The 54,678-nt window shown below is 65.3% G+C and carries 56 protein-coding genes, 1 tRNA gene and 2 pseudogenes (1 of these 59 running past the window's edge); 32 read left to right on the forward strand and 27 right to left on the reverse strand.

Annotated elements, in window-relative coordinates:
• Positions 1 to 363: the 3' portion of a septation protein A gene (locus VQ044_RS03940; RefSeq protein ID WP_327650850.1), read on the forward strand. 303 nt of this gene lie to the left of the window's left edge; only the last 363 of its 666 coding nucleotides appear in the window; its start codon lies off the left edge, out of view; the stop codon is at positions 361 to 363.
• Between the two features lie 21 nt (positions 364 to 384).
• On the opposite strand, the gene VQ044_RS03945 is transcribed toward VQ044_RS03940, so the two are convergent.
• The 8 genes from VQ044_RS03945 to ccmA form a co-directional block, all read right to left on the reverse strand.
• Positions 385 to 945, reverse strand: coding sequence for an NUDIX hydrolase (locus VQ044_RS03945; RefSeq protein ID WP_327645365.1), 561 nt, complete (start codon positions 943 to 945; stop codon positions 385 to 387).
• Between the two features lie 4 nt (positions 946 to 949).
• Positions 950 to 1,243, reverse strand: a complete 294-nt coding sequence (locus VQ044_RS25615) for a type II toxin-antitoxin system RelE/ParE family toxin (RefSeq protein WP_442872855.1) — start codon at positions 1,241 to 1,243, stop codon at positions 950 to 952.
• On the reverse strand, positions 1,240 to 1,488 hold the full coding sequence (locus VQ044_RS03950; RefSeq protein WP_327622737.1) for a type II toxin-antitoxin system ParD family antitoxin: 249 nt from the start codon (positions 1,486 to 1,488) through the stop codon (positions 1,240 to 1,242). Before VQ044_RS03950 ends, VQ044_RS25615 begins: the two co-directional genes overlap by 4 nt.
• Before the next feature lie 64 nt (positions 1,489 to 1,552).
• A complete protein-coding gene (locus VQ044_RS03955) occupies positions 1,553 to 2,230 on the reverse strand; it encodes a DsbE family thiol:disulfide interchange protein (RefSeq protein ID WP_327645367.1) in 678 nt (225 codons plus the stop codon).
• The gene (gene ccmD / locus VQ044_RS03960; RefSeq protein WP_327645370.1) at positions 2,227 to 2,415 is read right to left on the reverse strand and encodes a heme exporter protein CcmD; all 189 of its coding nucleotides are present in this window, start codon (positions 2,413 to 2,415) and stop codon (positions 2,227 to 2,229) included. The genes VQ044_RS03955 and ccmD overlap by 4 nt, the downstream gene beginning before the upstream one ends.
• 9 nt (positions 2,416 to 2,424) lie before the next feature.
• On the reverse strand, positions 2,425 to 3,183 hold the full coding sequence (locus tag VQ044_RS03965) for a heme ABC transporter permease (RefSeq protein WP_327645372.1): 759 nt from the start codon (positions 3,181 to 3,183) through the stop codon (positions 2,425 to 2,427).
• 101 nt (positions 3,184 to 3,284) lie between these two features.
• Positions 3,285 to 3,944: a heme exporter protein CcmB gene (gene ccmB, locus VQ044_RS03970; RefSeq protein ID WP_327645374.1), complete on the reverse strand. Its 660-nt coding sequence runs from the start codon at positions 3,942 to 3,944 to the stop codon at positions 3,285 to 3,287.
• On the reverse strand, positions 3,941 to 4,630 hold the full coding sequence (gene ccmA, locus VQ044_RS03975) for a heme ABC exporter ATP-binding protein CcmA (RefSeq protein ID WP_327645501.1): 690 nt from the start codon (positions 4,628 to 4,630) through the stop codon (positions 3,941 to 3,943). Before ccmA ends, ccmB begins: the two co-directional genes overlap by 4 nt.
• Positions 4,631 to 5,014: 384 nt before the next feature.
• Here ccmA and acnA point away from each other — a divergent pair, with 384 nt between their 5' ends.
• The 4 genes from acnA (at position 5,015) to VQ044_RS03995 (ending at position 10,636) form a co-directional block, all read left to right on the forward strand.
• On the forward strand, positions 5,015 to 7,789 hold the full coding sequence (gene acnA, locus VQ044_RS03980) for an aconitate hydratase AcnA (RefSeq protein WP_327645376.1): 2,775 nt from the start codon (positions 5,015 to 5,017) through the stop codon (positions 7,787 to 7,789).
• 235 nt (positions 7,790 to 8,024) lie between these two features.
• Positions 8,025 to 8,816: a DUF1223 domain-containing protein gene (locus VQ044_RS03985; RefSeq protein ID WP_331827632.1), complete on the forward strand. Its 792-nt coding sequence runs from the start codon at positions 8,025 to 8,027 to the stop codon at positions 8,814 to 8,816.
• A gap of 163 nt (positions 8,817 to 8,979) precedes the next feature.
• Complete coding sequence (locus VQ044_RS03990; RefSeq protein WP_327645382.1) at positions 8,980 to 9,357, forward strand: DUF2794 domain-containing protein; 378 nt, start codon at positions 8,980 to 8,982, stop codon at positions 9,355 to 9,357.
• Between the two features lie 133 nt (positions 9,358 to 9,490).
• A complete protein-coding gene (locus tag VQ044_RS03995; RefSeq protein WP_327645383.1) occupies positions 9,491 to 10,636 on the forward strand; it encodes a YihY/virulence factor BrkB family protein in 1,146 nt (381 codons plus the stop codon).
• A 22-nt stretch (positions 10,637 to 10,658) separates the two neighbouring features.
• On the opposite strand, the gene VQ044_RS04000 is transcribed toward VQ044_RS03995, so the two are convergent.
• From VQ044_RS04000 to VQ044_RS04015, 4 genes are all read right to left on the reverse strand, one after another.
• Positions 10,659 to 11,222 (reverse strand): GNAT family N-acetyltransferase, encoded by a 564-nt coding sequence (locus tag VQ044_RS04000; RefSeq protein ID WP_327645386.1) that lies wholly within the window; start codon positions 11,220 to 11,222, stop codon positions 10,659 to 10,661.
• A 101-nt stretch (positions 11,223 to 11,323) separates the two neighbouring features.
• Complete coding sequence (locus VQ044_RS04005; protein ID WP_327622748.1) at positions 11,324 to 12,082, reverse strand: Bax inhibitor-1/YccA family protein; 759 nt, start codon at positions 12,080 to 12,082, stop codon at positions 11,324 to 11,326.
• A gap of 266 nt (positions 12,083 to 12,348) precedes the next feature.
• Positions 12,349 to 14,943, reverse strand: a complete 2,595-nt coding sequence (locus tag VQ044_RS04010) for an ABC transporter permease (RefSeq protein WP_442872856.1) — start codon at positions 14,941 to 14,943, stop codon at positions 12,349 to 12,351.
• Positions 14,940 to 15,677: an ABC transporter ATP-binding protein gene (locus VQ044_RS04015; RefSeq protein ID WP_327622749.1), complete on the reverse strand. Its 738-nt coding sequence runs from the start codon at positions 15,675 to 15,677 to the stop codon at positions 14,940 to 14,942. The genes VQ044_RS04010 and VQ044_RS04015 overlap by 4 nt, the downstream gene beginning before the upstream one ends.
• 61 nt (positions 15,678 to 15,738) lie before the next feature.
• Here VQ044_RS04015 and VQ044_RS04020 point away from each other — a divergent pair, with 61 nt between their 5' ends.
• On the forward strand, positions 15,739 to 16,455 hold the full coding sequence (locus tag VQ044_RS04020; RefSeq protein WP_442872857.1) for an arylesterase: 717 nt from the start codon (positions 15,739 to 15,741) through the stop codon (positions 16,453 to 16,455).
• On the opposite strand, the gene VQ044_RS04025 is transcribed toward VQ044_RS04020, so the two are convergent.
• Entirely contained in the window at positions 16,397 to 17,089 is a 693-nt protein-coding gene (locus VQ044_RS04025; protein WP_327645392.1) for a GNAT family N-acetyltransferase, read from the reverse strand. The genes VQ044_RS04020 and VQ044_RS04025 overlap by 59 nt on opposite strands.
• 173 nt (positions 17,090 to 17,262) lie before the next feature.
• On the opposite strand from VQ044_RS04025, the gene thpR reads away from it, so the two are divergent.
• The 7 genes and pseudogenes from thpR (at position 17,263) to VQ044_RS04060 (ending at position 22,082) form a co-directional block, all read left to right on the forward strand.
• Positions 17,263 to 17,907 carry an RNA 2',3'-cyclic phosphodiesterase gene (gene thpR, locus VQ044_RS04030; protein WP_327645395.1) on the forward strand — a complete coding sequence of 215 codons (645 nt, stop codon included), beginning with the start codon at positions 17,263 to 17,265 and terminating at the stop codon, positions 17,905 to 17,907.
• A 48-nt stretch (positions 17,908 to 17,955) separates the two neighbouring features.
• Positions 17,956 to 18,336, forward strand: a complete 381-nt coding sequence (locus tag VQ044_RS04035; protein ID WP_327645397.1) for a YkvA family protein — start codon at positions 17,956 to 17,958, stop codon at positions 18,334 to 18,336.
• 344 nt (positions 18,337 to 18,680) lie between these two features.
• Positions 18,681 to 19,187 (forward strand): invasion associated locus B family protein, encoded by a 507-nt coding sequence (locus tag VQ044_RS04040; protein ID WP_327622754.1) that lies wholly within the window; start codon positions 18,681 to 18,683, stop codon positions 19,185 to 19,187.
• A gap of 190 nt (positions 19,188 to 19,377) precedes the next feature.
• Positions 19,378 to 20,619, forward strand: coding sequence for a 23S rRNA (adenine(2503)-C(2))-methyltransferase RlmN (gene rlmN, locus VQ044_RS04045; RefSeq protein ID WP_327645399.1), 1,242 nt, complete (start codon positions 19,378 to 19,380; stop codon positions 20,617 to 20,619).
• Between the two features lie 50 nt (positions 20,620 to 20,669).
• Positions 20,670 to 21,131, forward strand: coding sequence for a hypothetical protein (locus tag VQ044_RS04050; protein WP_327645401.1), 462 nt, complete (start codon positions 20,670 to 20,672; stop codon positions 21,129 to 21,131).
• Positions 21,132 to 21,137: 6 nt separating this feature from the next.
• Entirely contained in the window at positions 21,138 to 21,359 is a 222-nt protein-coding gene (locus VQ044_RS04055; RefSeq protein ID WP_327622758.1) for a BrnA antitoxin family protein, read from the forward strand.
• 61 nt (positions 21,360 to 21,420) lie between these two features.
• Positions 21,421 to 22,082 (forward strand): annotated as a pseudogene (locus VQ044_RS04060) (glutathione S-transferase family protein).
• Positions 22,083 to 22,121: 39 nt separating this feature from the next.
• On the opposite strand, the pseudogene VQ044_RS04065 reads toward VQ044_RS04060, so the two are convergent.
• Together VQ044_RS04065 and VQ044_RS04070 are read right to left on the reverse strand one after the other, a co-directional pair.
• Positions 22,122 to 22,474: pseudogene (locus tag VQ044_RS04065) on the reverse strand (EamA family transporter); the annotation flags it as partial.
• Position 22,475: 1 nt separating this feature from the next.
• Entirely contained in the window at positions 22,476 to 23,120 is a 645-nt protein-coding gene (locus tag VQ044_RS04070; protein ID WP_327645403.1) for a LysE family translocator, read from the reverse strand.
• Positions 23,121 to 23,289: 169 nt separating this feature from the next.
• Between VQ044_RS04070 and VQ044_RS04075 the strand changes: the two genes are divergently transcribed.
• The 6 genes from VQ044_RS04075 (at position 23,290) to VQ044_RS04100 (ending at position 30,086) form a co-directional block, all read left to right on the forward strand.
• The gene (locus VQ044_RS04075) at positions 23,290 to 24,360 is read left to right on the forward strand and encodes a DUF2235 domain-containing protein (RefSeq protein ID WP_327645404.1); all 1,071 of its coding nucleotides are present in this window, start codon (positions 23,290 to 23,292) and stop codon (positions 24,358 to 24,360) included.
• 176 nt (positions 24,361 to 24,536) lie between these two features.
• Entirely contained in the window at positions 24,537 to 25,757 is a 1,221-nt protein-coding gene (locus VQ044_RS04080; RefSeq protein WP_327645405.1) for an argininosuccinate synthase, read from the forward strand.
• An 83-nt stretch (positions 25,758 to 25,840) separates the two neighbouring features.
• Positions 25,841 to 26,851 (forward strand): LLM class flavin-dependent oxidoreductase, encoded by a 1,011-nt coding sequence (locus tag VQ044_RS04085; protein WP_327645407.1) that lies wholly within the window; start codon positions 25,841 to 25,843, stop codon positions 26,849 to 26,851.
• Between the two features lie 211 nt (positions 26,852 to 27,062).
• Positions 27,063 to 28,238, forward strand: a complete 1,176-nt coding sequence (locus VQ044_RS04090) for a hypothetical protein (protein WP_327645408.1) — start codon at positions 27,063 to 27,065, stop codon at positions 28,236 to 28,238.
• Positions 28,235 to 28,822: a protein-S-isoprenylcysteine O-methyltransferase gene (locus tag VQ044_RS04095; protein WP_327645410.1), complete on the forward strand. Its 588-nt coding sequence runs from the start codon at positions 28,235 to 28,237 to the stop codon at positions 28,820 to 28,822. Before VQ044_RS04090 ends, VQ044_RS04095 begins: the two co-directional genes overlap by 4 nt.
• Positions 28,823 to 28,961: 139 nt before the next feature.
• Entirely contained in the window at positions 28,962 to 30,086 is a 1,125-nt protein-coding gene (locus VQ044_RS04100) for a site-2 protease family protein (protein ID WP_327645412.1), read from the forward strand.
• Positions 30,087 to 30,104: 18 nt separating this feature from the next.
• Here VQ044_RS04100 and VQ044_RS04105 read toward each other — a convergent pair whose 3' ends face one another.
• Positions 30,105 to 31,367, reverse strand: a complete 1,263-nt coding sequence (locus VQ044_RS04105) for a multidrug effflux MFS transporter (RefSeq protein ID WP_327645414.1) — start codon at positions 31,365 to 31,367, stop codon at positions 30,105 to 30,107.
• Positions 31,368 to 31,489: 122 nt separating this feature from the next.
• The gene (locus tag VQ044_RS04110) at positions 31,490 to 31,981 is read right to left on the reverse strand and encodes a MarR family winged helix-turn-helix transcriptional regulator (RefSeq protein ID WP_327622767.1); all 492 of its coding nucleotides are present in this window, start codon (positions 31,979 to 31,981) and stop codon (positions 31,490 to 31,492) included.
• A gap of 180 nt (positions 31,982 to 32,161) precedes the next feature.
• On the opposite strand from VQ044_RS04110, the gene VQ044_RS04115 reads away from it, so the two are divergent.
• The 3 genes from VQ044_RS04115 to typA all read left to right on the forward strand — a co-directional run bounded on the left by VQ044_RS04115 (position 32,162) and on the right by typA (position 38,128).
• On the forward strand, positions 32,162 to 34,219 hold the full coding sequence (locus VQ044_RS04115) for a M3 family metallopeptidase (protein WP_327645416.1): 2,058 nt from the start codon (positions 32,162 to 32,164) through the stop codon (positions 34,217 to 34,219).
• A 123-nt stretch (positions 34,220 to 34,342) separates the two neighbouring features.
• Complete coding sequence (locus VQ044_RS04120; RefSeq protein ID WP_327645418.1) at positions 34,343 to 36,130, forward strand: tetratricopeptide repeat protein; 1,788 nt, start codon at positions 34,343 to 34,345, stop codon at positions 36,128 to 36,130.
• 171 nt (positions 36,131 to 36,301) lie between these two features.
• Positions 36,302 to 38,128 (forward strand): translational GTPase TypA, encoded by a 1,827-nt coding sequence (gene typA / locus VQ044_RS04125; protein WP_327645420.1) that lies wholly within the window; start codon positions 36,302 to 36,304, stop codon positions 38,126 to 38,128.
• A 114-nt stretch (positions 38,129 to 38,242) separates the two neighbouring features.
• Here typA and VQ044_RS04130 read toward each other — a convergent pair whose 3' ends face one another.
• On the reverse strand, positions 38,243 to 39,451 hold the full coding sequence (locus VQ044_RS04130) for an aminotransferase class V-fold PLP-dependent enzyme (RefSeq protein WP_327645422.1): 1,209 nt from the start codon (positions 39,449 to 39,451) through the stop codon (positions 38,243 to 38,245).
• A gap of 230 nt (positions 39,452 to 39,681) precedes the next feature.
• Here VQ044_RS04130 and VQ044_RS04135 point away from each other — a divergent pair, with 230 nt between their 5' ends.
• From VQ044_RS04135 to VQ044_RS04150, 4 genes are all read left to right on the forward strand, one after another.
• Positions 39,682 to 40,062: a PH domain-containing protein gene (locus VQ044_RS04135; protein WP_327622772.1), complete on the forward strand. Its 381-nt coding sequence runs from the start codon at positions 39,682 to 39,684 to the stop codon at positions 40,060 to 40,062.
• A gap of 205 nt (positions 40,063 to 40,267) precedes the next feature.
• The gene (locus VQ044_RS04140; RefSeq protein WP_327622773.1) at positions 40,268 to 40,777 is read left to right on the forward strand and encodes a GNAT family N-acetyltransferase; all 510 of its coding nucleotides are present in this window, start codon (positions 40,268 to 40,270) and stop codon (positions 40,775 to 40,777) included.
• 189 nt (positions 40,778 to 40,966) lie between these two features.
• Entirely contained in the window at positions 40,967 to 41,503 is a 537-nt protein-coding gene (gene ppa, locus VQ044_RS04145) for an inorganic diphosphatase (RefSeq protein WP_327622774.1), read from the forward strand.
• Between the two features lie 215 nt (positions 41,504 to 41,718).
• Positions 41,719 to 41,865 carry a DUF1127 domain-containing protein gene (locus VQ044_RS04150; protein ID WP_327622775.1) on the forward strand — a complete coding sequence of 49 codons (147 nt, stop codon included), beginning with the start codon at positions 41,719 to 41,721 and terminating at the stop codon, positions 41,863 to 41,865.
• A 172-nt stretch (positions 41,866 to 42,037) separates the two neighbouring features.
• Here the strand turns inward: VQ044_RS04150 and VQ044_RS04155 are convergent, their stop codons facing one another.
• Positions 42,038 to 42,349, reverse strand: coding sequence for a DUF167 family protein (locus tag VQ044_RS04155; protein ID WP_327645424.1), 312 nt, complete (start codon positions 42,347 to 42,349; stop codon positions 42,038 to 42,040).
• 22 nt (positions 42,350 to 42,371) lie between these two features.
• Positions 42,372 to 42,674 carry a YggT family protein gene (locus VQ044_RS04160; protein ID WP_327622776.1) on the reverse strand — a complete coding sequence of 101 codons (303 nt, stop codon included), beginning with the start codon at positions 42,672 to 42,674 and terminating at the stop codon, positions 42,372 to 42,374.
• A gap of 154 nt (positions 42,675 to 42,828) precedes the next feature.
• On the opposite strand from VQ044_RS04160, the gene VQ044_RS04165 reads away from it, so the two are divergent.
• Positions 42,829 to 42,904: transfer RNA gene (locus VQ044_RS04165), tRNA-Ala, on the forward strand.
• Between the two features lie 69 nt (positions 42,905 to 42,973).
• Complete coding sequence (locus tag VQ044_RS04170; RefSeq protein WP_327645425.1) at positions 42,974 to 44,269, forward strand: MFS transporter; 1,296 nt, start codon at positions 42,974 to 42,976, stop codon at positions 44,267 to 44,269.
• A 22-nt stretch (positions 44,270 to 44,291) separates the two neighbouring features.
• On the opposite strand, the gene VQ044_RS04175 is transcribed toward VQ044_RS04170, so the two are convergent.
• The 7 genes from VQ044_RS04175 to hemC all read right to left on the reverse strand — a co-directional run bounded on the left by VQ044_RS04175 (position 44,292) and on the right by hemC (position 51,633).
• Positions 44,292 to 44,999, reverse strand: a complete 708-nt coding sequence (locus VQ044_RS04175) for an HAD family hydrolase (RefSeq protein WP_327622778.1) — start codon at positions 44,997 to 44,999, stop codon at positions 44,292 to 44,294.
• Between the two features lie 9 nt (positions 45,000 to 45,008).
• Positions 45,009 to 45,797, reverse strand: a complete 789-nt coding sequence (locus tag VQ044_RS04180; RefSeq protein ID WP_327645426.1) for a glutamine amidotransferase — start codon at positions 45,795 to 45,797, stop codon at positions 45,009 to 45,011.
• Positions 45,797 to 46,264, reverse strand: a complete 468-nt coding sequence (locus tag VQ044_RS04185; RefSeq protein WP_327645427.1) for a tellurite resistance TerB family protein — start codon at positions 46,262 to 46,264, stop codon at positions 45,797 to 45,799. Before VQ044_RS04185 ends, VQ044_RS04180 begins: the two co-directional genes overlap by 1 nt.
• A 36-nt stretch (positions 46,265 to 46,300) precedes the next feature.
• Positions 46,301 to 47,962 carry a heme biosynthesis protein HemY gene (locus tag VQ044_RS04190; RefSeq protein ID WP_327645429.1) on the reverse strand — a complete coding sequence of 554 codons (1,662 nt, stop codon included), beginning with the start codon at positions 47,960 to 47,962 and terminating at the stop codon, positions 46,301 to 46,303.
• A 9-nt stretch (positions 47,963 to 47,971) separates the two neighbouring features.
• Complete coding sequence (locus tag VQ044_RS04195) at positions 47,972 to 49,834, reverse strand: COG4223 family protein (protein ID WP_327645431.1); 1,863 nt, start codon at positions 49,832 to 49,834, stop codon at positions 47,972 to 47,974.
• Between the two features lie 133 nt (positions 49,835 to 49,967).
• Positions 49,968 to 50,666 (reverse strand): uroporphyrinogen-III synthase, encoded by a 699-nt coding sequence (locus VQ044_RS04200; protein WP_327645433.1) that lies wholly within the window; start codon positions 50,664 to 50,666, stop codon positions 49,968 to 49,970.
• 28 nt (positions 50,667 to 50,694) lie between these two features.
• On the reverse strand, positions 50,695 to 51,633 hold the full coding sequence (gene hemC / locus VQ044_RS04205) for a hydroxymethylbilane synthase (RefSeq protein ID WP_327645435.1): 939 nt from the start codon (positions 51,631 to 51,633) through the stop codon (positions 50,695 to 50,697).
• 159 nt (positions 51,634 to 51,792) lie between these two features.
• Between hemC and tsaD the strand changes: the two genes are divergently transcribed.
• From tsaD to VQ044_RS04225, 4 genes are all read left to right on the forward strand, one after another.
• Complete coding sequence (gene tsaD / locus VQ044_RS04210; RefSeq protein WP_327645437.1) at positions 51,793 to 52,881, forward strand: tRNA (adenosine(37)-N6)-threonylcarbamoyltransferase complex transferase subunit TsaD; 1,089 nt, start codon at positions 51,793 to 51,795, stop codon at positions 52,879 to 52,881.
• Complete coding sequence (locus VQ044_RS04215; protein ID WP_327645438.1) at positions 52,878 to 53,858, forward strand: NAD(P)H-dependent glycerol-3-phosphate dehydrogenase; 981 nt, start codon at positions 52,878 to 52,880, stop codon at positions 53,856 to 53,858. Before tsaD ends, VQ044_RS04215 begins: the two co-directional genes overlap by 4 nt.
• Before the next feature lie 79 nt (positions 53,859 to 53,937).
• The gene (locus tag VQ044_RS04220; RefSeq protein ID WP_327645439.1) at positions 53,938 to 54,228 is read left to right on the forward strand and encodes a YciI-like protein; all 291 of its coding nucleotides are present in this window, start codon (positions 53,938 to 53,940) and stop codon (positions 54,226 to 54,228) included.
• A gap of 12 nt (positions 54,229 to 54,240) precedes the next feature.
• A complete protein-coding gene (locus tag VQ044_RS04225) occupies positions 54,241 to 54,678 on the forward strand; it encodes an EVE domain-containing protein (RefSeq protein ID WP_327645440.1) in 438 nt (145 codons plus the stop codon).

Raw genomic sequence — 54,678 nt, forward strand, 5'->3', positions numbered from 1 at the left:
CTGTGGCTGCAGGACGAGACCTTCATTAAGATGAAGCCGACCATCGTCAACGGCCTCTTCGCCGCCGTTCTCCTCGGCGGGCTCGTCTTCGGCAAATCGCTGCTCGGCTACGTCTTCGACCAAGCCTTCAAGCTCGACGCCGAGGGCTGGCGCAAGCTGACCTTTCGCTGGGGCCTGTTCTTCATCTTCCTCGCCATCCTCAACGAGGTCATTTGGCGCAGCTTCTCGACGGATTTCTGGGTCGCCTTCAAGGTCTGGGGCACGATGCCGATTACCATCCTCTTCATGATGGCGCAGTTCCCGCTGATCAAGCGCCACGCCACCGAGCCGCTGGTCAAGGAACGCGTCGCCTCGAAGAAGTGACGCCGGGCCAAAGGCTCGCCGTCAGAACTCGCCGATTTTGAGTGTCCGCCCATCGGGCATGACGTTGCCGGTAGCGCCGTCGGGATTGCCGAACGGCACCGGCGGCGCACCCACTTCCGCCTCGCGGTCGTGGTTCAACGCCCACTGGACCGAGGGAAAGGCCAGTTCGTCCCACGGAATGGCATCGAAGGCGAACATATCCACGGCCTGGCTTTCCGGTCCTGCCGCGATAGTCGCCTCGGCGAGCCGCGCCCGGTAGATGAGCTGCACCTGGCTGATCCGCGGAACGGCGTAGACGGCGAGTAGCCGCTCGATCGTGAGCGACGCCTCGGCTTCCTCCCGCGCCTCGCGGCGGGCGCCGTCCTCGGGCGTCTCGTTCAGTTCCAGATAGCCGGCCGGGATCGTCCAAAAGCCCTTGCGCGGCTCGATCGCCCGTTTGCAAAGCAAGATCATGCCATCGTGGCGGACCACCGAGCCGACCACGATCTTGGGGTTTTCGTAGGCGACGAAACCGCATGTGTCGCAGATCTTGCGTGGCAGGTCGTCGTCTTCGGGTGTGCGGAGGGAGAAGGAGGGGGTCATGGCGTCACAGATGGTCCTCGATATTCATCCGGCCATGCAGGATGCGGACGACATCGAGAGCGCCCGACGACGAACGCACATAAAAAATCTGATGCCGACCGCTTTGATGGAAGCGCAAACCCTTACGGTATCGCGACGCGTCGCGAGACGAGCCGGGGCGGTCAAACACGCGTTCGCAACTTCGGGCGATTTCGGAGACATATCGGTCCGCCTGATCTGCTCCATATCGCTTCAGTGTATAGAGATAGACAGCGGCAAGATCGCGGTACCCAGCGGGACTGAAGCGGACTTCCCTCACTCGGCGTCGGACCGCGAATGCATGTCGCGCAGGAACGTTTTGAGATCGAACGGCTGTGGCTCGCCGCTGTCAAACCCTTCCTGGATCGCGGCACGAAGCGCGGCGATCTTTCTCTGTCGTCGTTCCAAAAGTCGCAAGCCGGCGCGAACGACATCATCGGGGTCAGCGAATTCTCCGATTTCGACCTGCTGATCGACAAACGCGTCGTAGGGTTCGCCAAGTCTCTGCGATTTTACGGAACTCATTCCAGACCTCCGGCTGTCACTTTCAGCTATTTTCAGGGCTTTCGAGAAACAAGGAACAGCCTCCTCAGCTCGTCGGCGCCTTCTCGGCCGGCTTTCGCGCCAACACCGCTTCGATCGCCGGCATCAGCCCGGTCTCGATGAGCTCGGGCGAAAACGGCCCCGTCTGCTTATAGACGATCTCGCCGTCCGGGGTGACGAGGAAGGTTTCCGGGATGCCATAGACGCCCCAGTCGATCGTCGCCGTGCCCTTGGGATCGACTCCGACCGCGTCATAGGGATTGCCGAGCGATTCCAGGAATTTGAGCGCGTTTTCCGGCTTGTCCTTGTAGTTGATCCCGACCAGCCGGAACCGGTCATCCTTCCCAAGGTCCATCAACAGGGGATGCTCGACGCGGCAGGGCACGCACCAGGAGGCGAAGACGTTGACCACCACCGGCCGGCCATCGCCAAAGCCTGTCAGGTCGATACCCGGCATCGGTTGCCCGTCCTCTCCCACAAGCCCTTCCAGCGGCGGCAGCGTGGTCTCCGGGGCGGTCTTGCCGATCAGCACCGACGGGATAATCTGGGCGTTCTTTCCCGAAAGCAACTGATAGAGGAAGATCGACGCGAGCCCGCCGAACAGGAGCAGCGGCAGGAGGACCAGCCAGTTGCGCCGCGGCTTGGCGGGGCGGGAGGGCGGCGTCTCGCCGTCAACTGGCGTTGGCGCGGTCGGGATCGTCGTCTCGGGCGGCTCCTTGGTCATTGTGCCGTCCCTGTCGTCTCCAGAGCCGCGCCGCGACCGGCGGACCGCCTGCGAACGCCTCTCGCCTCGAGCGCCTTCAGAGCGCGCCGCTGCGCCTTAGCGTCAAGGAAAACCCACAATGCCAGCCCGACCAAAGCCAGCGCCGAGACCCCGTAGGCCGATGCGATAAAGCCGAAATAATTCATGACGTGTCCTCAGGCCTCGGCGTTGCGGGCTGCAAGCCGCGACAGCGCCGCGACGCGGCGGCGTAGCACCTCGGTGCGCATCGCCGTCAGATGCAGGGCGAAGAACAGCAGCGTAAAGCCGACGGCCGAAATCAGCAGCGGTGCCAGAAACACCGCCGGCATCGCCGGGCCATCGGGGCGCAGCACGCTCGCCGGCTGGTGCAGCGTATTCCACCAATCGACCGAAAACTTGATGATCGGAATGTTGACGAAGCCGACCAGAACGAGGATCGCCGCCGCCTTGGCGCTTTTGCCCGGATCGTCCAGCGCCCGGGTCAGCGCGATCAGCCCCAGATACATCAGGAACAGGATGAACACCGAGGTGAGTCGGGCGTCCCAGACCCACCAGGTGCCCCACATCGGCCGACCCCAGATCGAACCGGTGATGAGCGCCAGGGCCGTGAAGACGGCACCGATCGGCGCGGCGGCCTTCACCGCCACGTCGGCCAACGGATGGCGCCAGACCAGGGTGCCGAGGGCCGACACGCTCATCACCGTCCAGGCCATCATCGCGATCCAGGCGAAGGGCACATGAATGAACATGATCTGCACGGTCGCGCCCTGCTGGTAATCCGGCGGCGCGGTGAAGCCGAGGAACAATCCCACCGCCAGCGCGAGCAAAGCCAGCGCGTAAAGCCATGGCTGGATCTTGCCCGACAACACCAGGAAGCGGGTCGGATTGGCGAGAATGGTCAAGCGCGACGGCTTGGCGGCGGAGAGGTCGGTCATGGCGTCACTCTAGAAGCTCACGAAGCGGGCGGCAAACATACGATTTCGTTAGAATCCGCCAGATTTCGGCAACATGCGAAATCCGGTCGGCGAAACCTCAGTCAATCCGCGCTGGTCTTCAGCGCCGCGCCCGCCGCGATCGGGCCGAGCGCTCCGAAGAACAACGTCAAGGCGACGAGAATGAGGAAGGGCGACAGAAACGGATCGGGATCGTTGACCGCGCCGTAGGTCGCCGAGACGCCGAAGATCAGCACGGGGATTGCCAGCGGCAGGACGAGGACCGAGACCAGCAACCCACCGCGCGGCAGCGCGACGGCGACGGCGGCCCCGACGGCGCCGATGAAGGTGATCGCGGGAGTGCCGGCGAGAAGCGTCGCCATGACCGCCCCGATCGCCACCGGATCGAGCGCGAGGAAGAGGCCGAGAACCGGCGCGGCGAGGACCAGCGGCAAGCTGGAGGCGACCCAGAGCGCCAGGCATTTGGCAAGGACGACAAGCGGAAGCGGCGTCGGCCCGGCGATCAAAAGATCGAGCGTGCCGTCGTCACGGTCGGCCTGGAACAGCCGGTCGAGGGTGAGCAGCGCCGACAACAACGCCCCGATCCATAGAATCGCCGGCCCGATGCGCGACAGAAGATTGAGGTCCGGGCCAATGCCGAACGGGATCGTCGCGACCACGGCGAGGAAGAAGATCACGCCGGTCATCGCCCCGCCGCCGCCGGAAAAGGCGAGCCCCAGGTCGCGGCGGAACAGCGCGATCATAACCAGCCCTCCGCGGCGGCGATCGCCGCCTCGTCGAAGCCGCCGGATCGCTCGTCAGCGGCAGGCAGGCGGCGCGACTCCAACTGCAATTCGCGTACCGCCGCCATCCCCAGCGGCTGGTGCGTCGCGGCGACAACGATGCCGCCGCCGGCCAGATGCGCGTCCATCAGGGCTCCGAATCGCTGCTGCGAGGCGGCGTCGAGCGCCGATGTCGGCTCGTCGAGAATCCACACCGGCCGCTCGACCACGAGAAGCCGGGCGAGACTTGTCCGCCGCTGCTGGCCGGCCGACAAATACGAAAATGGCAGATGCGCCAGATCGGGAAGGCCGACGGCCTCGAGCGCCGCCTCGATCGGATGCCCGCCGCCGCCGAGATAATCCCGCCAGAAGCTGAGATTGGCGCCAACACTGACGCCCGGCTTCATGGCGTTGCGGTGGCCGACATAATGAGCGATCTCGGCGACGGTCCGGGCCGGTTCGCCGTCGGCGGCGGTGGCGCCCGTGACAGCAACGTGCCCGGCGAGCGGCCGCAGCAGACCCGCGAGCGTGCGCAACAGGGTCGACTTGCCGGCCCCGTTCGGACCGGTGATCACCAATCCGTTCCCGGCCCGTACCGCGAAATCCAGGGGGCCAGCCACGGTTTCAAGACCACGTCCGACCGAAAGCCTGTTGGCGGTGATCGTCAGCACGGGATGCGTACGCGATTCGTCATCGGCGGCGTATACCAGAGCCGGAGGGTCTTCGGCGAGGCGTAGACGCCTTGCAACCTGCCGTTCCGCCCAGTTTTCTCCTCCCCACTCAGCCGACCTCCTTCGCACTGCGACAGAAATTCCGCCTTCCAAACTCTGTGCCCTTTATAGGCGTTACAAACTTCGCTATGAGAACGGCAACCACACCAGCGACCGGCGTGGAAACTCTTCAGCGCCGATCTCAAGGCCCCGCCCGGCACCGGCGGGCGCCGGGGCGGACAAGCGGAAATGGTCGTACCCGCATCTTCGAGCGCTTTTCCGCGGCGCTCAAGGCCGTTCGCCCTTCGGACTTCCATCCTGGTTCGAAAGGAACGAAGCCATATGTCTCACGCACCCGACAGTTTCAAATGCCGCAAGACGCTTTCCGCCGCAGGCAAGGACTACGTCTATTATGATCTGAAGGAGGCCGAGAAGAACGGCCTTGCCGGCGCGTCGCGCCTGCCCTTCTCCATGAAGGTTCTGCTCGAAAATCTCCTGCGCAACGAGGATGGCCGCACGGTGACGGCGGACGATATCCGCGCCGTCGCCAACTGGACCAAGGACAAGGGCAAGGCCGGCCACGAAATCGCCTACCGCCCGGCGCGCGTGCTGATGCAGGACTTCACCGGCGTGCCAGCGGTGGTCGATCTCGCCGCGATGCGCGACGCCACCAGAAGTCTCGGTGCCGACCCGAAGAAGATCAACCCGATGGTTCCCGTCGACCTGGTCATCGATCACTCGGTGATGGTCGACTTCTTCGGCCGCAAGGATTCGTTCGAAAAGAACGTCGATGCCGAATACGGCCGCAATGGCGAGCGCTACACCTTCCTGCGCTGGGGCTCGGAAGCCTTCGAGAACTTCCGCGTGGTGCCGCCGGGCACCGGCATCTGCCATCAGGTCAATCTGGAATATCTTGCCCAGACGGTCTGGACCAAGGACGAGAACGGCGAGACGATCGCCTATCCGGACACGCTGGTCGGCACCGATTCCCACACCACCATGGTCAACGGCCTGTCTGTGCTCGGCTGGGGCGTCGGCGGCATCGAGGCCGAAGCGGCGATGCTCGGCCAGCCGATCTCCATGCTGATTCCCGAAGTCATCGGCTTCCGGGTCGAGGGCAAGCTGCCGGAAGGCACCACCGCGACGGACCTCGTCCTGACCGTGACCCAAATGCTGCGCGCGCATGGCGTCGTCGGCAAATTCGTCGAGTTCTTCGGCCCCGGCCTGTCCAACCTGACCCTCGAGGATCAGGCGACGATCGGCAACATGGCGCCCGAATACGGCGCCACCTGCGGCTTCTTCCCGATCGACAAGGACACCATCGCCTATCTGGAGGCGACCGGCCGCGACAAGGACCGCATCGCCCTCGTCGAGGCCTACGCCAAGGCCCAGGGCATGTACCGCGAGGACGGCATTGCCGATCCGATCTTCACCGATACGCTCGCACTCGACCTGTCGACGGTCGTTCCCTCGCTTGCCGGACCAAAGCGCCCGCAGGACCGTGTCGCCCTCACCGAGGCGGCGGCGAAATTCCACGACGCGCTCGCCGAGATCCATGGCGGACGCAAGGAGAACGACACACCGAAATCCGAGGGCGAATCCCGCTATATGGATGAAGGCGCGACCGGGGTGAACGACACGCCCCAGGACAACCGCCACGGCCAGACGCTGCATGCCGTTGAAGGCACCGACCACGGCCTGTCGCATGGTGACGTGGTCATCGCCGCGATCACCTCCTGCACCAACACGTCCAACCCCAACGTCCTGGTCGCGGCCGGGCTTCTCGCCCGCAAGGCCCACGCCAAGGGCCTGACGGTAAAGCCGTGGGTGAAGACGTCGCTGGCGCCGGGGTCCCAGGTCGTCACCGAGTATCTGGAGAAGGCCGGCCTGCAGTCGGATCTCGACGCGATGGGCTTCAACCTCGTCGGCTATGGCTGCACCACCTGCATCGGCAATTCCGGGCCATTGCCCGAACCGATCTCCGAGGCGATCAACCAGAATGACCTCGTCGCCTGTTCGGTGCTGTCCGGCAACCGCAACTTCGAGGGCCGGGTCAATCCGGACGTTCGGGCGAACTACCTCGCCTCGCCGCCCTTGGTCGTCGCCTATGCCATCGCCGGCTCGATGTTCGTCGACATCACCAAGGACGCGCTCGGCCAGGACCAGGACGGCAACGACGTCTTCCTCAAGGACATCTGGCCGTCGACCCAGGAGATCGCCAAGATCGTCCGCGAGACGGTGACGCGCGAGATGTTCGAAAACCGCTATGCGGACGTCTTCAAGGGTGACGAACACTGGCAGAAGATCGCCGTGTCAGGCGGACTGACCTACGATTGGGACGACCGCTCGACCTATGTCCAGAACCCACCCTATTTCGAGGGAATGACCCAGGAGCCCGATCCCGTGACCGACGTGAAGGGCGCACGGATCCTCAGTCTGTTCCTCGATTCGATCACCACCGACCACATCTCGCCGGCCGGCTCGATCAAGGCCAATGGGCCGGCGGGCGACTATCTCGTCAGCCATCAGGTTCGCCCGGTCGACTTCAACTCCTACGGCGCCCGGCGCGGCAACCACCAGGTGATGATGCGCGGCACCTTCGCCAATATTCGCATCAAGAACCAGATGCTCGACGGGATCGAAGGCGGCATGACCAAGCATTTCCCGTCGGGTGAGGTGCTGCCGATGTACGACGCCGCGATGCGTTACAAGGACGAGGGTGTGCCGCTCGTCGTCTTCGCCGGAAAGGAATACGGCACCGGCTCCTCACGCGATTGGGCGGCCAAGGGAACCGTGCTTCTCGGGGTCCGCGCCGTGATCGCGGAAAGCTTCGAGCGTATCCACCGGTCCAACCTCGTCGGCATGGGCGTCGTCCCCTTCGTCTTCGCCGAGGCAGGAACGTCTTGGGAATCGCTCGGGCTGAAGGGCGACGAGAAGGTCACGATCGAAGGGCTTAGCGACATCAAGCCGCGTGACATCATGGAAGCGACGATCGAGGCGGCCGACGGTTCGACCCGCACGATCAAGCTGCAGGTCCGCATCGATACGCTCGATGAGCTGGAATACTACAAGAACGGCGGTATCCTGCACTACGTTCTGCGCCGGCTGGCGGCCTGATCCCAGGCGCTGGCCTGCAAGATGGCAGATGACGATCATCGACGCCGCCGCGCATCCCGCGGCGGCGTCGCTCGTTTGGCCGGCCGATCAATGACTTGTCATCCGCAATTGACTGGCAGACGTATCCTTCGATCGCTACGGTACGATCGATGACGAAACCCCAGGCAAAAACGCTCCAGAACCCTGACGACCCCCGTCCTGCAGACGAGCCGGCAGGTTTGTCCAGGGTGGTTTCGTGACCGTCCTTCACCTCATTCGACGCGCCTTTCCGGCATTCGCGTTGCTGATGCTTTTCCCGTTCGTCAGTGGAGCCCGGGCCGGCGACGCACCCGCCGAGCCGGTCACCCAGGTGCTGGAATTGTTCACCAGCCAGGGTTGTTCGTCCTGCCCGCCGGCGGATCGCCTCCTGACCAAGCTGGCCAAGGAACCGGGTGTTCTCGCGCTCGGCTATCACGTCGACTATTGGGATTACATCGGCTGGCGCGACATCTTCGGTTCGCCCGAAAACACCGAACGGCAGCGAGCCTACGCCCAGGCCTTTGCCACGACCACGATCTATACCCCGCAAATGGTCGTGAATGGCCGCAAGGGTGTCGTCGGTTCGCATGAAGCGAAGATCCGCAAACTCATGCAGGCGACGTCGCTTCCGCAAGGGGGAGGCACGCCGAAGGTAGCGTTAAGTGTCGAGGGCGACCGGCTGCACATCACCGCAGACGTCGGACGGCTGGATCCGGACAGTCCGGCACCGGTGCTGATGCTGGTCACCTTCGGTGACGAAGCGACGACGACGATTGAGCGCGGAGAAAATAACGGCCACACCATCGTCAACACGCGTCCCGTCCGTGGCTGGCGTCTTCTCGGCATGGCCGCGGGCGAACCGATGGATATCGATCTGCCCTTGGCGTCGCTGCTGAAACGGGGAGAGCCGAGCAGGGGTGGCTGCGCGGTGATCCTTCAGGCAGTGACGGCGGATGGAATGCCGGGACCGATTCTCGCCGCGGCGCAGATGGAATTCGCCGATCCATGACGCCGGCCAGGTGATGGCCGATCAGCCATCCGGCGCGCGTTTGCCGCCGGATGACCGTTCCATGTTGTCGGCACCGAAACGGTTTTGCCCGCGGCCGGTTTCATGCGAACATGCCGAAGAGTTGCGGCTTCCTCCGCGGCAAAGCATTGGACGAGGGGCAGTCTTGACGGATTTCGGATCGAAGGGAGAAACCGCGACCAATCTCCTCCCCTTTCCCCGTCAGAATTCCAGTCATTTTTCCATCGTCTCGTTCGACCGACGGGAACTGTCCGAAATCCTCAAGATCTACGGACGCATGGTCGCCGCCGGCGAATGGCGGGATTATGCCATCGACACGTTGAAGGATCGGGCAGTATTCTCGGTCTTCCGCCGTGCCAGCGAAATGCCGCTCTATCGGGTAGAGAAAAATCTGAAGCTCGCCCGTAAGCAGGGCGCCTACCAGGTCGTCGCCGCTGGCGGCCTCGTAATGAAGCGCGGCCATGACCTGACCGCCGTGCTTCGCGTGTTCGACAAGGGATTGAAGCTGGCGGAGAACGGTTGACACCGTCCGCTGGTGCGAAAGCCGGGTGGCGATATTCATTGCCGGCTACGGAACATTATTTCGCCCGCCGCCCCGCGAAGGGATCGCCTATTGGGTCGTGGCGTTGCTGCAGAACCGGGACGGGTGAGGGCGAATGACCAGAGCGAAGACAAATCACGCCGAGCTTCGAGACAAGGGCCGGGGGCGACACGCCGACCGGCCCGGTGAAATTCCCGCCGCGGGTTGGAAGAGAATCCTTTGGCGGGTTTACGAGGAAATGGGCGACGATCGCGTCACTCTCGTCGCCGCGGGCGTGACCTATTATCTGCTTCTCGCCATAGTCCCGGGCCTTGCCGCCTTCGTTTCCCTCTACGGACTTTTCGCCGATCCGGCGACGGTCAGCGATCATCTGGCACAGTTGCGCGCCTTCATCCCTGGCGGCGGAATGGATGTTCTGGAGACGCAACTGAAACGACTGGCGTCGAAGGGCGACACCACGTTGGGGCTGTCGCTGGTTATCTCCTTCGCAGTCTCGCTGTGGAGCGCCAATGCCGGAGTCAAGTCGCTGTTCGAGGCGATGAACGTCGCTTATGATGAGCGGGAAAGCCGTTCCTTCTTCAAGCTGAACGCGATCTCCCTCAGCTTCACGCTGAGTCTCATCGTTGTGTCGTTGCTGATGATCGGCCTCGCCGTGGTTCTGCCAGTTCTCCTGGGCTATCTCGGCCTGGGTACGGGGCTGGAATGGCTGATCTCCGGCCTCAGTCTCCTCCTGATGATCGTGGTGTTCTCTCTCGGCCTTGCCGCGCTCTACCGCTGGGGTCCGGACCGTGCGAACGCAAAATGGCGGTGGATCACCCCTGGCGCCATCCTCACGCTCGTAGTCACCACGATCGTTTCATTGCTGTTTTCCTGGTACGCCGCCAATTTCGGTTCCTACGATGCCACCTATGGCTCGCTCGGCGCATTGATCGGTTTCATGACCTGGATCTGGCTGACGATGATCATTCTGATCGTCGGCGGCGAGTTGAACTCGGAGATGGAACACCAGACCGCCCGGGACACGACAACCGGGGCGCCGCAGCCCTTGGGCCAACGCGGCGCCGCCATGGCTGATCGTGTCGCCGGAAAATCCTCCGACGCCAATGTTTCCGATCGCGGCCGCACCCCCATGACGCGGGAGGAAGAATCCGCCGAGAGCAAGCGGCGACGCGAAGGATTGTCGGTCGGCAAGCTGGCGGTGGCGCTCCCTGCCGCTCTGTTGCTCACCTACCTCAAGCGCCGGTCCGAGCGGCAGAGTTGAGCCAGAAGGCTGAGCAACGCGGCTATCGCTGGTACAGCGTGCCGGGATAGCGCGTCTCGTCGGGCAGCGCCGAGCCGCCCGGGCCCAACGGCATCTGCATCAGAACGGTGTCGATCCAGCGGCCGAATTTGAAGCCGGACTGCTGGAAGACCCCGATCATGCGGAAGCCTGCCCGTTCATGCAGCCTGACCGACGGCGCGTTACCGGAGTCGCCGACGACCGCGATCATCTGGCGGAAGCCGCTTTCGGCCGAAATCTCGATGAGGCGCGTCAGAAGATGGCTGCCGACACCGCGCCCCTTGGCATCCGGTGCGACGTAGACCGAATCCTCCACCGACCAGCGATAGGCGGGTCTGGCGCGGAACGCGTTGGCATAGGCATAGCCAAGGACGACACCGTGGGCGTCTTTGGCGACGATAAAAGGATAGCCCTGACCGGTCATCGCCGTGAAGCGCGTCGCCATTTCCGCCTCGTCCGGCGGCACGATCTCGAAGGTCCCGGTGCCATGCAGCACCGCATCCTCGTAAATCGACCGGATCGTGGGAACGTCTTCGATGCTGGCGGGTCGGATCGTATGAGCGCTCATCGGCAGGCAAGCCCAGGCTTCGTTGCAATCTGGATAAAGCATTAACCCAAAGAAAAGGGCGGCCCGCGAGCCGCCCTGATTTGTCGGTCCTGCCCTGGCGCTTAGTTGCGGTTGCCGAACAGCTGCAGGAGGAACAGGAACATGTTGAGGAAGTCGAGATAGAGGCGCAGCGCGCCCATGACCGCCTTGCGGCCCATCACCGCCGAGCCGTCGCCCTCATAGTACATTTCCTTGATCTGCTGCGTGTCGTAGGCGGTGAGGCCCGCGAACACCAGGACGCCGATCGCCGAAATGGCGAACTGCAAAGCCGGCGAGGCAAGGAAGATGTTCACGACCATCGCGATGACGATGCCGATGACGCCCATGAACAGGAACGAGCCCCAGCCCGAAATATCCCGCTTGGTGGTGTAGCCCCAGAGCGACAGCGCGCCGAAGGAGGCGGCGGTGATGAAGAACACCTGGGTGATGGATTCCTGCGTGTAGACCAGGAAGATCGTCGACAGCGACAGGCCGACCATCGCCGCGTAGGTCCAGAAGGTCGCCTGGGCGGCCGCGACGCTCATCTTGTGAACGCGGAAGGACAAGAAAAAGACCATCGCCAGCGGCGCCAGCATCAGCACCCACTTGAGCGGCGAGTTGTACACGACATTGCCGATGTCGGTCAGACCGACGACGGTGCCAGCGTCGTTCGTCACAACCGCCATCGAAAACAGGAGATAGGCCGCAACGCCGGTGAGGGCGAGACCGCCCGCCATCAGGTTGTAGACCTTCAGCATATAGGAGCGGAGGCCCTGGTCGATGTCCGCTCTTGTACCGGCTGCTGGCACGGTGCGAGCGCCGGCGTTCCGATATTCCGCCATGGATGAATTCCTTTCTGCGTGTCCCGTCCGGTGTCCCCGCGCGACGGTTTCAGTCGGCACGAAGAGGCGCCGCTGGCGGGACGCCCAGCGATCCTATGCATAATATGCGGATCGCGAGGTTCGCGCACAAGCCTCCAGCCGCATGGAACGATAAAATCGCGCCCGATCAGGGTTAATTATCCGTTAGCCTGTTGCCGAATCGAGCCGGAGGCAGGCGGCTGGAGACGCGCCTGCTTCGGTTTTTCCAGCTTCCGCGCGTCCCCTCATCACAGATTACGCAAGACCGGCGCGGCCTTCTGCCCCAGGACGCGCCATGTTCCCGCAAGACCGATGCCGACCGTCAGGACCAGAGAAACGGCCAACGTCGTCAACGCCACGGTCCAATCGAAAACGTAAGGCAGCTGCATGATCTGGACGACCACGAACCAGGCGGCGAGTGCGCCCGCCCCGACCGCGAAGACACCTGTCGCAAGGCCCAGCAGCAGATATTCGGTTGTGAAGGCGCGAATCAGGGTCAGCCGCGTCGCGCCAAGCGTCTTCAGGACGACGGCGTCGTGGATGCGGCTCCGGTTGCCGGCGGCCAGAGCCCCGGACAGGACCAGGATCGAGGCGATCAGCGCCACCGCCGCCGCGACCCGGATGGCCAGCGCGAGTTGGGCAATCAAGCCGTTCACCGCGTCGAGCGCTTCCTTCACCCGCACCGTCGTGACCGCCGGATAGGCGTTGGTGATTCCGTTGATCAGCGCCTTCTCCGCCGCCTCCCCGTCCTGTGGCATCGACAGGGTCGCCAGCCAGGAATGCGGTGCACCGGCAAAGGCGTTGGGCGAGAACACCATGACGAAGTTGATCGAGAGCGATTCCCATTCCACCGCGCGGAAATTCGCGATCCGGGCGGTGATATTGCGGCCGAGGACATTGACGGTCAGCGTATCGCCGACCTTCAGGCCGAGTTCGCCCGCCTCCTCCGCCGAAAATGACACCAGAGGCTCGCCCGCATAGTCCTCCGGCCACCACTCGCCCTCGGTCAGGCTGGAGTTCTCCGGCAGCGTCGGCGAATAGGTCAGCCCGCGATCGCCATGCAGGACCCAACTGCCTTCGTGTCCCTCCGCAAAGGCGGAGACATCCTGTCCCGCAAGGGCTGTGATCCGCCCCCGCAGCATGGGAGCGGCATTGAGGGACGAGCCCGGCGCCAGCGTCTCGACAGTCTGGCGAAAGCCATCGATCTGGTCGTTTTGAATGTCGACGAAAAAGAAATCAGGCGCTCGCGAAGCCATTCCCGTGCCGATCTCCTGGCGCAGATCGTAGTCGATGGTCGCCAACGTTACCAACAGCGTCAGGCCGAGGCCGAGCGACAGCACCACCGACGCCGTCAGCGCGCCCGGCCGGTGAATGTTGCCGATCGCCAGTCGCAGCGGCGTCGAGCGGACCCGCGGCGCCCGCGCGGCGAACCACTGGACCGCCATCGCGACGCCGCGCAGGATCACGAAGGCAGCCGCCGTGCCCACGAGGAAGATCAGCGCCACCCGGCGGTCGCCGGCCATCACCAGCGCCAGCGCGGAAATGAAGAGGGCGAGACCGAGCGCCGTGCCGAGATAAGCCCAGCGCATCCGGTAGCCGCCCGTCGCCCCGGCTTCGCGGAACAGGGCCGTCGCGGCAACGTCGCGGGTGCGCCCGAGCGGCAGCAGCGCGAAGGCCAGCGCCGTGAGCACGCCGAAGACGGCAGCTAGCGCGAGGGCGCCCGGATAGACGGACGCCTCGGCCGCGATCGGGACGACGCTTTCGAGGAAGCGAGCGGTCGCGAAGGGCGCGAGCGCTCCAAGGACGAGGCCAAGGATAATGCCCACACCTGCCAAGAGCATGATCTGGATCAGATAAACCGTGACGACGAAGCCGCCCCCGGCCCCAAGGCTCTTGAAGGTTGCGATCACCCCTCGCTTGGAATCGAGATAGGCGTTGACGGCATTGGCGACGCCGACGCCGCCAACGATGAGAGCGGTGAGCCCGACTAGCGTGAGGAACTGTGAGAAACGCTCGATATTGCGCTGGAGCGAGGGGGCGGCATCTGCCGAGGTGCGAATGTTGAAGCCGGATTCGGGAAAGTGCTCTTTTGCCTGCGCCGCGATTGCCGCGGCGTCGTCGCCATTCGGCAAACGGATCTTGTAGTCGTATTCGACGAGGCTTCCCGGCTGGATCAGCCCGCTCGCCGCGAGCCCGTCCAGCGACAGCATCAGCCGCGGAGCGAAATTGAAGCGGCCGGACAAGACGTCGGGTTCGCGCTCGAGCACGCCGCGCAGTTCGATCTCGGCATTGCCGAGCTTGATGGTCTCGCCGGGCTCGATGCCCAATCGATCGTATAATTCCGATGCGGCGACGGCGCCGAACCGGCCGTCACGTTCTCCCAGAAGATCGCCCAACGGCACGTCTGGTTGCGTCTCGACGGCCCCATAAAGCGGATAAGCGCCGTCCACCGCCTTCACCTCGGCCAGCGACTGATCACTGCCGTCCAGCAGCCGAACCATGGAACGCAGGGACGCCGCCTCGGCGACGGTTCCAAGGTCCGCCAGGTAAGTGGTTTCCTCGTCCGTCGCCTGGCGCTGCACAAGGGCGAAGCGCAGGTCGCCGCCGAGGATCGACCGCCCCTGTTCGGCGATGCCGGTGGTCATCATCATCGCGACGGAATTCACCGCGGCGATCGCCGCCACGCCGAGGGTGATGCAGGCGAGGAAGATGTAGAAGCCGGACAGTCCGCCACGCATCTCACGCAGCGCGAAACGCACGGCGAGCTTCAGATTGCCGCGCCCGTTCGTCGGCTTCGGCCGGGCGGTGGCGGCAATTCCAGCTGTGGAATCGAGCGCGCTCATCCAGCGGCACCGGCAAGCGCGGGATCGAAGTTCGCTCCTGCGGCCTCGACCATCGCCATACGGTCGTCATGAATGACGCCCGAGCGGACGGCGACCTCCCGACCGCAGCGATGCGCCAGCGCCGGATCGTGAGTCACGAGGACGAGCGTCATGGCCCGCCGCTCGCATTCGGCGAACAGCAAATCGGCGACCTGCCGTCCGGTCTCCTGGTCGAGATTGCCGGTCGGCTCGTCGGCGATCAAAATCGCCGGTTGTGGAGCCAGAGCCCGCGCCAACGCGACGCGCTGCTGTTCGCCACCCGACAATTCCCCAGGATAATGGGTAACGCGGTCGGCGAGGCCCACATTCGACAGTTCCCGCTCGGCGCGCTCGAAGGCATCGTCATGGCCGGCGAGTTCCAGCGGCACGGCGACGTTTTCCAGCGCCGTCATGTTCGGAATCAGGTGAAACGACTGGAAGACGATGCCGATATTGCGACCGCGGAACGCCGCGAGCCGGTCCTCACTGAGACCGCCAAGCGGCTGACCGGCGATTTCGACGACGCCCTCGTCGGCTCGCTCCAGCCCGGCAACCACCATCAAAAGCGTCGACTTGCCGGAGCCGGACGGACCGACGATGCCGACGGATTCGCCTCGATCGACGGCAAGGCCGACGCCCTTCAAAACATGGACAGCGCTACGGCCACTCCCCAGCGTGAGATGAACGTTTCGTAACCGGATCGCTGGTTCTGCCAAGGCCGCCGGCTCCTATATGTGACATCGGGCGCCCCACACGGGGCCTGCGCTATATGGGTGTATGATGCAACGCTTCCAACCGATCCTCTTGGCACTGACGCTATTGTCATGGCTGATGGTGCCGTCAGCTTCGAGTGCTCAGCAGGTCGCGCGGGGGGCCGCCGATGGCGAGCCGCTTCACGTCGTCGTTTTTGGCGACAGCCTCGTCGCCGGCTACGGTGTCGGGCCCGGGGAAGCATTTCCCGAGCAATTGCAAGTCGCCTTGCGGGACCGGGGATACGGCGTAGAAGTGACTAACGCAGGCGCCTCAGGCGACACATCGAGCGGCGGGCTCGCCCGGCTCGACTGGTCGGTGCCGACAGAAGCCGACCTCGTCATCGTTGAACTCGGCGCCAACGACGCGCTACGCGGGATTTCTCCCGAGATCACGGAAAAGAACCTCGACCAGATCCTGCAAACGCTGACCGAACGCGGCCAGGCCGTCATCCTCGCCGGCATGATCGCGCCACCCAATATGGGCCCCGACTATTCGGCGGCTTTCAATCCGATCTATGCCGGCCTCGCCGAGAAATACGACGTCGCCCTCTATCCGTTCTTTCTCGACGGCGTGGCGACCCAGCCGAAGCTCAATCAGGACGACGCCATGCACCCGAACAAGGAAGGCGTCGCCGTCATTGTCGAAAAGATGCTGCCGCTGGTCACCGAAACGCTTGATTCCGTCAATGCGGGGCGTGTTGCGGGACGAAACTCGCCGCCAGACGCCGCAGGGGCTCGGTGAAGAATCGCAGACGCCGACCGCGCTCCTCGATCATGGCGAAGACATAGGCTTCGCTCTCATCCGCCCATTCCCGTGCGAGGCTCTTCGCATCCGCATAAGGCCGCAGGATTTCGGCGGTCACGTCGCCGGCAATGAAACTGAGATCGGCGCCGTGTTTGGCGGCGATCGCCTGCATCCGATGATTTTCGCGCAGGCAGGTCAGGAAAATTCGCCGAACGCCGCGATTGCGGGCGGCGGCAACCAGCCGGCCGAAGAGGCGATCCCCGTGACCGTGGCCCTGGAATTCCGGCTCGATCGAGAACGCACCTTCGGCTTCATCGTGAGATCCGGTGAGAAACCGCAATTCCGCGACGCCGCGTAGTTCGCCGTCGGCGAACAGACCCTTCACCAGAGAGTCAGGACCGAGTGCCAGCCGGGCATAGCTTTCCAGAAACGTATCGTTGACGGCGTTGCCGAAGCGTAGACGCCGGGTTTCGGAGGGAAGGCGTTGCAGGTGCGAAAGAAAGAGATCGGTCTCATGGGCGCGGACCCGGCGTACGTGAACCGGTGACCCTGCGCCGCCCATCAGGTCCGGGCGCGCATCATTTCGCTTGTCCGCAATATTGGCAGCAACGACATCCGTGACGATGGACATGGGTCATAGCCTTTGTTCAGCCTCCCAGCGACGTCCTCCGTGGACCCAACATAATTGTGCATGGTGCCGCGGACAACGGCGAATGGCGGCATGCAAGGCTGCCCTGTCCTTGAAACATGGCTCGCGAGGTGAGAGTCTTTTCGCGACGGCAACGACGCACGGAAGGACATCCGATGCCCCGACTGTTCACCGCCCTCGATATCCCCCAGGATATCGCGCTTTCACTCTCCTTCCTGCGCGGCGGCCTGCCGTCGGCCCGCTGGATCGATCCGCAGAACTATCATCTGACCCTGCGTTTCATCGGCGATATCGAGTCGCGGCTTGCCGACGAAATCGTCGCTTGGCTCGACCGCGTCGACCGACCGGCCTTTTCCATGGCCTTGGGCGGGGTAGCGGCCTTCGGAACACGCAAGCCGCACTCGATCTATGCCGGCGTAGAGGCGTCGCCCGAGCTTTGCGAGCTGCAGGCGGAGATCGAACGCATCTGCAGGCGTCTCGACGTTCCCGCCGACCAGCGCAAATTCGTCCCGCATGTGACGTTGGCACGGTTGCGGCAGCCCAAATCGGCGGAAGTCGCTCATTTTCTCGCCACGCGCGGCGACTTCCGCACGCCGCCGTTCATGGTCGAGCGATTCGGCCTGTTTTCGGCACGGGAGTCAGTCGGCGGCGGCCCTTATGTGCTGGAGGAGGCGTTTTCGCTGCACACCGGAACCCCCACGGCGAAAGGGCTTGTGCGGCCGGTGTCGGGCGGCCACGCACAACGGCTGACCAAGTCCGCACGGCCCGCCGCGACGACCGCCCTGAACCGAACCTCTTGAGGCCGCGGCGATAATGGACCATCTAACCTCCTGACATTGGAGGACGCGATGGCACTCGACACACCGAAGGTCGGCGAAATTTTACTGCCCGGTTCCAGCGAGGAACAGGCGCGACAGGAAGAACGGGTTCGCGCGTCATTTTTCCAGACCGTCCGTCGCGCGTTGCGATCTGTCCCCTTCATGGAAGACGTGGTCGCGGCCTATTATTGCGCGCTCGATCCCCAGACGCCGGCGGCCAGCCGGGGCATCCTCCTAGCCGCGCTGGCCTATTTCGTCCTGCCAATGGATGTGGTGCCCGATTTCATTCTCGGCCTCGGCTTTACCGATGATATCGCGGTGCTTTGGGCTGCGTTCCGGGCGGTACGCCAGAACATCCGGCCGCAGCATTACCAGCGGGCCCGCGAGACGCTTGGCGACATGAACCGGTAGCGATTTCCCCCTTGGCGAGCACCGCTGCTGCGCCGCATGGCTACGCCTTACCATTCCGTAACAACGACTTGGCATGACTTGCCAAATTGTCGCCCAATTCGTTCCATCATTCACGGGGGCCGGACCAGGCTTTGGTGAAGCGGAGGGTCTGCATCCGGTTTTTGCCAGATGAAGCGCCGAGTGGTGGAGACGTTTCCATAATTCTCCTCGGCTTTCGTTCTTCGTTAACCGACGATAAACGGCCTTGGCGCTAGTCTGTCGGGTAGCATCGCTTCCAGCGTCTTGCCGGCCTCGGCCTCGACCGTGGGAAATCAAACGAACACGCACCGAACGAGCGGGGAATTATGAACCTCAAGAACGTCCTGACGGCCTCCGCGGCCATTCTGATCTTCTCGAGCGCCGCGGGCGCGGCCCAGACCCCGACGCGCATGAATCAGTTCAACGCCTGGGGCACCTATTCCTACGCCGGCAACGGCGGCAAGGTCTGCTACATCCTGTCGACGCCGACCAAGATGGAGCCAGCGAATGTCGATCACGGCGACATCTTCTTCCTGATCTCGCAAAAGCCGGGCCAGGGCGTCTCATACGAGCCGCAAGCGGTGATGGGCTACACGCTCAAGGATGGTTCCAAGGTCACGGTCGACGTCGACGGCAAGGATTATTCGATGTTCGTCAAGGGCGAGTCGGCCTGGATGGAGAACGCCGCCGAGGAGCCCCAGCTGGTCGCCAATCTGCGCGCCGGGAAGGCGATGAAGGTCGACGCCGTGTCGCAGCGCGGCACAAAGACCAGTTACACGTTCTCGCTCTCCGGCGTGACCGCCGCGCTGAAGTCGATCAACGACTGCAAATAGGGCATCCGGCGACCGCCTCTGGCCCTCGATATCGCAATGAAGCACGACGCCGGGTCCCGCGCCCGGCGTTTCGCCGTTCTGGTCCCGGATCCGCCTGAAACCTTGCGCAAATGACCAGAAGGGGTCATTTGAGGGGGCAATTCCTGTTCCTGACCGTTGATTTCGCTGGCAGCCGCCGGCCGAGGATATGATGCCCGTTTCGCTCGATCTCGCCTCTCCAGCCAACCGCCCGCGCCCTTTGGCGGCGGTTTCGCCGGTCGATAACGGCGAAAAGCCGTCGCTTGTCGGCCTCGATCGTGAAGCTCTCGCCGAGGCGCTGCGCGCGGTCGGCGTGCCCGAAAAGCAGCTGCGCATGCGCGTTGCCCAGCTCTGGCATTGGCTCTATGTGCGCGGGGTGACCGATTTCGGCCAGATGGCGAATGTTGCCGGAGATCTGCGCAACGCGCTCGCCGACGCCTATTCGATCGCACGACCGGAGGTCGTCGAGGAGCAGGTCTCGGTCGACGGCACTCGCAAATGGCTGTTCCGATTTCCGGCGAAAGGCGCCGGGCGCCCGGTGGAGATCGAGACGGTCTACATCCCGGAAGAAGGTCGCGGCACGCTCTGCGTCTCCTCCCAGGTCGGCTGCACACTCACTTGCACCTTCTGCCATACCGGCACCCAGCGCTTGGTTCGCAACCTGACGCCGGACGAGATCGTCGGGCAGATTCTCCTGGCCCGCGAACGGCTCGGCGATTTTCCGGACGCCGCGACGCCCGCCGGCGCGATCGTACCGTCCGATGGCCGCCTCGTCTCCAATGTCGTGATGATGGGCATGGGCGAGCCGCTGTATAATTTTGACAATGTCCGCCAGGCGCTGGCCGTCGCCACCGACGGCGAAGGCCTGTCGCTGTCGCGGCGGCGCGTGACCCTGTCGACCTCGGGCGTGGTGCCGATGATCGCGAGGGCGGGCGAGGAAATGGGCGTGATGCTGGCCATCTCGCTCCATGCCGTGCGCGACGAATTGCGCGACGAGTTGGTGCCGATCAACAAGAAATATCCGCTGAAGGAACTGCTCGACGCTTGCCGCGCCTATCCGGGGGCGTCCAACGCCCGGCGCATCACCTTCGAATATGTGATGCTGAAGGGCGTCAACGATTCGATGGCGGATGCGAAGGAACTGGTCCGCATCCTCAAGGGCATTCCGGCGAAGATCAATCTGATCCCGTTCAATCCCTGGCCGGGAACGGTCTACGAATGTTCCGACTGGGACCAGATCGAGCGCTTCGCCGACTATGTGAACCAGGCCGGCTACGCTTCGCCGATCCGCACGCCGCGCGGTCGCGACATCTTCGCCGCCTGCGGCCAGCTGAAATCGGAATCCGAGCGGATGAAGAAGAGCGATCGAGTGAAGCTCGAAACGGCACGAATCTCGGAACTCGCGGCCCACTGAGGGCAGAGCACGGCGCCGAGACGCGCCAGCAAAGGAACCCTCTTCGTCGAATGACCGCCGTTCTCCGCTTTCTGTTCGTGATTCCCTTCGGCTTCGTCGCGGCTTGCATGACGGCGGCCTTCGCGATGCTGTGGCCGTTCCTGAACGTTCCCGCCGGCATGGAAGCGAGCGACCCGATCTTCCTGTTCCACACGGTCATCGCCTTCCTCGCCCAATCGGCGCATATCGGCTCGGTGATCCTGCTGCCGTGGGCGTTGTTCATGGTGGCAAGCGAACTCTTCGGGCTTTCGTCAATACTCCTGCATCTTGCCGCCGGCCTTATTGGTGCGGGCGCGATCCTCGTTACCGCCTACGGGGATAATTTGCCGCATGCGAGCGTCCAAACCGCGATCGTCGTCGCGGCGCTATCGTTCACGCTGATCTACTGGATCGTCGCCGGACGCAGCGCGGGGCGATGGCGCCGCGGCTCCGGGCGGACGACGCCGGCCGCAGAACCGACAATCAAAGGATAAGATTTCATGGCCCGACGCCCGACCAATCCCCGGGACGCCGCCGAGGCGGCCTTCAAATCCGCCACGACGACGCCGGAGCGAATGAAGGAATCCCTCTCCGCCATCCCGACAGGCCGGGAGATGGTGTCCCTGCGCATCGACCGCGACGTGCTGGCGCATTTCCAGGAGGACGGTCCGGGTTGGCAGGAGCGCATCAACGCCGCGTTGCGGAAATCGGCCGGGCTTTAGTTCTCCACAGGGCACGGCCTCCGCGTCTTGCGCCTAGCACGTATTGCAGCAGGTTGGCCCTATGATCACCATCCATCATCTCAACAATTCCCGTTCGCAGCGCGTGCTTTGGCTGCTTGAGGAGCTCGGCGTCGCCTATGAGGTGAAGCGTTACGAGCGCACCAAAAGGATATGCAGGCGCCGAAAGAGCTCAAGCAGATACACCCGCTCGGCAAGTCGCCGGTACTGACCGAGGACGGCCGGACGATCGCGGAGACCGGCGCCATCGTCGAATATATCCTGGCGCGATATGGCAATGGACGGCTGATGCCGGCGGAGGGAACGGACGATTACTGGAACGCCCGCCATTTCCTGCATTACGCCGAAGGCTCGGCGATGCCGCCGCTGTTCCTGATCCTCATTCTGCAGATGATCCCGGAACGGGCACCGTTCTTCATCAGGCCGATCCTGAAGACCTCGTTGGCCAAGGTCGACGCGATGCTGGTGCGGCCACAGATCGCGCTGCATCTCGACCATTGGGAGAAGGCGATCGGCGACAGTGGCTGGTTCGCCGGGCCGGAGCTTTCCATCGCCGACATCATGATGAGCTTTCCGGTCGAGGCGGCCGCCCACCGCTTCGGCTACGACGACCGCCCGAAGCTGCGCGACTTCCTGCTGCGTATCCACGACCGACCAGCCTATCGACGCGGCCTCAAGCGCGGCGGCCCCTACGCCTACGCCTGAGGGCGATCAGCGCCAGGCGACCAGCACCGCCCCACCCATGATGAGGACGACGCTCAGCTTGTCGACGGGCGCGACGGCCGAGGCGGGTCCGAGCTTCAGCGCCCGGAAATAGCACAGCCACGACGCGCCACAGTCGCCAGTCCCGACAAGGCGAGAAAGACGAGGCTGCGACGGGACAACTCGGCGGGTGGCTGCCATTGTCCGGTCAGGCTCACGATCGCCGCCAGTAGCACCACGACGACCACCGTCCGCAGGAAGGTCGCGAGATCGGAGTTGATCCCCTCGACGCCGATCTTCGCCAGAATCGCCGTGGCAGCAGCGAACATGGCGGCCAGCACCGCCCAGAACTGCCAGGATTGCGCGAAGCCGAGCGATGTCGGGTGCGACGCCATGTCAGCGACCCTGCGTCAGGAGAATCCGCACCGCGAAGGCCGAGAACACGCTGGCGAACAGCCAGTCGATCGCCCGCATCACCTTCGGGCGCCGCTTCAGCGCGGCGGCGAAGCGGTCGGCGGCGAGAATCATCGCGACGCTCATCGGCACCGCCAGAGCGATGAAGAACATGCCGAGGAAGAACAGCTTACCGGTGACGTCGGCGTCCCGCGCCGAGACGAACTGCGGCAGGAAGGTCACGAAAAACAAGACGATCTTCGGGTTGAGCAAATTGATGCCGAGCCCGGTCAGCCAGTTCGAGAGGAGGCTGTGCGACCGCCCCGCCGCCTTGCCTTCGAGCTTGAAGGTCGAGCCGCCGCGGATCGCCTGCACCGCCAGATAGACAAGATAGCCGGCGCCCACGATCTTCAGCGCGAAAAACGCCTGCGGCGAGGCGGCGATCAGGGCGGAAATACCGAAGGCGGCCAGACTGGTATGCACGACAATGCCAGAGGCCGCGCCCAGCATGGCGGCAAAGCCCGCCGCCCGGCCCTCGGACAGCGTCCGGCCTAAAAACAGCGTCATGTCCGGCCCCGGCGTGATGGTCAGTACGAAAGCCGCCAGCGTGAAGGCCAGAAGCGTCGGAAGGTCGGGGAGGAAGGTCATGGCGCCTCGTCGAGTGACATCGCTCTTATTCGCAAATATTGAACTCGCAAAAATTCGGAGTTGCCCTCCATATCTCTATTTTGATTGAAATATGCCGTAGAGAAATCCTTTGCATCAGAGCGTTTTTGCAATCTACACTTCTTTCTTCACTAATGGGTAGGTGGTCATCATGAAGACGCTGGTTGTGTGCTGCGACGGCACGTGGAATCACCCCGACCAAGGTGGCGGACCGACGAACGTGGTCAAGATGTCGCGAGCCGTCTCGCCGTTCGGAGAGGGGGGAAGACCGCAGGTGGTCTACTATGACGAAGGTGTCGGCACTGGCCATTTCATGGATCGCTTCCTGGGCGGAACGGTGGGTTTGGGCCTAAACAGGAATGTACAGCAAGCCTATCAATTCCTAGTTCGGAACTACGAACACGGCGACAAGATCGTCATGTTCGGTTTTTCCCGCGGGGCGTTCACGGTCCGCAGCCTAGCCGGATTGATCGGAAAATTCGGCCTCCTCAGAAAAGGCGATCTCGACAAGCTCAACATCCTATACGAACTGTATCGGAAGGGGACGGATGATGAACTGGAAGCGAACAAGATCAAGGTCGAAGCCCACCCCGACATCGATTTTCTGGGTGTGTGGGATACGGTCGGAACGCTGGGTATCCCGGTCGGCGCGTTCCGGTGGATAGGCAAATCCTGGTACGACTTTCACGACGTCGAGCTGAACGCGAAAGTCAAGCACGCTTGCCATGCCATGGCCGTCGACGAGCGGCGGGGACCGTTCCGTCCCACACGGTGGAAGACGTTCACCCCTGAAAAAGGCTCTCTGCTCGCTCCGGACCAGACTGTCTGGCAGGTCTGGTTTTCCGGCGTTCACTCGAATGTCGGCGGAGGCTACCCCGATCGCGTCCTATCTGATCTGGCCTTCCTGTGGATGGCCGGCCAGGCGCGGCCATTCCTTTCATTCGACGAAGACTATCTACAACGGAAAGTGGAGAGGCTGCGCGATGGCGCCTGGGGATTCATGGAGGACTCGCGCAAAAAGCACTGGAAACTGTTCCCGCAGCACACACGCGTGCTCGGGGAGGACCCCACCGAGCGGGTCCACCGCTCCGTTGACCTAAGGCGTGGCAACAAGCGCGAATCAGACTTCCTTCCCCGACCTTACCGGCCGGAAAATGTCGAGACATACCTGATTTCACTCCAACGCGCGGGGAAGGCTGTCGACGATTTTTTCGTGGATTGACGCTTCGGGCAGAGGGTAGAGCATCCGCCACGATGCCGAGCTTGCCCCCCCCCCACAACTCACGGCGGCTGCCTGCCCTCCGCCGGCACTGGCTTCTGGGGTGGCATCCTTCCAATGCCGCGACGCTTGCTATACAGGCGGCTTCCAGACCGCCAATCGAAAGCCCCGATACGATCATGCCTCTCAACCGCGACGTCAAGAAAGTCGTCCTCGCCTATTCCGGCGGCCTCGACACCTCGATCATCCTGAAATGGCTACAGACCGAATACGGCGCGGAGGTCGTCACCTTCACCGCCGATCTCGGCCAGGGCGAGGAACTCGAGCCGGCCCGCCGCAAGGCGGAAATGCTCGGCATCAAGGAAATCTACATCGAGGATGTGCGCGAGGAGTTCTGCCGCGACTTCGTCTTTCCGATGTTCCGCGCCAACGCCGTCTATGAGGGCACCTATCTGCTCGGCACCTCGATCGCACGGCCGCTGATCTCCAAGCGCCTCGTCGAGATCGCGCGCGAGACCGGTGCCGACGCCATCGCCCACGGCGCCACCGGCAAGGGCAACGACCAGGTGCGGTTCGAGTTGGCCGCCTACGCCCTCGACCCGGACATCAAGGTCATCGCCCCCTGGCGCGAATGGGAGTTCAAGTCGCGTACCGATCTGATCGACTTCGCCGAAAAGAACCAGATCGTCGTGTCCAAGGACAAACGCGGCGAGGCACCCTTCTCGGTCGACGCCAACCTCCTGCACTCCTCCTCCGAGGGCAAGGTGCTGGAGGACCCCGCGGAAGAGCCGCCGCACTACGTCTTCCAGCGCTCGGTCAGCCCGGAGGAAGCGCCGGACAAGGCGACGACGATCGAAATCTGCTTCGCCAAGGGCGATCCCGTCTCGATCGACGGCAAGACGCTGAAGCCACATGAGTTGCTCGCCGCGCTCAACGACCTCGGCCGCGACAACGGCATCGGCCGCCTCGATCTGGTCGAGAACCGCTTCGTCGGCATGAAGAGCCGCGGCATCTACGAGACCCCTGGCGGCACCATCCTTCTCGCCGCCCACCGGGCGATCGAATCGATCACCCTCGATCGCGGCGCGGCGCATCTGAAGGACGAGCTGATGCCGCGCTATGCCGAACTGATCTATAACGGCTTCTGGTTCTCTCCCGAGCGCGAGATGCTGCAGGCGGCGATCGACCGCAGCCAGGAACACGTCGAGGGAACGGTGCGGCTGAAGCTCTACAAGGGCAACGTCATCGTCATCGGCCGGACCTCGCCGCAATCGCTCTATTCCGACGAACTCGTCACCTTCGAGGACGACCACGGCGCCTACGACCAGAAGGACGCGGCCGGCTTCATTCGCCTGAACGCCCTGCGGCTCAGGACGCTGGCCAAACGCGCGGGGCGGTAGGCGCGGCGCGGAGAACGCAGCGTTTCATTGATGTCATAGAGCGCGGCGTCCATATCGGGGTCCACCATAGACAAGGGCCCGCCATGATCCCCTATTCCGTTCTCGACCTGTCGCCGATCCCGGAGGGCTCCACAGCCGCCGAAGCGCTGGCAAACTCCGCCGACCTCGCCCGACACGCCGAATCCCTCGGCTATCTGCGCTTCTGGATGGCCGAGCACCACAACATGACCGGCATCGCCAGCGCCGCGACCGCCGTCGCGCTCGGCCATGTCGCAAGCCAGACGACGACCATCCGGATCGGCGCCGGTGGCGTCATGCTGCCGAACCACGCGCCGCTGGTCATCGCCGAGCAGTTCGGCACGCTGGCGACGCTTTATCCGGGCCGGGTCGATCTCGGCCTCGGCCGCGCGCCGGGGACCGACCAGCCGACCGCGCGGGCGCTGCGCCGCAGCCTCGACAATTCCGATAATTTCCCCCAGGACGTCATGGAGCTGATGGCCTATTTCGAGGAGGCTGAGCCGAACCAGAAAATCCGGGCGGTGCCGGGCACGGGAACCCACGTTCCGGTCTGGATTCTCGGCTCCAGCCTGTATGGGGCCCAGCTCGCCGCGCATCTCGGCCTGCCTTACGCCTTCGCCTCGCATTTCGCGCCGGGCGCGCTGGATCAGGCCGTCGAGGTCTATCGCCAGACCTATCGCCCGTCGGCGCGTTGGCCGAAGCCGCATTTCATGCTGGCGATCAATGTCTTCGCCGCCGCGAGCGACGAGGAAGGCCGCGTGTTGAAATCATCGATGCAACAGGCCTTCGTCAATCTGCGCACCGGTGAGCCCGGACCCCTGCCGCGCCCGGTCGAGGACTTCGCGGAGCGCGTCGCCCCGGCGGCCAAGGCGATGGTCGACGAAGCCCTTTCCGTCGCGGCGACCGGCTCGCCGGAGACCGTCCGTCATGAACTGGCGCGCTTCGTCGAAACCTATGCCCCCGACGAGGTGATCCTCACCGGCCAGATCCACGATCATGCGGCGCGCAAACGCTCCTTCGAGATCGCGGCAGAAGCGATGCGCGAGATCGCCAACACCCGCGACGCCGCCGAGTAGGAACAGGCTCCACAATCCGGCCACTTCGCCCGCGCGTGGCGCATGGCCGCAACGCCTGACGCAAATCCTCCGCCCGATGACCGACATTCCCTTCTCAATTCGGCGTCACTGGGCTAGGCGATACACGCGCCCGTGATCTTGACGTCCCAGCGGTCGCGAACAAGGCAGACCCTCCCGCCCGACGGTATATCGGGAGGATTGTGGAGAAGGCATGATCGAGAAGCGGCTCGTGTTCGTGTTCCCCGGTTTCGAGCCGATGCTGGCCCCGGCTCATATGGAACGGTTTTGGCGGGCGGCCGAACGCTCGGCGGCCGTATGGCAGGCCGATCTGCGGCTGGACGGCGCTCCGGGTGCGCCCACACTGTTTCCGTCGCTGCGGGCAGACCTTTCGGGCTCCGGCTGGCGCACGGAAACCGAACTGGTCTTCTGCGACTGGGGCGATCTCATTCTCGCCTACGCCGCACGCCCGGCAATCGAGCGATTGTCCAGCGGATTGCTGGCGTTGGCCGACTTCCTCGTGACCGGTACGGTCTTCCGCTATTGCCAGGTGAGCTGGCGCTACGCCTTCTTCTTCGCCTTTCCGATTGCCGTCATGACGGCGGCCATCTGGATAGGTTGGGCAGTCCATGCCGCGCTGACAGCCCTGTTGCCGGGACTTGCCGGCTCCGCGACCGGTTTCGTCCTGGGTTTGTTGGCCGCGCTGGCGCTGCTCTTTCTCGCGGAGCGGCGATGGCATCTTCTGACCGCCCTGGACGATTGGGCCTTGGCCCGCGACCTTTGCCGCGAGCGCAACCCCGCCCTGTCGGCGCGGATCGCACGACAGGCCGAGGAAATCGCCGCACGGGCGGCAGCGAGCGACGCGGGCGAGATCGTCGTCGCCGCCCACAGCCTCGGCGCCAGCTTCGCGGTCCTCGCCCTGGACCGGGCGTTGTCGGGCGATCTGAAGACCGACCTGCGCTGGCATATCCTCACCGTCGGCTCCAGCTTGATGAAGACGACGCTGCATCCGGCCGCCAAGACGCAACGCGCGGCCGTGCGACGGCTCGTTGCCGACCACCGCATCGCCTGGACCGATTGCCAGGGCCTGTCGGACCCGATCAATTTCTACAATTCGAACCCGGCCACGTCGCTCGGCATTCGCGAGGGGCGCATCCCGGTCGTCGTGCGCGTCCACTTCAAGCGGCTCGTCTCGCCCGGGACCTACCGGCGCATCAAGCGCGACTTCTTTCGCCTGCATCGGCAGTTCGTGCTCGCGGTCGAGCGCCGCTGCCCCTATTCCTTTCACATGCTGCTGCTTGGGCCCCGCCCCCTCGCCGACTTCGCCGAGACCAGAACCGTCGACGTCCCGCCGCTTGCGCCCGCCGCGTGCGAGGGAGCCGCTCAATGAGCCCCGCTTTGGCCGGTTCGATCGCCTGGGTGCTGATGGTCGTCGGTTGGTACGTCATCCGCTATCCGTTCGAGCGCCGCGCCAAGCGGCGGCGGGTCGAGCGCACGCGCCGCGGCCCGGCCGAGTCCCTGCGCATGGCGATCTCGCTGACCGGGCTCGGCATCCTGCCCGCGATCAATGTCGCCACCGGCTGGCCGGAGGTCGCCCGCGCCGACCCGTCGTGGGGGCGGATCGCGCTCGGCGTCGCCGCAATGGCGCTGGCGCTGGTCCTGTTCCGCAAAACCCACAAGGCGCTGGGCAAGATGTGGTCGGTCTCGCTCGACATCCGCGAAAAGCACGAACTGGTCACCTCCGGCATCTACAGGCGGTTGCGCCATCCGATGTACAGCGCCTTCTGGGCGATGGCGCTGGCACAGGCCCTGCTCGTTCCCAACTGGATCGCCGGGCCCGCCGGCCTTATCGGCTTCGGCATCCTCTTCGCCGCGCGGATCGGCCCGGAGGAGCGGATGATGGAAGAGACCTTCGGCGGCGCCTATCGCGCCTACAAGGCGCGGACGGCGCGGATTATCCCCGGCATCTTCTGACGCGCTCTGCGCCTATATCGAACGCAACAGCCGGTGTTTCGCCGGCTCCAAAGTCCCATATGATGGGCGACGCTGGTCGGCGCATATCCTGTTCGCACGCCGCCGCCTCGCCGGTCGACGCTGAAATGGAGAGCCGCGAATGTCCTGGTCCCTCACCCTGGGCCGGCTGTTCGGATCCGAGATTCGGATCCACATCACCTTCCTGATGCTGCTGGCCTGGATTGGCGTCGCAGCCTACCAGCGGGGCGGTGCCGCCGCCGCCATCGCCAGCCTCGCCTTCATCATCGCGATCTTCGCCTGCGTCGTCGCCCATGAATTCGGCCATGCCCTCGCCGCGCGGCGCTACGGCATCAAGACGCCGGACATCACGCTGTTGCCGATCGGCGGGATCGCGCGGCTCGAGCGGATGCCGGAACGGCCGCGGGAGGAGATCGTCGTCGCGCTTGCCGGCCCCGCCGTCAACGTCGTCATCGCGTCGGTGCTGATCGTCTTTCTCGGCGCCAACTTCGACCCTGAAAGCCTTGCGGCGCTCGGAAGCCCCAATGCGGGTTTTCTGGCGCGGATCGCGACGATCAACGTCTTTCTCGTCCTGTTCAACCTGATCCCGGCCTTCCCGATGGACGGCGGTCGCGTGCTGCGCGCCCTGCTGGCGCTCAAATTCGACCGCCCGACGGCGACGCGATACGCCGCCCGCGCCGGCCAGTTCCTCGCCTTCGGCTTTGGGTTCTGGGGGCTGTCGACCGGCAACGTCTTCCTCGTCTTCATCGCCGTCTTCGTCTATGTGGCGGCCGCCAGCGAGAGCTATCAGGTCGGCGTCGACGACGCGGCGCGCTCAGTCTCGGCGCATGAGGTGATGATCACCAAATTTGAGAGTCTCGGCCCGACGGCGAGTCTCGCCGACGCCGCCGAGGCGCTGATCCGCACCACCCAGCACGAGTTTCCGGTGGTCGACGGCGGCGGAAAGCTGCGCGGTGTGCTGACCCAGAAGGCGCTGATCGCAGCACTGGCCCGATCGGGACGGGAGACGCCGGTCATGGAGGTCATGATCAAGGACGTGCCGCTGGTGCGCGAGCACGCGGCGCTGTCATTCGCCTTGAAGACGATGCGGGAACGCGGCGCCGGTGTCATCGGCGTCATTGATCAGGCTGGACGATTCATCGCCTACATCACCCAGGAAAACATCGCCGAATATCTGATGCTCGCGAAGGCCGGCGGCGTCGACCGGCCGAAGCCGGTCACGCACACCGAAGCCGGCCCGTTCTGAGCCGCGGCGCGCGTCCCTTCACTCCCGCGCGCCGCGGGGCAGCGACGGGGCCGGCACCCTTGGCCGGGGCTCCGGTTCGACGACATGCGGATGGGCGCGATAGACCGCATAGGCGCCGATCGCGATGACCCCGAGGCCAGGCACGACGATTTGTGTCGCCAGCACCGGTTCGCCGATCAGTGCCGCGATGACCCCGCCGACAAGGCCGGCGCCCATTTGAATGAACCCGGTCATCGCCGCGGCGGCGCCCGCCATATGCGGAAACGGCGCCAGCGACGCCGTTGTCATCGCCGGCATGACGAAGGCGATGCCGAAGGCATAAAGGCCGACCGGCCCCATGATCGAGAAATAGGAGACCGGCTGCACCGCGATCGAGACGGCGAGACTGAGGCTCCCGGCGGCGATGAAGCCGAGTCCGACCGGCACGAGCCGATGGGCGCCGGTGCGCGGCATCAAAAAGCGCACGGCGAGCGCACCGGAAAAGAACAGGCCCGACTGAGCGAGCATGCCGATGCCGAATTGGGTCGGCGTCAGGCCGGCACGGTCGATGAGCACAAAGGGCAGCACGGTCGCCAGCGTATAGAGCGCGCCGACCGAGCCGGCGACGGTCAGGCTGGTAGCCATGAAGTGCCGGTTGGTGACGAGTTGGCCGTAGGAACGAGCGATCGCGCGCGGGCGAATACGCGACCGGTCGGGTATTACGGTTTCGCGCATGAAGCCGAGCGTCACCGCGACGACGGCGAGGCCGCAGACCAACATGCCGACGAAGATCGCCCGCCAGCCGGCGAGAGCGAGCAGGAGGCCACCGATCGTCGGCGAGACCGCGGGGCCGATGGCGAGGATGATGCCGATCGTGTTCATGATCCGCGACGAGGTTTCGCCGGTGAACTGATCGCGGACGATGGCGCGCGATGTCGCGACCCCGACGGAGGCGCCGATCCCCTGCAGGAGGCGCGCGGCCAGCAGCGTCTCGACATTGGCCGCGGCGATCGCAAGAGTCGATCCGGCCAGATAGACCGCGATGAAGCCGAGTGTGGTGATCCGGCGGCCGAATGCGTCCGAGACCGGCCCACAGACCAGCTGGGTGAGGACGAAACCGGCGAAATAGACGGCGAGCGTCAGTTTGATCAGCGAGTCGGTCGTGCCGAATTCGGCGACCAAGGTCGGCATCGCCGGCGTATACAGCGCCAGCGAGATAGGCCCGATCGCGACCAGGCAGCCGCCGACGAGGCTGGTCCGCCGCTCGGACATCAGCGGCGAGCGGGCGGAAGAGACGGTCAAGCGGGGCGATCCGTTATTGGAGGCTCAAACGGCGACGCACGGCCGCGCCAAAGCGACCGTTCCGCGTCCCCTCGTGCCCTATCCCAATCCGGCAGCCGGGAAAACCCGCCAGTTTGTGCGGTCTATGCGGCGCCGCGCAGCGGCTGCTCGGCCGGCATCTCGCCCAGAACCTGCGGATCGTTGGTCAGATTGGCCCGCATCATCTGCAGCGCGGAATCGAGGAACTTGCGCTCATCCTCACTGAGGCCGGTCACCGTGCGTTCGTAAACCGCGAGCGCCACCGGTCGAGCCTCCTCGAACACCTGCTCGGCAGCCTTTGTCGGCGCGATCACCTTGGCGCGCCGATCGGTCGGATCGACGGTGCGGGTGATCAGCCCGCGTATTTCCAGTCGGTCGAGATAGGCCGACAGGGTCATCGGCTCGACGCCCATGCGCTCGGCCAGCACCGCTTGGCGGGACCCCTCGTAACGTGCCACATAGGCAAGCGCCCGAATTTCCCCGGGCGTCAGTGCTAAGCCGGCTTCCTCGACAGCCTTTTCGAAGGCTTGTCGATAAAGCCGGGCGATGTCGACCACGACGAAGCCGAGTGCATTTCCTGGTAGTAGTTGTGACATGATAGCAAAGGTCCCGTTTCAGTCGTCTTGTCGATGTGAGCCTACCGGAAACGTTACGTCAGGACCGGCACAACCCCATTTTTGCATTATCTGCCTGCCGAAGCGGTACGTCTATAAGGCTTTCGACCAAAAGGCCGAACTGTTCCGTCGAGCATCGCCTCAATACAACAAGGTTTTCTCATGCCCGATCGCGGAATCACTGCCTCGCAGGATGCAGCCTTCACGTTTAATTTACCGTCTGGGCGTCTCGACTTCGGCACAATCGACCCTTCCGGTTTCCCCGACGCGTTTCGCGCGGCGATGGCGGAGCACCTCGCCGAAATTGCCGCGATAGCCGAAAACCCCGTCGCGCCTAGCTTTATCAACACCTTGGCCGCGATGGAGGGCTCCGGCAGACGTCTCGACGCCGTGGCTCGGACCTTTTTCGCACTCGCGGGAGCTCATACCAACGCGGAGTTGCAGGCGGCCGAGCGCGAGATTTCCCCGGCGCTTTCCCGCCATGCCTCGGCGATCGCGCTGAATGCCGGACTCTTCGCGCGGGTCGATGCCGTCGCCCAAAACAGCGTCGAAATGTCGCGTCTCGCACCGGAAGATGCGCGGCTGTTAAAGCGTGTTCACAGCGGATTTGTTCGTGGCGGCGCGAATCTTCAGGGGGCCGACCGCGAAAGGCTGGCCGAGATCGACGCTGAACTGGCCTCGCTCGGCACGCGCTTTTCCCAGAACATCCTGGCCGACGAGCGCGACTGGCTGCTGCCGCTGGCCCAGCACGACCTCTCCGGCTTGCCGGATTTCCTCGTCTCGTCCATGGACGGGGTCGCGGCGGAGCGTCGTATCGACGGCTACGGGCTGACCCTGTCGCGCTCCCTTGTCGTGCCGTTCCTGACCTATTCCAACCGGCGCGATCTGCGCGAGACCGCGTTCCGCGCCTGGACCAGCCGCGGCGAGAATGACGGGCCATCCGACAACCGGCAGATCATGGCCGACATCCTGCGGCTTCGCGGCGAAAAGGCGAAGCTGCTCGGATATCAAAGCTACGCCGCCTACAAGCTCGACGACCAGATGGCCAAGACGCCGGGTGCCGTCCGCGCTCTGCTCGAAGAGGTCTGGGGCCATGCCAAGGCGCGGGCGGCGGACGACGCCGAAGCGCTCCGCGCCCTCGCGGCGGCGACTGGCGACAACCACGCGCTGGAGCCCTGGGATTGGCGCTATTATGCCGAGAAGCGCCGCCGCGCCGCCTTCGATCTCGATGAGGCGGAACTGAAGCCGTATTTCCAGCTCGACCGCATGATCGACGCCGCCTTCGACGTCGCCGGCCGGCTGTTCGGCCTGACCTTCGAGCCGGCGCCCGACGCCCGGGCCTGGCACCCGGACGTGAAGGCCTGGGCCGTCCGCGACCGGACCGGCCGTGAGCGCGGGCTTTTTCTCGGCGATTATTTCGCGCGCGCCTCCAAGCGCTCCGGGGCCTGGATGAGCGCCTTGCGCGGCCAGCACAAGCTCGATGGCGGCCAGACGCCGATCATCTACAATGTCTGCAATTTCGCCAAGCCGAACCAGGGCGAGCCAGCGCTGCTGTCGCTCGACGACGCCCGCACCCTGTTCCACGAATTCGGCCACGCCCTGCATGGCCTGCTCTCGGACGTGACCTGGCCATCACTGGCCGGAACCGCCGTCGCCCGCGACTTCGTCGAGCTGCCGTCGCAGCTCTACGAACACTGGCTGACCGTTCCCGAAGTGCTGGAGAAACACGCCCGCCACGCCGAAACCGGGGAAACGTTACCCAAGGTGCTGCTCGACAAGCTTACCGCCGCGCGGACCTTCGATGCCGGCTTCGACACGGTCGAATACACCGCCTCGGCCCTGATCGATCTCGGTCTGCACGAGGCCGAAACCGTTCCGGACAAGCCGCTGGAGGCCGAGCGGGCCATGCTGGAGGCCCTCGGCATGCCGCGCGCGATCGTCATGCGCCACCGCTCGCCGCATTTCGCCCACATCTTCTCCGGCGACGGCTATTCGGCGGGCTATTACTCCTACATGTGGTCGGAAGTGCTCGACGCGGATGCCTTCGAGGCGTTCGGCGAGACGGGCGACCCGTTCGATCGCGCCACTGCGGACAAGCTGCTGACGCATATTTACTCGGCCGGCAATTCGCGCGATGCGGCCGAGCTCTACACCGCTTTTCGCGGCCGCATGCCGACCACCGAGGCGCTCCTGAAAAAGCGCGGCTTCGTCGCGGGTTAGGACCTAGCGCGATCGGCGCATCCAGCGCGCGACGGCGGTGAGCTGGCATCGAGCAGCCGACAGACTTGTGGCGGGGCACCGCGCGATCTGGTAAATTGGTCCGTCGCAAAGGGACCGACGACGATGGCCCGACCGATACGCCGCCTCGCCGCAATTTTATCGATGGATGTGGAAGGCTTTTCCGGCCTTGTCGAAGCCGACGAGGCCGCCGCCCTCCGCGCCGTCGTGCATACCTATCGCGAGCGCGTGCTTCCGACGATCGGCGAATTTGGCGGCACGGTGTTCAAGACCACCGGCGACGGCCTGCTGGCGGAATTCGCGAGCGCCGTCAGCGCCGTCAAATGGACCGCCAGCTTCCAGCGTGCGATGGCCGCGGACGAACCCGATGATGCGCCGCTGCGCGTGCGCGCCGGGATCGTCATCGGCGACGTGGTGGTGTCCGACGACGACCGGTTCGGCGGGGGTGTCAACATGGCAGCGCGGGTGCAAGCGCTCTCGCCGGCCGGCGGCATGGCGATCTCGCGGGGGGTCTTCGAGTATCTGACTGGCAAGACCGATCTTTATTTCACCGACATCGGCGAGCGGACCCTGAAGGGGCTATCCGGCCACCATCGGATCTGGGTGTGGGACCCGAAGATCATCGGCGTCAGCCGCCGCAGCCCGGTCGCCGTCCCCGACCCGGCGACACACCCCTCTATCGCGGTCCTGCCCTTCGACAATTTGAGCAGCAATGCCGAGCGCGACAGCTTCATCGAGGGCATGGTCGAGGAAATCACCGCCAGCCTGTCCCGGGTCCGGGAATTCCTCGTCATTGCCCGGCACTCGGCCTACGCCTATCAGGGACGGTCACTCGACGTGCGGGCCATCGCCACCGAGCTCGGTGTCCGCTACCTCCTTGAAGGCAGCGTGCGGTTTGCCGGGGAGCGGATGCGCGTCTCGCTACGCCTCGTCGACGGCGAGACCGCCATGCAGATATGGAGCGACCGGATCGAGGCGGAGATCGCCGACGTGTTCGAGGTGCAGGACAACATCGCTGAACTGGTCACCGGGGCGCTGCATCCGACGATCCGCCAGGCCGAGGTCGAGCGCTCCCGTCGCAAGGCGCCGGAGAGTCTCGTCGCCTACGACCTCGTCATGCGGGCGCTGCCGCATTTGTGGGCGCATCGGCGGGAGGAGAACACACGTGCCATCGCGCTGCTCGGCGAAGCGCTGACGCTGGAGCCCGGCAACGGCCGGGCAGCGGCCATCTGCGCCTGGGCGCACGCCCAGCACATCGTCTACAACTGGTCGGAGGATTTTGCCGTCGAACGCGCCGCCGGACGCGCGCATCTGGAAGCCACGGCGGGACAGATCGACGACGACCCGCTGGCGCTGACCGCCGCCGCCACCGCGATCATGCTGACCGACGGCGCGCTGGACCGGGCCAACGCGCTGATCGACCGGGCGCTCGACATCGACGGCAATCATGCCTGGGCGTGGACCCGCCGGGGTTTCGCGCGCGTTTATGCCGGCCGGGCGGAGGAAGCGTTCGCCTGTTTCGAGCGCTCGATGCGGCTATCGCCCCGCGACCCCTTCAGCTTCAATTCGATCGTGGGAATGGGTCTGTCGCATTTTGCCGCTGGCCGGCCGGCGGAAGCGGCCCGCTGGACACGACGGGCGCTGGCTGAAAAGCCCGGGATGACCTGGCCGCTACGTGACCTGGCGACCTTTCTGGCGTCGGCCGGCGAGATGGAGGACGCACGCCGCGCCCTTCTGGCTTTCCTCGCGATCAGACCGGACGTCACCGCCGCCACCGTGCGGGACGCCCTACACTTCATGGAGCCGGCGCTACTCGACCGCTATGTCGGAGGCCTCCTCGCCGCGGGCCTTCGCGATGAACCGGCCCCGCCGGCGCGGCTGGTCCATGGTTGAGGCCAGGGTCGACCGCCGGCGGAAATCGTGGCGGTCGGTAAAGGCCAAGTCGCCTTTCCGGCATTGGCATCTTTCGCAATTGCACAAAATGCTGTAGGAGGGCGTCCAGATCAGCGCCGGGCGGACATTTGAGGTGTCGGCCGCGGCCTTAACTTGTTTCCGGTGACAATCATGAAGCTCCGCAACATCGCGATTATCGCGCACGTCGACCATGGCAAGACGACTCTCGTCGACAAGCTGCTGGCCCAATCCGGCTCATTCCGCGAGAACCAGCGCCAGGAAGACCGTGCGATGGACTCCAACGATCTGGAGAAGGAGCGCGGCATCACCATCCTGGCCAAGGCGACTTCGGTCGAGTGGAAGGATACCCGCATCAACATCGTCGATACGCCGGGCCACGCCGATTTCGGCGGCGAGGTGGAGCGTATCCTCAACATGGTCGATGGCGCCGTCATCCTGGTCGACGCGTCGGAAGGCCCGATGCCACAGACGAAATTCGTACTCGGCAAGGCGCTCAAGGTCGGATTGAAGCCGATCGTGGCAATCAACAAGATCGACCGCTCCGACGAGCGCCATCAGGAAGTGCTCAACGAGATCTTCGACCTGTTCGTCGCGCTCGACGCCACCGAAGAGCAGCTCGACTTCCCGGTGCTGTACGGCTCGGGCCGTGGCGGCTGGATGGCCGAGGAGCCGGAAGGCCCGCAGGACAAGGGCCTCGAGCCGCTGTTCGATTTGATCCTCAAGCATGTCCCAGAGCCGGACACCGCCAGCAAGGATGAGCCGTTCAAGATGATCGGCACGATCCTGGAGGCGAACCCCTTCCTCGGCCGGCTGATCACCGGTCGCATCCAGTCGGGCTCGATCAAGCCAAACCAAGCGGTCAAGGTGCTGCATGGCGACGGCAAGCTGCTGGAAACCGGCCGCATCTCGAAAATCCTTGCCTTCCGCGGCCTTGAGCGGGTGCCGCTCGAATTTGCCGAGGCGGGCGACATCGTCGCGATCGCCGGCCTGTCCAAGGGCACGGTCGCCGACACCTTCTGCGACCCGGCGGTCACCGAGCCGCTGCACGCGCAACCGATCGATCCGCCGACGGTGACGATGTCCTTCATCGTCAACGATTCCCCGCTCGCCGGCACCGAGGGCGACAAGGTGACGAGCCGCATCATCCGCGACCGTCTCCTGAAGGAGGCCGAAGGCAATGTCGCGCTGAAGATCGACGAGGCGGACGACAAGGATTCCTTCTACGTCTCCGGTCGCGGCGAGCTGCAGCTCGCCGTGCTGATCGAGACGATGCGCCGCGAGGGTTTCGAGCTCGGGATCTCGCGTCCGCGCGTCGTCATGAAAGAGGGCGAGAACGGCGAAACCCTGGAGCCAATCGAGGAAGTCGTCATCGACGTCGACGAGGAGCATTCCGGCATCGTCGTCCAGAAGATGAGCGAGCGCAAAGCCGAGATGATCGAGCTGCGCCCCTCCGGTGGCGACCGCCAGCGTCTGGTGTTCCACGCCCCGACGCGCGGCCTCATCGGCTATCAGTCGGAGCTGTTGACCGACACCCGCGGCACGGCGATCATGAACCGCCTGTTCCATTCCTACGCGCCCTTCAAGGGCACGCTTCCCGGCCGCAACACCGGCGTCCTGATCTCCAACGACACTGGCGAGAGCGTCGCCTTCGCCATGTTCAACCTGGAAGATCGCGGCCCGATGGTCATCGATGCCGGCGTCAAGGTCTATGCCGGCATGATTATCGGCATCCACACCCGTGAGAACGATCTGGAAGTGAACGTTCTCAAGGGCAAGAAGCTGACCAACATGCGCGCTTCCGGCAAGGACGAAGCGATCAAGCTGACGCCGCCGATCCGCATGACGCTGGACCGGGCGCTGTCCTGGATTCAGGACGACGAGCTGGTCGAGGTGACGCCGAAGACGATCCGGCTGCGCAAGATCTATCTCGACTCGAACGAGCGCAAGCGCTTCGACAAGAGCCGCAAGGCGGCCTGATCGCCAGGCGCTTAAGACCAAGCCGTCCTCTCTGCTGACGAAAAAACGGGTGCCTGCTTTCGCGGGCACCCGTTTTTCGTCGGCACGATTTGGGAGATCGCGCGATCGAATGGGTTACGCGGCCGCCACCTGCGAGCCGGCCGCCTCGGACGCCTCGCCGCGGTAATAATCCTGCGCCGCCGCGACCCCCGATCCCAGTTCGATCCGTGCGCCGGCGTCGACCAGCGCCATCTCGGCAATGCTCAGCGCGGTCAGGCACATCCCCGCATTGAGATCACCGAGATGACCGATGCGGAACACCTTGCCCGATAATTGCGCGAGCCCGCTGCCGAATGAGGTTTCGTAGCGCTCATAGGCGATCTTGAGCACCGCGTTGGCATCGACGCCCTCCGGCACGCGAATGGCCGAGACCGTGTCCGAATACCATTGCGGCGCCACCGCCTGAAGCTTCAGCCCCATGCCGGCGACACCGCGCCGGACGCCTTCGGCCAGCCGGTGATGGCGGGCGAAGACATTGTCGAGCCCTTCCTCGAACAGCATGTCGAGCGCGACCCTTAGCCCGTGGAAGAACTGCGTCGGCGGCGTATAGGGGAAATAGCCCTGATCGTTGGTCGCGATCATGTCGGCGAAGGAGAAGTAGCACCGCTCCATCTTCGGGCGGTTGTCCCGATACGCGGCCATGGCTTTTTCCGATACCGACAGGAACGACAGTCCGGCCGGTAGCATGAAGCCCTTCTGCGAGCCGGCGACGGCCAGATCGACGCCCCATTGGTCCTGGCGAAAATCGATCGAGGCGATCGACGAGACGCCGTCGACGAAGATCAGCGCAGGGTGCGAATGGGCGTCGAGCAGCTTGCGGAGCCCGGCGATGTCCGAGGCCACGCCGGTCGCCGTTTCGTTCTGGGTGGCGAAGACTGCCCTGATCTCGTGCGCCTTGTCGGCGGCGATGACGCGCTCGTATTCGTCCAATGGCACGCCGGCGCCCCATTGGACGTCGATCGCCGTCACGTCGAGGCCGAGGCGGATCGCCATATCCACCCACAGATGCGAGAACTGGCCGAAGCGCGACATCAGCACTTTGTCGCCGCGCGCGAGCGTGTTCTGGATAGCCGCCTCCCAGGCGCCCGTCCCCGAGGAGGGGTACATGAAGACGCGGCCGTCCTTGTTTTGAAAGACCTTCTTCAGGTCGCGGAACAGCGGCAAGGTCAGTTCGGGCAAGTCCGGGGAGCGCTGATCCTCCATCGGCACGTTCATGGCGCGACGGACGCGCTCGGGAACGTTGGTCGGGCCGGGGATGAACAGATGTCGGATACCGTGCTTCAAGATGACCTCCCATAAACCGGGATCGCGTGCGTTCGCACACGTCTTCGCCGGTTTTTCTCGATCGTACCCCTCCCTCCCCTATAGACATACTTTCAAATTCTGTCGTCGGCGTAAGCTTTTCTTATCCATCATCGGCGGATGTCGGCACCCTCGACGCACGGTTGTGGACAGCGGGCGCGGGATCGCTATCCAGTCACCCAAGATAACGACAACGAAAAGCGAGTGGGGAAATGGGTCTTCTTTCCGGTATCATGGGACTGACCAGCGACGCCGATATCGACGAGGTGCGGAGCGACCTCGACCCGATGCTGCTGGCTGACGAAGACGTTGATTTGGCGTTTCGAGTCGTCCGCGATCTGTTCGTGTTTACCGATCTTCGCCTGATCATCGTCGACAAGCAGGGCATGACCGGCCGCAAACGGCATATCCAAACGATCCCCTATCGCTCGATCACCATGTTCGCGATCGAGACGGCCGGCAATTTCGACGCCGATTCCGAACTGACGCTGTGGATGAGCGGACAGCCGCCGCTGTTGCGTCAATTATCGCGCCGCGCCGACATCGCCGGTATCCAGCGCGCTCTGGCGCACGGGGTCCTCGACCGAAAGTGAGGCGCTCTCCAATCGGTCATTCGAGTCAGTGCTGTCGTCCGCTGCGATAGGTCGGACGCCTCCTCCGCCAAACTCAAAAAGCCGGGGACAAACCGGGCGACCGCGTCGGCAACGCCGCGGCGCGATTGATGTTCGCGGACGATCAGCGGAAATATGAACCGGCGAACGAGACGGATCGGTCGAGACGGTTTATGGTTAATATCCGATGAACACGATTGTCGCCGAAACTCGCTTAGCCGAACCGCGTGACACCGCGGCGCTGGCGGCGGTGCATGAGGCGGCATGGCGCGGCGCCTATGCCGGCTTGATCCCCCACCATAGTCTCTCCCGGATGATCGGACGGCGCCACCAAGCCTGGTGGGCACGGGCGATCCGCAGCGGTGCGGCGATCCTGGTGGTCGAGTTCGCCGGCGAAACGATCGGCTATGCCACGCTCGGGGACAACCGCGCCGAGGCGATCAAGGCCGAGGGCGAGATCTACGAACTCTACATCCGACCGGAATATCAGGGGCTGGGCTTCGGCGGGCGCCTGTTCAAGGCGGCCAGAGGCCTGCTGGCCGACCGCCGCCTGACCGGTCTGGTGGTCTGGGCGCTCGCGGACAATCACCAGGCCGTCGACTTCTATGCGCGACTTGGCGGCGCCGATGTCGCCGAGGGCAGCGAAGTGTTCGAGGGCCGCAACCTCGGCAAGATCGCCTTCGTCTGGCCCCGATAACGGGCGGTCATCAAGGCGATTGCACGGGTTTGTTGCACCGCCCTCCGGGAGCGGCTAGAGCATCGGGCAATCCCCAAGGCGCCCCAGATCGAGATTTCCCCGCGCTTTGGCAAGCCAATCCCGGCGTTCACGCCGTCGGTTCTCCTGACGCGCCGACCGGCCGGCCCGAGACAGTGAAGAGGACAGATCATGCGCATCGATGCGATCGCCATCGGCAACACCCCTCCGGACGATATCAACGTCATCATCGAGGTGCCGCTGGGCGGCCATCCGATCAAATACGAGATGGACAAGGAGGCCGGTTGCCTCGTCGTCGACCGGTTCCTCTACACGCCGATGACCTATCCGGGGAATTATGGCTTCGTGCCGCACACGCTGTCCGACGATGGCGATCCGATCGACGTCCTGATCTGCAACACCCGTCCGCTGTTTCCCGGCTGCGTCATCAACTGCCGGCCGATCGGCGTTCTGGTCATGGAAGACAACAAGGGCCAGGACGAGAAGATCATCGCCGTGCCCTCGCCGCACATCACCCGCCGTTTCGAGATGGTCACGGAATACAAGGACCTGCCGGAGATCACCCTGCAGCAGGTCGAGCATTTCTTCGAGCACTACAAGGATCTGGAACCCGGCAAGTGGGTGAAGATCGGCGATTGGGGCGATAGCGACAAGGCGCGCACCCTGATCACGGAAGCCATCGAACGCGAGAAGCAGACCAAGGCCTAAGCGAAACCGGGCGGGCGGCGCGCGAGCGCCGCTCGCATAGCCGCAACCTTCCGCGAACAAAGTGTGCCCATTTCATGAACGATTGATATCCGGTAAACAGCCGGGTGCCTTTGTCATGCGCAGTTTGCACACGAGATTTGCAATTTAATGCCCTGCTCTTGTGCAACGCAATATACTATGTCTGGGTCATCGCAACGACCTGTCTGGACAGAACCATGTTTCGCCATCTCACCAGCCGCCTGCAGGCTTACCGCAACCAGCGCAACGACATTCGCCAGTTGTCCATGATGGACGACCGCGCCCTGTCCGACATCGGCGTAGGCCGTGCCGACATCGCGCGCGCTGTTCGCTTCGGCCGCTAATGCGGCGTGCGTCCTTTCGGACGCACAAAGGACGCTGTAACGCTTTGATCGAGCATCGGACCGCTACGCCTTCCGGGCCGGCGATCCGACGAGATACCGCTTGAGCGCCGCCGCCGTGAACAACGGACGGGCGGCGTTTTTGCGTCCGCAGTACGATGGGGATGGTGATCCTTCAGAGTGCCTCAAGCGCGGCGACCAGCACCAGCAGATCGCCCTCGATCCGCAATGTCTTCGCGCGTGATGTGTGACCGGCGACCACGGTAACGGCCGATTTCGGCACCCCAAGATGTTTCGCCAGCATGGCCGTCAACGCCTTGTTCGCCTTGCCGTCCTCCGGCACCGCCCGGACCCGGGCGCGTAGATGCAAACGCCCTTCCGCACCCGCTTCCCGTCCGTCGATTCGGTCGACCGAGGATTTCGGCGTCAGCCTGACCTGCACGAGCACGCCGTCATCGACGACGCGCCAGAGGCCCGGCTCGGCCACAGCCGACAGTCGCGCGACCGGCTCAGACGCCGACGCTGTAAATCGCCGGGTTGACATAATAGACCAGCAGATACTGCAGGAACATGATCCCGAACAGCACGACCAGCGGCGACAGGTCGATGCCGCCGAGATCGGGCAGCACCTTGCGGATGCGCCGATAGACCGGCTCGGTCAGCTGCCACAGGAAGCGCCCAACCGAATCGACGAAGGGGTTGCCCGGATTGACGATGTTGAAGGCGTAGAGCCAGGAGAGGATCGCCGATGCGATGACGATCCACCAATACAGGTTGAGCGCCTGATAAAGAACATAGGTGACTGCGAGCATGAATATCCGGACCTTTGCGACGACGTGCCCCGATGTAGCCATCGCCCCTTGAAATCGCAAGCCGGCGACGGCGGCGCCAAGTCACGACGGCGCCGCCGATTGCCCGTTGACACCGCCGAGCCCCGCACCCTATATCGCGAACGCAATGGTGGACGGGGCTGTAGCTCAGTTGGGAGAGCGCGTCGTTCGCAATGACGAGGTCAGCGGTTCGATCCCGCTCAGCTCCACCAGCCAGTCTCATGCTTGTCCAGGACGCCCCGTAAGCCTGGTATGACGCGCCCGACGGTTCGGGCTGAGCCATGGCAGGTGCGGTCGTGACCCAGGACGTGGAAGCCGAGGCCGGCGCGCAACCCGCCTCCGACGGGAGCGCCATTCCGGACGACGACCGCTTCGCCGCCTTCCGCAATCCCCGCTTCCTGCGCTACTGGCTCGCCCGCTTTTTCTCCACCTTCGCCATCCAGATCGTCATCGTGTCGGTCGGCTGGCAGATCTACGATCTGACCCGCAACCCGCTGGATCTCGGCATTATAGGCCTTTGCCAGTTCCTGCCTGCGCTTCTTCTGGTTCTCGTCACGGGGGCGGCGGCCGACCGGTTTTCGCGGCGGCTGATCATGGGACTGGCCATTTTTGTCGAGGCGATCGGGGCACTCGCCCTGCTACTGCTGACGTGGCACGGCCTCGCCTCGCCGCTGCCGGTCTTCGCCGTCCTCGTCGGCTTCGGTATCGCCCGCGCCTTCTTCGGCCCGTCCTCGCAGTCACTCGTGGTCAATCTCGTGACCCGGCAGGAACTCGCCAACGCCATTGCCTGGAACTCCTCCTCCTGGCAGATCGCGGCGATCGTCGGCCCGGTCGCCGGCGGCCTCCTCTACGGCGTCTCGCCGCTCGCCGCCTATGCCACCGGCCTCGCGCTCTTTCTCGGCGCCGCGACGCTGGTGATGTCGATCCGCGCGCCCGCCCGCAAGCGCGTTTCCGAGCCGGCGAGCTTTGAGACCGTCGTCGCCGGATTCCGCTACATCTGGTCGGAAAAAGTGGTGCTCGGTGCCATCTCGCTCGACCTCTTCGCGGTGCTCATGGGCGGCGCGGTGGCGCTGATGCCGGTCTATGCCCGCGACGTGCTGGAGGTCGGCCCCTGGGGCCTTGGCTTATTGCGCGCCGCGCCCGGCATCGGCGCCGTCGCCATGGCGGTCTGGCTGGCCGCCCATCCCGTCAAGGACAATGCCGGCGCGATCATGTTCGCCTTTGTCGGCCTGTTCGGCGCCTTCACGGTGGTCTTCGGCCTCGCCACCGTCCCCTGGCTGGCGATCGTCGCGCTCGTGCTGATGGGCGCCTCCGACATGATCAGCGTCTATGTCCGCGAGACCTTGCTGCAGCTGTGGACGCCGGACGCGGTGCGCGGCCGGGTCAACGCCGTCAACATGGTGTTCCTTGGCGCCTCCAACGAACTCGGCGAATTCCGCGCCGGGGTCATGGCGTTCTGGATCGGCGCGGTGCCGGCCGTGGTCCTAGGCGGTGCCGCGACCGTGGGCGTCACCGGCCTCTGGGCCTGGATGTTTCCGGAACTCCGCCAGGTTCGCCATCTCGCCGGACGGGACTGACACCTCTGCCCGCCGAAGAGGTTCAGCCGAGCGCCCCAATCAGCCCCGCCACTTCGCCGAGCCGCTCGATGCGGCGAAAGCGCGGGTCGTCCGCCGGCGCCTCGGCGCGTTCCAGCGCCCAGGTCAGATCATGCGGCACGTGCACGCCGTAGCTGCCCGCGGCGAGCGCCGGCAGGACGTCCGATTTCAGCGAATTGCCGACCATCATCGCCCGCGCCGGCCCGTCGCCGTGGCGCGCGAAAATCCGTTCGTAGGTCGCCGCCGATTTGTCGCTGACGATCTCGACCGCGTCGAAGAAGTCGCCGAGTCCGGAGGCGGCGAGCTTCCTTTCCTGGTCGAACAGATCGCCCTTGGTGATCAGCACCAGCCGGTAGCGCCCGGCGAGCGCTTCCAGCGTCTCCTGAGCCTCCGGCAGCGTCTCGACCGGATGCTCCAGCATCTCCCGGCCGGCGTCGATGATCTGGCGCACGATCGCCGGCGAGGCGTTGTCGCCAGTGACATCAAGAGCGGTCTCGATCATCGACAGGACAAAGCCTTTGATACCGAAGCCGTAACGGGCAAGGTTGCGGCGTTCGGCATCGAGCAGCCGGCTGGACACGACCTCACCCGTCGCATGGTCCGCGAGCATCTCGCGAAACCGAGCCTCGGTCAGCTGGAAGAACCGTTCATTGTGCCAGAGCGTGTCGTCGGCATCGAAGCCGATGGTGGTGAGCGTCGTGCTGGATGGCATGATCCGGTCTCACTCCTCCACCCGCGCCCCGAAAATCCTGGCGAGGAATTCTTCCAGCCAGCGCCGGATCGGCGCGTCGTAGATCGCCCGCCCGTCGAAGTGCTGACGCCGCCCCTGCGCGCCCGGCAGCTTCAGCCGTTCATGCCCGCGCGTCGTCCAGCGGTGCATCATGGCGAGCGTCAGTTCCGCATGGAACTGCACCCCGTAGGCGGCCTTGCCATAGCTGAACGCCTGGTTCGGATACCAGTCGCCCTTGGCCAGACGTTTCGCGCCATGCGGCAGGTCGAAGCCCTCCCGATGCCATTGATAGACCATGTCCGGCCAGTGTGGCATCAGCATCCGCCCCTCGGTGGTCGGCTGGATCGGGTAATAGCCGACCTCGGCAAAACCATGCGGATGGCTGGCGATCGGTGCACCAAGATGCTTGGCGAGCATCTGCGCGCCGAGGCAGATACCGAGAAACGGTCGCTCCTCGGCCAATGGCACCTTGAGCCAATCGATCTCCCGAATGAGATGCGCATCGGTATCGTTGGCGCTGGGCGGCCCCCCGAAGACGATGGCGCCGCCATGCCCGTCCAGGGTCTCCGGCAGCGGATCGCCCATCACCGGCCGGCGGATGTCGAGCGTGACGCCGTGCGCCTCAAGCAATTGCCCGACGCGGCCGGGCGTCGAACTTTCCTGATGCAGGACGATCAGAATCGGGCGCTCGTCCGCGCCGTCGAGGCTGTAGCGGTGTTCCGCCGCCGCATGACGGACCGTTTCGGCAGCATCCTGTTCGCGCTTGTCGTAATAGGCCATCAGTCGGAAAGCCCGCTCCTGTCCGCCGCCTCCCGCTTCATCAGCATCCGGTCCCGCGTCGAAACCCCGAGAAGGTCGGAAATGCGCCAGATCAGATTGTCCTCGAGTTCATGCACCTCGCCGTCGGCGTAGGTTACCTCCCACAGCATCTCGACGAAACGAACCCGGTGCTCCGCCTCCAGCCGCGCATTGAGGACCGAGGTGAACTGATAGAGATCGACGGCCCCGGCATCCGCCTCGCGACCGGCCTCGGCGATCCTGTCCGCCGCGGCCGGGTCGAGCCCGAACTCCTGCGCCAGCACCGCCCGCGTTTTTTCCCGCTCTTCCTTCGTGACGATGCCGTCGGCGCCGATGATGTGGAACAAAAGCGCTGCGGTCGCGACCCGTAAATCGTCAGCGCCCGCCGCATCTCGCGCCGTCTCGTCTCTGCCGATCGTCTGCAGGAAATCCCGAAACGCCTCGAACATCATCTCACGCCGCGCCCGGTTGATGGATCGACTCGGTCAAGCGAAGCGAGCCTCCTTGCGGTCCTCGCTGGTTGGCGCGGCGTCGCGTTCCGCAGGCTTGTCGCCATCCGGCTTGTTCTTGCCGCCGGCGGAGGCATCCGCGACCTTCGCGGGTTCCGGCTTGGATTGATCCGGCGCACCGCTTCCCGACGATGTTTCGGTTTTCTGCGGACCGCTGGGCGTCGCCGCAGCACTCGGCTGTTTGGGCGCGGAAGCTGAGCCGTCTCCGCTCTTTCCGGCCTCGATCGACGTGGCCAGTGCGTCCACCGCCTTGTCGGTGCGCTTCGGCTCAGCCGCCGGAATTTCGGTCACCTCGATGGTCTGGGCATCGCGGCCCGTATCGGCTTCGATGAGCCGGCCTTCGCCACCCATGTGCTCCACCGGCACCTTCCAGCGGAAGGCGTCGAGCCGCCCGGTCACCGGCGATGTCGGCGCCCAGACCTTCGACACGTAGCCATCGGCTGTCCACGCCGGATCGCGCTCCGCGCGGATCGCCTTGGTCAGCCATTCGCGCACCCGGCCCACCTCGCCGGTGTCTTCTTCCTCGATGTCGGCGAGCAGCAGGTAACCGCTTTCGCGCGGCTCCGCCTCGACGGCCGCGAGCGCCGACTTGCGCGCCAGCGCGAAGTCGCCGGCGTCGAGCGCGGCGCGGGCGAGACACATCTCCGCCTCGAAATTACCGGGACGCAGACCGTGCAGCTTACGCGCCCGCTTCAGCCGGTCCTCGGCGGAGTCGCCAGGCCGCGCGCGTACATAAGCCTCGGCGATGTCCGGATGGGGGGCGTGCGTCCAGCTGGATTCGAGGATCTTGGCGCCGCGCCGAAGGTCGCCGAGCCGGAATAGCGCTTCCGCCGCCACCAGGGCGGCTGGGGTCAGCTCAGGCGCGAGCTTCTGCGCCTCGATACCGGCGGCCTTGGCAGCCGACGGATCGCTTTCGGCGACGGTCATCGCCTTGGCGGTCAGAAGCACCGCGCGCAGCCGCTTGGATTCATCCCGGTCGATCAGGCGGGTATTCTTCTGCGCCTCGAGAATATCGAGCGCCCCGTCCCATTCGCCGGCAAGCGACTTGGCTTCCAGAACGGCACCGCCGGCCCAGGGCACATGCGGCGCGATCCGCACCGCTCGCTCGGCATAATGGCGGGCCGCACCCTCGTCACCGACGCGCTCGGCCTCCAGGAACAGGCCGCGCAGCGCGAGCAAGCGCGTCTCGGGGTCGCGCTCCATCTGCTCGAAGGCGCCCCGCGCCCGCGCGTGGTCACCCTCGATCATCGCCGTCTGGGCGTCGAGGAATCGAATCAGCGGCTCCTTGCGTGTGTCCAGCAGCTTTTCGCTGCGCTTGGTCATACGCCGCGCCTCGATCGCGTCGCCAGCACCGGCGGCCAGGATGCCGGCCGACAGCGCATGGTAGCCGCGATCGCGCTTGCGGGTGCTCCACCAGCTGCCGATAGCACCCGGCGTCTTGAAGAAGGCCCCGACCAGCCAGACGACGAGGAGAATTGCGGCGATCAGCGCACCGAGCGCGATCAGGAACATCATCAGGCTAGTTTCGACATTCTGCCCCTGCCAGACGAAGGTCACTTGGCCGGGATTGTCCGCCAGCCAGGAAAAACCGATGCCGGCGGCCAAAACGATGAGAAAGAAGGCGAGGATTCGCAGCATGTTAATTCCTTAGCCCTGGTTGGCTTGGCCGGTCGGCTGGTCAACCGGTGGCTGGCTATCGGCTCCGCCCGCCGGCGCCGGGGCAAGCGCCGAGGACAGCGCCTCGGCAACGACGCGGTCCGCCGTTAGCCGCGCCGCCACGCGGCTCGCGAAGTCTTGGCTGACGTCCTGTCCCGCCTGGGGCAGCGTCTGCCATTCGGATTGCCATCCGGCGAGGTCGCCACTCTCGATGGCCGCGTTAAGCCGCGAGAGCACGGCATCCGGCCCCTTGGCTTCCGCCGGGGCGGGGCCGGCAGGTCGCACCTGGACGAGGGAGCGCAACCCCGACAGCAGTTGCTCCTGCACCGGCGCGTCGGGCTGCGCTGGCCGCAGGCTTTCGGCGATCTTGTCCTCGACCGCCGGCCACTCGGCGGCCAATGCCTGCTTCGACGGCACGCCGTCGGCCGCGAACGCCCGCAAATCCTCGGTCGCGGCGCCGGCGCCCGTGGCCTCGGCATAGGTTTCGAGCTGGCTCATGAACGGCCCGCCTTGGTCGATGGCGGATTTCAAATTCGCCGCCGCAAGCGCCCCGTCAGCGCGGCGGTTGTTCGCTTCCATTCCGGCGATCCGGCTCTCGAACTGGGCGGCGGCCTCATCGACCTTCGCGCTTGCCTGCTCCGCAGCCTGTTGCGTCGCCGTTGCGGCCTCATTGGCCTGCGTCGCCGATTGCTGCGCGGCGGTCGCGGCCTGTTGCGCCGCGTTAGCGGTCTCTTGCGCGGCTGCGGCGGTCTCTTGCGCAGCCGTGGCGGTCTGTTGTGCCGCCACCGCGGTCTCGCCGGCCTGCTGCAGTCCCGCGGTCGCCTCCGCTCCGGCGGTGGACGCGGAGGTTTCGAGCGTCTCGATCCGCTGACCGAGCGCCGTCAATTGTTCCGCCGCCGCGCCATTTTCAGCCGGTGCGGCGGGCGCGCTTTGCACCTGGTCGCGCAAGGCTGCGACCTCGCCGCTCAAAGCATCGAGCTGTTCGGCGCTTGCCGCAACTTCGCCGGTCTCCTGCACGCCGCCGAGCGCGGGCAGATAGCCGCCCGCCTGCAACGCCGCCGCGCCACCCAAAGCCAGGATCGCTCCGATGATGCCGGCTGCCAGAGCGCCGCCGAAGCCGGTCCCAGAAGAGCTGGCCGGCGCGGCGCTTCTCGAAGAGCCGGTGCCCGTCGCGGGCGACGCCGGCGGCCGCGCGGGCGCGGTCGAGGCCGACGTGGCCGTCGTGGCGGACGTGCTTGCGGGATTCGACGAAGGCCGGCTCGTGTCAGTAGGCCCGGACTTGATGGCAGACGAGGGCGCCGCCAAGGACGACGGCGTCGTCTTGGCGTCGCCGGACTTTGCGTTCGAAGCGCTCGTGCTCGTAGTGGCCATGCCCGGCTTGGTCGCTGCGCTGGGCGAGGCGACGGGAGGCTTCCCGCCTCCGACGACGGGCGGCGACCCCGCTGGCGTAGCGGGCACCGATCCCGGCGCGCCGCTGGCTACGGCCGGCTTGGCGGATGACGATGCAAGCGCTCCGCCCGTCGCAGCCCCGGCCTTGACGTCCTCTTTCGTAGACGGCGTGGACGCGGCCGACGCACTGGGCGCCGGCTTCGCGTCGCTTGGCTTGGACGGTGCAGAGGCCGCCGCGCTCGACACGACGGGCGATGTCGCGCCAGCTCGCTCCGCGGACGCCGGAACGGTCGGCTGCGCCGTCGTCGTCGCAGGCGTACTGGTGCCGCCGCCCGATGTCGCCACGGTCTGTGCCTCGGTATTCGTTGTCTTGTCGCCGTCAGTCACAGTGCTCTTTTCCGCTTTGAGATCGATCGTTTGCCCACGCGTCTGCTTCGGCTTCGACCGCCGGGGACGGTTGGTCATCGCGTTTGCTCCATTTCTGCTGGCTTCGGCGCGTGGGATCGCCCGTTCCGCGCGCCGCACTCAATCGAGGCGTATTCGTCCTTCATTCGTGCGGGCCGTGCAAGCATCGTCTCGTTCCAACGATCAAACTAGGTTAGTCGATGCATTCGAAAAGCGAAGCAAGCCGGGCATCGGAAGAAATTATCGCATCGCGGCGAAGCACGGGCGACAGCGCCTCGGCGATTCGCCGCGACAGAGCGAGGACGGCGGGCATCGGTTGGAACAGCGTCGGCAGCCGCTCCGCGAGCCCGCAAAATGCTTCCGCCTGCCCCGCCGAAAGCACGAATACGGCGTCCGGCGCCGCGCCGCCGAGCACGGAAGCGACCGCCGCTTCGTCCGGTGCGAGCCGGATCATCTCATAGACCTCCCAGACGGCGTAGGGGATCGCCGCCGCGTCGAATGCCTCCTCCAGCGTGCCGGTCCGCGTTTTGCCCGCAGCGTAAAGCAGCGCGGTCTCGACGGAAAGACCGGCGGCATCGGCGAGGCGTGCGATGTCGGGCGCTGTCCCGCCGGCAACCCGCACGTCTGGAAAGCCCGCCCCGCGCGCCGCCTTGCCAGTTCGCTCGCCGACCGCGAAGACCGGCCGCGGATCGGCGGGAAAATGCCGGGCGAGGGCCGGCACGGCCCGGGCGCTGGTGACGGCGTAGCCGGCGAACGCTCCCTGCGGCGGCTCTTGGTCGAGCGGTCGCGCCGCTTCCAGCGGCAGGATCAGCGGCTGGTGGCCCCGCGCTTCGAGCGCTTCGGCGGTGCGCCTCGCTTCGTCGCGCTCGCGCAGGATCAGGACGCGCGCCATCGCGGACCTTGCGTTCGCTCGCGGCCGTTCACGTCGCCCAGCCGTCGAAGAAACCGGGTCCAGCCGCCTCAAGGACGTCGCGCCCGGCCAGCCGCCCGATGGCCTCGGCATCCGCAACGACGCCGCCGCGCCGGGTTTCGTGCATCCCGACGCCATCCGGCGTCAGGATCATGCCGTGCAGGGTCAGCGTGCCGTCGTCATGGCGCGTCGCATGCGCGGCGATCGGCGTCCGGCAGGAACCGTCGAGTTCGGCGAGGAAGGCGCGTTCGGCGGTCAATGCGTCGGTCGTCTCGGCATGCGCGATCGCCGCGACCAGCGTGTCGATCCTTGCATCGCCGATCCGGCTTTCGATGCAGATCGCGCCCTGACCCGGCGCCGGCGGAAACGCCGCGACGTCGAGAATGTCGGTGGCGACGTCGCTCATGTCCATGCGGTTGAGGCCTGCCAGCGCCAGCAGCGTCGCGTCGACCTGGCCTTCCCCGAGCTTGCGCAGGCGGCTTTGGACGTTGCCGCGAAAATTGATGATGTTGAGGTCCGGCCGCAGCCGTTTCAGCAGCGCCTGGCGCCGCAGCGAGGCGGAGCCGACCGTCGCGCCCTGCGGCAGATCGGCGATCGTGCGGCCGCTTCGCCCGATGAAGGCGTCGCGCACGTCCTCACGCGGCAGGAACGCCGATATCCTCAGGCCGTCCGGAATCGCTGTCGCCATGTCCTTGGACGAATGGGCGGCGAGATCGATCCGATCCTCCAGCAGCGCGGCCTCGATCTCCTTGGTGAACAGGCCCTTGCCGCCGACCTCCGACAGCGGCCGATCGAGAATGCGATCGCCGGAGGTCGAAATCACCGCGATCGCGAAAGCGTCCTCGGGCAGATCATGGGCGGCCATCAGCCGCGCCCGCACCTCGCTGGCCTGGGCCAACGCCAGCTGGCTGCCACGTGTCCCGATGCGGATAATGTCGTTCGTCCCCATAGATGCCCCTGTCGTTGCATCGCCCCGGCGTCGGCCGGCATGATCGTGCCCTTGCATAGGGGATCGGTCCCGCCGAAATCAATGGCAGCGGCGAGCCGGCGGCGGCGCTCTTCCATCTTGCGGCGAAGGCGGTAGAAGAACCGCTCGAAAGGAAGCCCCATGAATGGCACGCTGATCCTCGGCATCGAGACGAGCTGCGACGAGACCGCCGCGTCCATCGTCGGCCGCGACGCGTCGGGCGCACCGGCGATCCTGTCGAACGTCGTTCTGTCCCAGGTCGAGGAGCACGCCGCGTTCGGCGGCGTCGTGCCGGAGATCGCCGCGCGTGCCCATGTCGAGGCGCTCGACGGCATCGTTCGGGCGGCGATGGCGGATGCGAACACAGGCTTCGGCGATCTGTCCGCGGTCGCCGCCACCGCCGGCCCCGGCCTGGTCGGCGGCCTGATCGTCGGCGCAATGACCGGCAAGGCGATCGCCGCCGCCAGAGGCCTGCCCTTCATCGCGGTGAATCACCTCGAAGGTCACGCTCTCACCCCGCGGCTGACCGACCGCCTCGCCTACCCTTACCTCCTGCTGCTGGTCTCGGGCGGGCACAGCCAGATCGTCCTGGTCCGGGCGTTGGGCGATTACGAGCGGTGGGGAACGACGATCGACGACGCGCTGGGCGAGGCCTTCGACAAGACGGCGAAGCTGTTGCGGCTTCCCCATCCCGGCGGCCCGAATGTCGAGCGGACGGCCGAAGGCGGCGACCCGAAGCGATTCGCCTTGCCCCGACCGCTGAAGGGCGAAGCCCGGCTCGACTTTTCCTTCTCCGGCCTCAAGACCGCGGTGCGGCTCGCCGCCGAGGCCGCCTCGCCCCTGTCGAGCAAGGACGTCGCCGATCTCTGCGCCAGCTTCCAGGCGGCCGCCGCCGACAGTCTCGGCGATCGCATTGGCCGGGCGCTGGCACGGTTTCGCGAAAGCTTTCCAGAGCTTGCCGATCCCGTCCTCGCGGTGGCCGGCGGCGTCGCGGCCAATCGCACGATCCGCGCCGCGCTGGAGGCCGAAGCCGCCAAGGCGGGCGTCCGGCTGGTGGCGCCACCGCTGGCGCTGTGCACCGACAACGCCGCGATGATCGCCTATGCCGGGCTGGAGCGCTTCGAGGCCGGGCTCCTTGACGGGCTCGACGCCCCGGTGCGTTCACGCTGGCCGCTCGACGAAAAGTCGCAGCCGATGGTCGGCTTCGGCCGGCGCGGAGCCAAGGCATGACGCGCTTCGCGATTGTCGGCGGCGGCGCCTGGGGCACGGCGCTCGGCTGTCTCTACGCTCGCGCCGGGCATCACACGGTGCTTTATGCCCGCGACGCGGAGACCGTGGCTGGCATCAACCGCGATCGCCTGAATCCGCGCTATCTGCCGGAAATCGACCTCCCCGACAGCCTCGCCGCGACCAGCGACCCGGCCGAGGCGCTCGCCGGCGCCGACATCGTGCTCTTCGTCGTCCCGGCTCAGTCGCTGAGCGTCGCGACGGCCGAGCTGGATGGCTTGGTTCCGCCCGGTGCGCTGGCCGTGCTCTGCGCCAAGGGAATCGAGCGCGGCACCGGCCGCTTCGCCTCGCAAATCTTCTCGCAAGCCCAGCCCGCCCAGCCGCTCGCGGTGCTCTCCGGCCCGAGCTTCGCCGCCGATGTCGCGCGCGGCCTGCCGACGGCCGTCACCATCGCCGCCGGCGAGCCTGCGCTCGCCGACCGCGCCGCGCGGCTTCTGTCGACCGAGACCTTCCGCTGCTATGCCGCCAGCGACGTCGTCGGCGTCGAGGCCGGCGGCGCCTTGAAGAATGTCCTGGCGCTCGCCGCCGGCGCGGTGGTCGGCCGAGGCCTCGGCGCCTCGGCGCAGGCCGCGATCATCACCCGCGGCTTCGTCGAGTTGCGCCGCCTCGGCGCCGCGCTCGGCGGCCAGCCGGAGACGCTGATGGGCCTGTCCGGCCTCGGCGATCTGGTACTGACCTGCTCCAGCCCGCAATCGCGCAATTTCGCCTATGGAATGGCCCTCGGCCGGGGCGACGACCGCTTCGGGCTAAAGCTCGCCGAAGGCGTCTTCACCGCCGAAATCGCCGCCCGTCTGGCGCGCGACCTTGGCATCGATGCGCCGATCATCGCGACCGTCGCGGCGATCCTGTCGGGCGACCTCGATGTCGATGCCGCGGTGCAGTCGCTGCTCGCGCGGCCGTTGAAACGCGAATTCGATTGAATCAGACGCCGAGACCCTTACCCTTCGCCGCATTCGCCAGCTCGGATCAACTCAACCCACGCCGATCACAGGATTTTCCATGCTCTACGCCCTTCTTTGCGACGACAAGCCGGATTCGCTGCAGCTGCGCCTCGACAACCGCCCGGCGCATCTGGAATTTCTGAACGGCCTCGGCGACGCGCTGAAATTCGCCGGTCCGTTCCTCGACGGGAATGACAAGCCCTGCGGCAGCCTCGTCGTCATCGAGGCGGACAGTCTGGGCGCGGCCCAGTTGATCGCCGCCGACGACCCCTATGCCAAGGCCGGGCTGTTCGACAATGTCGCGGTTCGCCCCTGGAACTGGGCGATCAAGAACCCGGATGCGGCTTAAGGCGAGGCGGACATGCGTTATTGGCTGTTCAAATCCGAGCCCAACAAATGGTCCTTCGACCACCAGAAAAAGGCCGGCGCCAAGGGCCAGGAATGGGATGGGGTCCGCAATTACCAGGCGCGCAACTTCATGCGTGACATGAAGATCGGAGACCGCGGCTTCTTCTACCATTCCAACGAGGGCAAGGAAGTCGTCGGCATCGTCGAGGTCGTCGCCGAGGCCCATCCGGATTCAACGACCGAGGACGCCCGATGGGAGTGCGTCGACATCAAGGCGCTGACGGACGTACCGCAGCCCGTCGCGCTGGACACCATCAAGGCGGAGCCGAAGCTGAAAGACATGGTGCTGGTCAACAATTCGCGGCTCTCCGTCCAGCCGGTCGAGCCATCGGAGTTCCGGCTGATCTGCGAGATGGGCGGGCTCGATCCCGGCACCGCGATGACGGGCTGA

This window comes from Aurantimonas sp. C2-5-R2 (assembly GCF_036549495.1).
Lineage (GTDB): Bacteria > Pseudomonadota > Alphaproteobacteria > Rhizobiales > Rhizobiaceae > Aurantimonas > Aurantimonas coralicida_A.

What these genes read in the sequence shown, in the direction of transcription:
- ccmB (WP_327645374.1), bottom strand. Translation starts at nt 3,944, where the DNA reads ATGATCGCGCTGTTCCGCCGCGACCTGGGGCTCGCCTTTTCCGGCGGC.
- VQ044_RS04140 (WP_327622773.1), top strand. Translation starts at nt 40,268, where the DNA reads ATGAACACGATTGTCGCCGAAACTCGCTTAGCCGAACCGCGTGACACC.
- rlmN (WP_327645399.1), top strand. Translation starts at nt 19,378, where the DNA reads ATGCCCGTTTCGCTCGATCTCGCCTCTCCAGCCAACCGCCCGCGCCCT.
- VQ044_RS04020 (WP_442872857.1), top strand. Translation starts at nt 15,739, where the DNA reads ATGATGCAACGCTTCCAACCGATCCTCTTGGCACTGACGCTATTGTCA.
- VQ044_RS04010 (WP_442872856.1), bottom strand. Translation starts at nt 14,943, where the DNA reads ATGAGCGCGCTCGATTCCACAGCTGGAATTGCCGCCACCGCCCGGCCG.
- VQ044_RS04050 (WP_327645401.1), top strand. Translation starts at nt 20,670, where the DNA reads ATGACCGCCGTTCTCCGCTTTCTGTTCGTGATTCCCTTCGGCTTCGTC.
- VQ044_RS04075 (WP_327645404.1), top strand. Translation starts at nt 23,290, where the DNA reads ATGAAGACGCTGGTTGTGTGCTGCGACGGCACGTGGAATCACCCCGAC.
- VQ044_RS03945 (WP_327645365.1), bottom strand. Translation starts at nt 945, where the DNA reads ATGACCCCCTCCTTCTCCCTCCGCACACCCGAAGACGACGACCTGCCA.
- VQ044_RS03955 (WP_327645367.1), bottom strand. Translation starts at nt 2,230, where the DNA reads ATGACCAAGGAGCCGCCCGAGACGACGATCCCGACCGCGCCAACGCCA.
- ppa (WP_327622774.1), top strand. Translation starts at nt 40,967, where the DNA reads ATGCGCATCGATGCGATCGCCATCGGCAACACCCCTCCGGACGATATC.
- typA (WP_327645420.1), top strand. Translation starts at nt 36,302, where the DNA reads ATGAAGCTCCGCAACATCGCGATTATCGCGCACGTCGACCATGGCAAG.
- VQ044_RS04150 (WP_327622775.1), top strand. Translation starts at nt 41,719, where the DNA reads ATGTTTCGCCATCTCACCAGCCGCCTGCAGGCTTACCGCAACCAGCGC.
- VQ044_RS04200 (WP_327645433.1), bottom strand. Translation starts at nt 50,666, where the DNA reads ATGGCGCGCGTCCTGATCCTGCGCGAGCGCGACGAAGCGAGGCGCACC.
- VQ044_RS04115 (WP_327645416.1), top strand. Translation starts at nt 32,162, where the DNA reads ATGCCCGATCGCGGAATCACTGCCTCGCAGGATGCAGCCTTCACGTTT.
- VQ044_RS03965 (WP_327645372.1), bottom strand. Translation starts at nt 3,183, where the DNA reads ATGACCGACCTCTCCGCCGCCAAGCCGTCGCGCTTGACCATTCTCGCC.
- VQ044_RS04110 (WP_327622767.1), bottom strand. Translation starts at nt 31,981, where the DNA reads ATGTCACAACTACTACCAGGAAATGCACTCGGCTTCGTCGTGGTCGAC.
- VQ044_RS04180 (WP_327645426.1), bottom strand. Translation starts at nt 45,797, where the DNA reads ATGGCCTATTACGACAAGCGCGAACAGGATGCTGCCGAAACGGTCCGT.
- thpR (WP_327645395.1), top strand. Translation starts at nt 17,263, where the DNA reads ATGCCCCGACTGTTCACCGCCCTCGATATCCCCCAGGATATCGCGCTT.
- hemC (WP_327645435.1), bottom strand. Translation starts at nt 51,633, where the DNA reads ATGGGGACGAACGACATTATCCGCATCGGGACACGTGGCAGCCAGCTG.
- VQ044_RS04100 (WP_327645412.1), top strand. Translation starts at nt 28,962, where the DNA reads ATGTCCTGGTCCCTCACCCTGGGCCGGCTGTTCGGATCCGAGATTCGG.
- VQ044_RS04225 (WP_327645440.1), top strand. Translation starts at nt 54,241, where the DNA reads ATGCGTTATTGGCTGTTCAAATCCGAGCCCAACAAATGGTCCTTCGAC.
- ccmD (WP_327645370.1), bottom strand. Translation starts at nt 2,415, where the DNA reads ATGAATTATTTCGGCTTTATCGCATCGGCCTACGGGGTCTCGGCGCTG.
- VQ044_RS04055 (WP_327622758.1), top strand. Translation starts at nt 21,138, where the DNA reads ATGGCCCGACGCCCGACCAATCCCCGGGACGCCGCCGAGGCGGCCTTC.
- VQ044_RS04085 (WP_327645407.1), top strand. Translation starts at nt 25,841, where the DNA reads ATGATCCCCTATTCCGTTCTCGACCTGTCGCCGATCCCGGAGGGCTCC.
- VQ044_RS04175 (WP_327622778.1), bottom strand. Translation starts at nt 44,999, where the DNA reads ATGCCATCCAGCACGACGCTCACCACCATCGGCTTCGATGCCGACGAC.
- VQ044_RS04190 (WP_327645429.1), bottom strand. Translation starts at nt 47,962, where the DNA reads ATGCTGCGAATCCTCGCCTTCTTTCTCATCGTTTTGGCCGCCGGCATC.
- VQ044_RS04080 (WP_327645405.1), top strand. Translation starts at nt 24,537, where the DNA reads ATGCCTCTCAACCGCGACGTCAAGAAAGTCGTCCTCGCCTATTCCGGC.
- VQ044_RS04070 (WP_327645403.1), bottom strand. Translation starts at nt 23,120, where the DNA reads ATGACCTTCCTCCCCGACCTTCCGACGCTTCTGGCCTTCACGCTGGCG.
- VQ044_RS04185 (WP_327645427.1), bottom strand. Translation starts at nt 46,264, where the DNA reads ATGTTCGAGGCGTTTCGGGATTTCCTGCAGACGATCGGCAGAGACGAG.
- VQ044_RS04215 (WP_327645438.1), top strand. Translation starts at nt 52,878, where the DNA reads ATGACGCGCTTCGCGATTGTCGGCGGCGGCGCCTGGGGCACGGCGCTC.
- VQ044_RS04040 (WP_327622754.1), top strand. Translation starts at nt 18,681, where the DNA reads ATGAACCTCAAGAACGTCCTGACGGCCTCCGCGGCCATTCTGATCTTC.
- VQ044_RS04090 (WP_327645408.1), top strand. Translation starts at nt 27,063, where the DNA reads ATGATCGAGAAGCGGCTCGTGTTCGTGTTCCCCGGTTTCGAGCCGATG.
- VQ044_RS04135 (WP_327622772.1), top strand. Translation starts at nt 39,682, where the DNA reads ATGGGTCTTCTTTCCGGTATCATGGGACTGACCAGCGACGCCGATATC.
- VQ044_RS04120 (WP_327645418.1), top strand. Translation starts at nt 34,343, where the DNA reads ATGGCCCGACCGATACGCCGCCTCGCCGCAATTTTATCGATGGATGTG.
- VQ044_RS04195 (WP_327645431.1), bottom strand. Translation starts at nt 49,834, where the DNA reads ATGACCAACCGTCCCCGGCGGTCGAAGCCGAAGCAGACGCGTGGGCAA.
- VQ044_RS04035 (WP_327645397.1), top strand. Translation starts at nt 17,956, where the DNA reads ATGGCACTCGACACACCGAAGGTCGGCGAAATTTTACTGCCCGGTTCC.
- VQ044_RS04095 (WP_327645410.1), top strand. Translation starts at nt 28,235, where the DNA reads ATGAGCCCCGCTTTGGCCGGTTCGATCGCCTGGGTGCTGATGGTCGTC.
- VQ044_RS03950 (WP_327622737.1), bottom strand. Translation starts at nt 1,488, where the DNA reads ATGAGTTCCGTAAAATCGCAGAGACTTGGCGAACCCTACGACGCGTTT.
- VQ044_RS04025 (WP_327645392.1), bottom strand. Translation starts at nt 17,089, where the DNA reads ATGTCCATCGTCACGGATGTCGTTGCTGCCAATATTGCGGACAAGCGA.
- VQ044_RS04220 (WP_327645439.1), top strand. Translation starts at nt 53,938, where the DNA reads ATGCTCTACGCCCTTCTTTGCGACGACAAGCCGGATTCGCTGCAGCTG.
- VQ044_RS04160 (WP_327622776.1), bottom strand. Translation starts at nt 42,674, where the DNA reads ATGCTCGCAGTCACCTATGTTCTTTATCAGGCGCTCAACCTGTATTGG.
- VQ044_RS04005 (WP_327622748.1), bottom strand. Translation starts at nt 12,082, where the DNA reads ATGGCGGAATATCGGAACGCCGGCGCTCGCACCGTGCCAGCAGCCGGT.
- tsaD (WP_327645437.1), top strand. Translation starts at nt 51,793, where the DNA reads ATGAATGGCACGCTGATCCTCGGCATCGAGACGAGCTGCGACGAGACC.
- VQ044_RS04170 (WP_327645425.1), top strand. Translation starts at nt 42,974, where the DNA reads ATGGCAGGTGCGGTCGTGACCCAGGACGTGGAAGCCGAGGCCGGCGCG.
- acnA (WP_327645376.1), top strand. Translation starts at nt 5,015, where the DNA reads ATGTCTCACGCACCCGACAGTTTCAAATGCCGCAAGACGCTTTCCGCC.
- VQ044_RS03995 (WP_327645383.1), top strand. Translation starts at nt 9,491, where the DNA reads ATGACCAGAGCGAAGACAAATCACGCCGAGCTTCGAGACAAGGGCCGG.
- VQ044_RS04000 (WP_327645386.1), bottom strand. Translation starts at nt 11,222, where the DNA reads ATGAGCGCTCATACGATCCGACCCGCCAGCATCGAAGACGTTCCCACG.